General features: G+C 40.5%; 56 protein-coding genes and 2 tRNA genes (1 of these 58 running past the window's edge). 25 read left to right on the forward strand and 33 right to left on the reverse strand.

The annotated features are described in order from the left end of the window. The first annotated feature begins 119 nt into the window (after positions 1-119). The gene (locus tag GBI16_RS06045) at positions 120-1,439 is read left to right on the forward strand and encodes an MFS transporter (protein WP_086208442.1); all 1,320 of its coding nucleotides are present in this window, start codon (positions 120-122) and stop codon (positions 1,437-1,439) included. A gap of 172 nt (positions 1,440-1,611) precedes the next feature. Further along, positions 1,612-2,040, forward strand: a complete 429-nt coding sequence (locus GBI16_RS06050; protein ID WP_086208443.1) for a hypothetical protein — start codon at positions 1,612-1,614, stop codon at positions 2,038-2,040. 23 nt (positions 2,041-2,063) lie between these two features. Here the strand turns inward: GBI16_RS06050 and GBI16_RS06055 are convergent, their stop codons facing one another. Next, positions 2,064-2,750, reverse strand: a complete 687-nt coding sequence (locus tag GBI16_RS06055) for a methyltransferase (protein WP_086208444.1) — start codon at positions 2,748-2,750, stop codon at positions 2,064-2,066. A gap of 262 nt (positions 2,751-3,012) precedes the next feature. Further along, the gene (gene folD / locus GBI16_RS06060; protein ID WP_086208445.1) at positions 3,013-3,861 is read right to left on the reverse strand and encodes a bifunctional methylenetetrahydrofolate dehydrogenase/methenyltetrahydrofolate cyclohydrolase FolD; all 849 of its coding nucleotides are present in this window, start codon (positions 3,859-3,861) and stop codon (positions 3,013-3,015) included. Between the two features lie 152 nt (positions 3,862-4,013). On the opposite strand from folD, the gene GBI16_RS06065 reads away from it, so the two are divergent. Together GBI16_RS06065 and GBI16_RS06070 are read left to right on the forward strand one after the other, a co-directional pair. Then, positions 4,014-4,087, forward strand: a tRNA-Cys gene (locus GBI16_RS06065). 10 nt (positions 4,088-4,097) lie between these two features. Continuing rightward, positions 4,098-4,183 (forward strand) — tRNA-Leu (locus GBI16_RS06070). A gap of 129 nt (positions 4,184-4,312) precedes the next feature. Here the strand turns inward: GBI16_RS06070 and GBI16_RS06075 are convergent. The 6 genes from GBI16_RS06075 to GBI16_RS06100 form a co-directional block, all read right to left on the reverse strand. Next, positions 4,313-5,215, reverse strand: coding sequence for a YafY family protein (locus GBI16_RS06075; RefSeq protein WP_086208446.1), 903 nt, complete (start codon positions 5,213-5,215; stop codon positions 4,313-4,315). Between the two features lie 137 nt (positions 5,216-5,352). Beyond that, complete coding sequence (locus GBI16_RS06080; RefSeq protein WP_086208447.1) at positions 5,353-5,550, reverse strand: hypothetical protein; 198 nt, start codon at positions 5,548-5,550, stop codon at positions 5,353-5,355. A 233-nt stretch (positions 5,551-5,783) separates the two neighbouring features. Further along, positions 5,784-6,776, reverse strand: a complete 993-nt coding sequence (locus GBI16_RS06085; protein WP_086208448.1) for an NAD(P)H-quinone oxidoreductase — start codon at positions 6,774-6,776, stop codon at positions 5,784-5,786. Between the two features lie 241 nt (positions 6,777-7,017). Further along, complete coding sequence (locus GBI16_RS06090; protein ID WP_086208449.1) at positions 7,018-7,272, reverse strand: DUF2798 domain-containing protein; 255 nt, start codon at positions 7,270-7,272, stop codon at positions 7,018-7,020. Between the two features lie 18 nt (positions 7,273-7,290). Next, complete coding sequence (locus tag GBI16_RS06095; protein WP_086208450.1) at positions 7,291-7,599, reverse strand: DUF3861 domain-containing protein; 309 nt, start codon at positions 7,597-7,599, stop codon at positions 7,291-7,293. 9 nt (positions 7,600-7,608) lie between these two features. Next, positions 7,609-8,130 carry a PadR family transcriptional regulator gene (locus GBI16_RS06100; protein WP_086208451.1) on the reverse strand — a complete coding sequence of 174 codons (522 nt, stop codon included), beginning with the start codon at positions 8,128-8,130 and terminating at the stop codon, positions 7,609-7,611. A 249-nt stretch (positions 8,131-8,379) separates the two neighbouring features. On the opposite strand from GBI16_RS06100, the gene GBI16_RS06105 reads away from it, so the two are divergent. Next, positions 8,380-9,543 (forward strand): sterol desaturase family protein, encoded by a 1,164-nt coding sequence (locus tag GBI16_RS06105; RefSeq protein ID WP_086208452.1) that lies wholly within the window; start codon positions 8,380-8,382, stop codon positions 9,541-9,543. A 373-nt stretch (positions 9,544-9,916) separates the two neighbouring features. On the opposite strand, the gene cysN is transcribed toward GBI16_RS06105, so the two are convergent. Continuing rightward, on the reverse strand, positions 9,917-11,533 hold the full coding sequence (cysN, locus tag GBI16_RS06110) for a sulfate adenylyltransferase subunit CysN (protein ID WP_086208453.1): 1,617 nt from the start codon (positions 11,531-11,533) through the stop codon (positions 9,917-9,919). Positions 11,534-11,699: 166 nt separating this feature from the next. Beyond that, positions 11,700-12,614, reverse strand: a complete 915-nt coding sequence (gene cysD / locus GBI16_RS06115; RefSeq protein WP_151706726.1) for a sulfate adenylyltransferase subunit CysD — start codon at positions 12,612-12,614, stop codon at positions 11,700-11,702. A 317-nt stretch (positions 12,615-12,931) separates the two neighbouring features. On the opposite strand from cysD, the gene GBI16_RS06120 reads away from it, so the two are divergent. Continuing rightward, positions 12,932-13,489: a hypothetical protein gene (locus GBI16_RS06120; RefSeq protein WP_151706727.1), complete on the forward strand. Its 558-nt coding sequence runs from the start codon at positions 12,932-12,934 to the stop codon at positions 13,487-13,489. Between the two features lie 68 nt (positions 13,490-13,557). Here GBI16_RS06120 and lysS read toward each other — a convergent pair whose 3' ends face one another. Further along, positions 13,558-15,084 carry a lysine--tRNA ligase gene (gene lysS, locus GBI16_RS06125; RefSeq protein ID WP_086208455.1) on the reverse strand — a complete coding sequence of 509 codons (1,527 nt, stop codon included), beginning with the start codon at positions 15,082-15,084 and terminating at the stop codon, positions 13,558-13,560. Positions 15,085-15,359: 275 nt separating this feature from the next. Between lysS and GBI16_RS06130 the strand changes: the two genes are divergently transcribed. Further along, positions 15,360-15,866, forward strand: coding sequence for a YqiA/YcfP family alpha/beta fold hydrolase (locus GBI16_RS06130; RefSeq protein WP_086208456.1), 507 nt, complete (start codon positions 15,360-15,362; stop codon positions 15,864-15,866). Positions 15,867-15,901: 35 nt separating this feature from the next. Here the strand turns inward: GBI16_RS06130 and GBI16_RS06135 are convergent, their stop codons facing one another. Beyond that, positions 15,902-16,444 carry an adenine phosphoribosyltransferase gene (locus GBI16_RS06135; RefSeq protein ID WP_086208457.1) on the reverse strand — a complete coding sequence of 181 codons (543 nt, stop codon included), beginning with the start codon at positions 16,442-16,444 and terminating at the stop codon, positions 15,902-15,904. Between the two features lie 512 nt (positions 16,445-16,956). Here GBI16_RS06135 and rubA point away from each other — a divergent pair. The 4 genes from rubA (at position 16,957) to oxyR (ending at position 20,283) form a co-directional block, all read left to right on the forward strand. Further along, the gene (gene rubA, locus GBI16_RS06140; protein ID WP_004694381.1) at positions 16,957-17,121 is read left to right on the forward strand and encodes a rubredoxin RubA; all 165 of its coding nucleotides are present in this window, start codon (positions 16,957-16,959) and stop codon (positions 17,119-17,121) included. A 68-nt stretch (positions 17,122-17,189) separates the two neighbouring features. Then, the gene (locus GBI16_RS06145; RefSeq protein WP_151706728.1) at positions 17,190-18,368 is read left to right on the forward strand and encodes an NAD(P)/FAD-dependent oxidoreductase; all 1,179 of its coding nucleotides are present in this window, start codon (positions 17,190-17,192) and stop codon (positions 18,366-18,368) included. A 57-nt stretch (positions 18,369-18,425) separates the two neighbouring features. Further along, on the forward strand, positions 18,426-19,364 hold the full coding sequence (gene estB, locus GBI16_RS06150; RefSeq protein ID WP_086208459.1) for an esterase EstB: 939 nt from the start codon (positions 18,426-18,428) through the stop codon (positions 19,362-19,364). 13 nt (positions 19,365-19,377) lie between these two features. Then, complete coding sequence (gene oxyR, locus GBI16_RS06155) at positions 19,378-20,283, forward strand: LysR family transcriptional regulator OxyR (protein WP_151706729.1); 906 nt, start codon at positions 19,378-19,380, stop codon at positions 20,281-20,283. An 87-nt stretch (positions 20,284-20,370) separates the two neighbouring features. Here oxyR and ppk1 read toward each other — a convergent pair whose 3' ends face one another. Together ppk1 and mtgA are read right to left on the reverse strand one after the other, a co-directional pair. Next, complete coding sequence (ppk1, locus tag GBI16_RS06160) at positions 20,371-22,455, reverse strand: polyphosphate kinase 1 (RefSeq protein ID WP_151706730.1); 2,085 nt, start codon at positions 22,453-22,455, stop codon at positions 20,371-20,373. A gap of 109 nt (positions 22,456-22,564) precedes the next feature. Continuing rightward, entirely contained in the window at positions 22,565-23,239 is a 675-nt protein-coding gene (gene mtgA / locus GBI16_RS06165; protein ID WP_151706731.1) for a monofunctional biosynthetic peptidoglycan transglycosylase, read from the reverse strand. Between the two features lie 76 nt (positions 23,240-23,315). Between mtgA and GBI16_RS06170 the strand changes: the two genes are divergently transcribed. Next, positions 23,316-24,131, forward strand: a complete 816-nt coding sequence (locus GBI16_RS06170; protein WP_151706732.1) for a rhomboid family intramembrane serine protease — start codon at positions 23,316-23,318, stop codon at positions 24,129-24,131. A gap of 30 nt (positions 24,132-24,161) precedes the next feature. Here GBI16_RS06170 and GBI16_RS06175 read toward each other — a convergent pair whose 3' ends face one another. Both GBI16_RS06175 and GBI16_RS06180 read right to left on the reverse strand, forming a co-directional pair. Then, entirely contained in the window at positions 24,162-26,651 is a 2,490-nt protein-coding gene (locus GBI16_RS06175) for an ABC transporter permease (RefSeq protein ID WP_151706733.1), read from the reverse strand. Position 26,652: 1 nt separating this feature from the next. Beyond that, the gene (locus GBI16_RS06180; protein ID WP_151706734.1) at positions 26,653-27,381 is read right to left on the reverse strand and encodes an ABC transporter ATP-binding protein; all 729 of its coding nucleotides are present in this window, start codon (positions 27,379-27,381) and stop codon (positions 26,653-26,655) included. An 11-nt stretch (positions 27,382-27,392) separates the two neighbouring features. On the opposite strand from GBI16_RS06180, the gene GBI16_RS06185 reads away from it, so the two are divergent. Beyond that, a complete protein-coding gene (locus GBI16_RS06185; protein WP_086208465.1) occupies positions 27,393-28,034 on the forward strand; it encodes an arylesterase in 642 nt (213 codons plus the stop codon). A gap of 30 nt (positions 28,035-28,064) precedes the next feature. Here the strand turns inward: GBI16_RS06185 and GBI16_RS06190 are convergent, their stop codons facing one another. Further along, positions 28,065-28,679, reverse strand: a complete 615-nt coding sequence (locus tag GBI16_RS06190; protein ID WP_086208466.1) for a carbonic anhydrase — start codon at positions 28,677-28,679, stop codon at positions 28,065-28,067. Between the two features lie 311 nt (positions 28,680-28,990). On the opposite strand from GBI16_RS06190, the gene GBI16_RS06195 reads away from it, so the two are divergent. Next, complete coding sequence (locus GBI16_RS06195; protein WP_086208467.1) at positions 28,991-30,022, forward strand: alpha/beta fold hydrolase; 1,032 nt, start codon at positions 28,991-28,993, stop codon at positions 30,020-30,022. 15 nt (positions 30,023-30,037) lie between these two features. Then, entirely contained in the window at positions 30,038-31,039 is a 1,002-nt protein-coding gene (locus GBI16_RS06200) for a hypothetical protein (RefSeq protein ID WP_086208468.1), read from the forward strand. Between the two features lie 36 nt (positions 31,040-31,075). Here GBI16_RS06200 and GBI16_RS06205 read toward each other — a convergent pair whose 3' ends face one another. After that, a complete protein-coding gene (locus tag GBI16_RS06205; RefSeq protein ID WP_086208469.1) occupies positions 31,076-33,292 on the reverse strand; it encodes a TonB-dependent siderophore receptor in 2,217 nt (738 codons plus the stop codon). A 174-nt stretch (positions 33,293-33,466) separates the two neighbouring features. Then, the gene (gene nfuA, locus GBI16_RS06210) at positions 33,467-34,105 is read right to left on the reverse strand and encodes a Fe-S biogenesis protein NfuA (RefSeq protein ID WP_004981041.1); all 639 of its coding nucleotides are present in this window, start codon (positions 34,103-34,105) and stop codon (positions 33,467-33,469) included. A 160-nt stretch (positions 34,106-34,265) separates the two neighbouring features. Here nfuA and GBI16_RS06215 point away from each other — a divergent pair, with 160 nt between their 5' ends. Together GBI16_RS06215 and GBI16_RS06220 are read left to right on the forward strand one after the other, a co-directional pair. Further along, complete coding sequence (locus tag GBI16_RS06215) at positions 34,266-34,883, forward strand: rhomboid family intramembrane serine protease (RefSeq protein ID WP_110975103.1); 618 nt, start codon at positions 34,266-34,268, stop codon at positions 34,881-34,883. A gap of 436 nt (positions 34,884-35,319) precedes the next feature. After that, positions 35,320-36,867 carry a hypothetical protein gene (locus GBI16_RS06220; protein ID WP_151706735.1) on the forward strand — a complete coding sequence of 516 codons (1,548 nt, stop codon included), beginning with the start codon at positions 35,320-35,322 and terminating at the stop codon, positions 36,865-36,867. A gap of 474 nt (positions 36,868-37,341) precedes the next feature. Here the strand turns inward: GBI16_RS06220 and GBI16_RS06225 are convergent, their stop codons facing one another. Then, positions 37,342-38,961, reverse strand: a complete 1,620-nt coding sequence (locus GBI16_RS06225; protein WP_086208472.1) for an inorganic phosphate transporter — start codon at positions 38,959-38,961, stop codon at positions 37,342-37,344. A gap of 427 nt (positions 38,962-39,388) precedes the next feature. Between GBI16_RS06225 and metH the strand changes: the two genes are divergently transcribed. Continuing rightward, the gene (gene metH / locus GBI16_RS06230; protein WP_151706736.1) at positions 39,389-43,075 is read left to right on the forward strand and encodes a methionine synthase; all 3,687 of its coding nucleotides are present in this window, start codon (positions 39,389-39,391) and stop codon (positions 43,073-43,075) included. Positions 43,076-43,167: 92 nt separating this feature from the next. Here the strand turns inward: metH and GBI16_RS06235 are convergent, their stop codons facing one another. The 4 genes from GBI16_RS06235 to GBI16_RS19015 form a co-directional block, all read right to left on the reverse strand. Continuing rightward, positions 43,168-43,797 (reverse strand): transglycosylase domain-containing protein, encoded by a 630-nt coding sequence (locus GBI16_RS06235; protein WP_151706737.1) that lies wholly within the window; start codon positions 43,795-43,797, stop codon positions 43,168-43,170. Then, positions 43,794-44,387 carry a hypothetical protein gene (locus GBI16_RS06240; protein ID WP_151706738.1) on the reverse strand — a complete coding sequence of 198 codons (594 nt, stop codon included), beginning with the start codon at positions 44,385-44,387 and terminating at the stop codon, positions 43,794-43,796. Before GBI16_RS06240 ends, GBI16_RS06235 begins: the two co-directional genes overlap by 4 nt. A gap of 160 nt (positions 44,388-44,547) precedes the next feature. Then, positions 44,548-44,925, reverse strand: coding sequence for an endonuclease domain-containing protein (locus GBI16_RS06245; RefSeq protein ID WP_086208476.1), 378 nt, complete (start codon positions 44,923-44,925; stop codon positions 44,548-44,550). A 38-nt stretch (positions 44,926-44,963) separates the two neighbouring features. Then, complete coding sequence (locus GBI16_RS19015; protein ID WP_265733396.1) at positions 44,964-45,095, reverse strand: hypothetical protein; 132 nt, start codon at positions 45,093-45,095, stop codon at positions 44,964-44,966. Between GBI16_RS19015 and GBI16_RS06250 the strand changes: the two genes are divergently transcribed. Next, positions 45,094-45,297, forward strand: coding sequence for an amino acid transport protein (locus GBI16_RS06250; RefSeq protein ID WP_151706739.1), 204 nt, complete (start codon positions 45,094-45,096; stop codon positions 45,295-45,297). The genes GBI16_RS19015 and GBI16_RS06250 overlap by 2 nt on opposite strands. Positions 45,298-45,299: 2 nt before the next feature. Here GBI16_RS06250 and GBI16_RS06255 read toward each other — a convergent pair whose 3' ends face one another. Together GBI16_RS06255 and GBI16_RS06260 are read right to left on the reverse strand one after the other, a co-directional pair. Continuing rightward, a complete protein-coding gene (locus GBI16_RS06255) occupies positions 45,300-45,758 on the reverse strand; it encodes a hypothetical protein (RefSeq protein WP_151706740.1) in 459 nt (152 codons plus the stop codon). Between the two features lie 136 nt (positions 45,759-45,894). Then, a complete protein-coding gene (locus GBI16_RS06260; RefSeq protein WP_151706741.1) occupies positions 45,895-47,115 on the reverse strand; it encodes an MFS transporter in 1,221 nt (406 codons plus the stop codon). 104 nt (positions 47,116-47,219) lie between these two features. On the opposite strand from GBI16_RS06260, the gene GBI16_RS06265 reads away from it, so the two are divergent. Continuing rightward, positions 47,220-48,002 carry a helix-turn-helix transcriptional regulator gene (locus GBI16_RS06265; RefSeq protein ID WP_151706742.1) on the forward strand — a complete coding sequence of 261 codons (783 nt, stop codon included), beginning with the start codon at positions 47,220-47,222 and terminating at the stop codon, positions 48,000-48,002. Positions 48,003-48,013: 11 nt separating this feature from the next. On the opposite strand, the gene def is transcribed toward GBI16_RS06265, so the two are convergent. After that, on the reverse strand, positions 48,014-48,499 hold the full coding sequence (gene def, locus GBI16_RS06270; protein ID WP_086208481.1) for a peptide deformylase: 486 nt from the start codon (positions 48,497-48,499) through the stop codon (positions 48,014-48,016). 224 nt (positions 48,500-48,723) lie between these two features. Between def and GBI16_RS06275 the strand changes: the two genes are divergently transcribed. Next, positions 48,724-50,001 (forward strand): MFS transporter, encoded by a 1,278-nt coding sequence (locus tag GBI16_RS06275; RefSeq protein ID WP_151706743.1) that lies wholly within the window; start codon positions 48,724-48,726, stop codon positions 49,999-50,001. 71 nt (positions 50,002-50,072) lie between these two features. Here the strand turns inward: GBI16_RS06275 and GBI16_RS06280 are convergent, their stop codons facing one another. The 3 genes from GBI16_RS06280 to pnuC all read right to left on the reverse strand — a co-directional run bounded on the left by GBI16_RS06280 (position 50,073) and on the right by pnuC (position 51,570). Then, positions 50,073-50,582, reverse strand: coding sequence for a DUF2505 family protein (locus tag GBI16_RS06280; protein WP_151706744.1), 510 nt, complete (start codon positions 50,580-50,582; stop codon positions 50,073-50,075). A 134-nt stretch (positions 50,583-50,716) separates the two neighbouring features. Continuing rightward, on the reverse strand, positions 50,717-50,986 hold the full coding sequence (locus GBI16_RS06285) for a hypothetical protein (RefSeq protein ID WP_110975095.1): 270 nt from the start codon (positions 50,984-50,986) through the stop codon (positions 50,717-50,719). A gap of 8 nt (positions 50,987-50,994) precedes the next feature. Next, positions 50,995-51,570: a nicotinamide riboside transporter PnuC gene (pnuC, locus tag GBI16_RS06290; RefSeq protein ID WP_086208484.1), complete on the reverse strand. Its 576-nt coding sequence runs from the start codon at positions 51,568-51,570 to the stop codon at positions 50,995-50,997. A 199-nt stretch (positions 51,571-51,769) separates the two neighbouring features. On the opposite strand from pnuC, the gene GBI16_RS06295 reads away from it, so the two are divergent. The 3 genes from GBI16_RS06295 to GBI16_RS06305 are packed head-to-tail and all read left to right on the forward strand — an operon-like array spanning position 51,770 to position 54,135. After that, complete coding sequence (locus GBI16_RS06295; RefSeq protein WP_151706745.1) at positions 51,770-52,567, forward strand: crotonase/enoyl-CoA hydratase family protein; 798 nt, start codon at positions 51,770-51,772, stop codon at positions 52,565-52,567. A gap of 50 nt (positions 52,568-52,617) precedes the next feature. Beyond that, positions 52,618-53,532 (forward strand): alpha/beta fold hydrolase, encoded by a 915-nt coding sequence (locus GBI16_RS06300; RefSeq protein ID WP_151706746.1) that lies wholly within the window; start codon positions 52,618-52,620, stop codon positions 53,530-53,532. 18 nt (positions 53,533-53,550) lie between these two features. After that, the gene (locus tag GBI16_RS06305; RefSeq protein ID WP_119063556.1) at positions 53,551-54,135 is read left to right on the forward strand and encodes a TetR/AcrR family transcriptional regulator; all 585 of its coding nucleotides are present in this window, start codon (positions 53,551-53,553) and stop codon (positions 54,133-54,135) included. Between the two features lie 9 nt (positions 54,136-54,144). Here the strand turns inward: GBI16_RS06305 and GBI16_RS06310 are convergent, their stop codons facing one another. Then, positions 54,145-54,621: a hypothetical protein gene (locus tag GBI16_RS06310; RefSeq protein WP_171405793.1), complete on the reverse strand. Its 477-nt coding sequence runs from the start codon at positions 54,619-54,621 to the stop codon at positions 54,145-54,147. A 336-nt stretch (positions 54,622-54,957) separates the two neighbouring features. On the opposite strand from GBI16_RS06310, the gene GBI16_RS06315 reads away from it, so the two are divergent. Further along, positions 54,958-55,404, forward strand: coding sequence for a GNAT family N-acetyltransferase (locus GBI16_RS06315; RefSeq protein WP_086208489.1), 447 nt, complete (start codon positions 54,958-54,960; stop codon positions 55,402-55,404). Here the strand turns inward: GBI16_RS06315 and GBI16_RS06320 are convergent. Together GBI16_RS06320 and GBI16_RS06325 are read right to left on the reverse strand one after the other, a co-directional pair. After that, the gene (locus tag GBI16_RS06320; RefSeq protein ID WP_151706747.1) at positions 55,399-57,267 is read right to left on the reverse strand and encodes a diguanylate cyclase; all 1,869 of its coding nucleotides are present in this window, start codon (positions 57,265-57,267) and stop codon (positions 55,399-55,401) included. The two genes, GBI16_RS06315 and GBI16_RS06320, sit on opposite strands and share 6 nt — an antisense overlap. Before the next feature lie 127 nt (positions 57,268-57,394). Beyond that, positions 57,395-57,671: the 3' portion of an FKBP-type peptidyl-prolyl cis-trans isomerase gene (locus tag GBI16_RS06325; protein ID WP_086208491.1), read on the reverse strand. The gene runs 62 nt beyond the window's last position; the window shows 277 of its 339 coding nt (coding positions 63-339); its start codon lies beyond the right edge, outside the window — the gene reads right to left on this strand; it ends in the stop codon at positions 57,395-57,397.

Here is a 57,671-nt window from a genome sequence, read left to right on the forward strand (position 1 = left end):
AACAAGGGGCGTATAACAAAAAAGAATTTATTGTTTAATCTAAAAATATATTGTTTTAACTTTTATAATCCAAAAAGTTAAAAGATGTATTTTTCCGAACTTCTCTTTGGAAAATCTTTGTGACTGATTTATCTTCCCAAGCAGCTCCAGTAAGCCTCGACAAAAAGACACGTTTAAAGTCAATTTTAGGCGGTTCAGCAGGTAATCTCGTTGAATGGTATGACTGGTATGTCTATGCAGCATTTACATTATATTTTGCGCCCCAGTTTTTTCCTGAAGGAGATGACACGGTCAAATTACTGCAAGCCGCTGCGGTATTTGCACTTGGGTTTCTCATGCGCCCAATCGGCGCATGGATCATGGGTATTTATGCCGACCGCAAAGGACGTAAATCAGGCCTAACATTATCTGTGTCTTTAATGTGTGTGGGGTCTTTAATTATTGCCTGCGCGCCCACCTATGCAAGTGTCGGCATGCTCGCACCTGCCCTATTGCTCTTTGCACGCTTATTACAAGGTTTAAGTGTTGGCGGTGAATATGGCTCTAGTGCCACTTACTTAACCGAAATGGCAGGTAAAAACCATCGCGGCTTTTTCTCTAGTTTCCAGTATGTGACCCTCATTTCAGGACAATTACTCGCTCTGTGCGTGTTGATTATCTTACAACGCAACATGACTGAAACCCAGTTGTCTGAATGGGGTTGGCGTATTCCATTCTTTATTGGTGCCGTTCTTGCAGTTGTGGTGTTCTGGATTCGTCGTGGTTTGGTTGAAACACAATCATCGAAAGATGCACAAGAACAAGCTAAAAATGGTGGCCCCAAATCAAGTGCTTTGGCATTGTTTACCAAATACCCACGACAAGCTTTTACAGTCATTATGCTGACTGCAGGTGGAACGCTGGCATTCAATACTTTCACCACCTATTTACAAAAATACTTGGTCAACACCTCTGGTTTTGAAAAAACTACAGCGACTGAAATTACCACAGCAGCCATCTTTATTTTTATGCTGTTACAACCCGTAGTTGGTGCACTATCCGATAAGATTGGTCGTAAACCCATTATGATTACTTTCGGTGTTTTAGGCGTACTGTTCACGATTCCAATCTTTAACGGCCTAGGCTCAACCAGTAGCCCAACCACTGCTTTTATGCTGTGTATGAGCGGTATGGTAATTGTGACAGGTTATACTGCCATTAATGCTGTCGTGAAAGCAGAGCTGTTTCCTGCGCACATTCGTGCACTAGGTGTTGCCCTGCCTTATGCCATTGCCAATACGGTTTTTGGTGGTACAGCAGAGTTAGTTGCTTTAAGTTTTAAAAATGCTGGGCATGAAAACTATTTCTTTTATTACATTACATTTATGATCGGATTATCCTTACTGACTTATATTTTCATGAAAGACACCAAAAAGCACAGCATGATTACCGATCACTAATCCTTTTGCTTGTTGCATATCTGAAAGATTAAAAGTCTAAATGCCTTCATTCCATGAAGGCATTTTTTATTTATCAGGGGAAAGTTTTACTCAAACTAGATCAATTGAAATATCGTGAATTAAACCTGTGTATGGCATACTAAGAACAAGAATAATGTTAGGAACTTTTTACATGAAAAATACGTATAAATTTTTAGGTTTAAGTTGTATTGTTTTAGCAGTATCTGCATGCCAAAGTACACCTCGCCAATACAATGGCAATGTTGGCTATCAAATTGAACAACAGTCTGGAACTAGTGCTACGCTTGCTTATACACTTGCAGCACGTAAAAATCAGCAGCTGGATGAAAACAAACTCCAACATGCATGCCAAAAGGTTTTAGGTTCACAGAAAAACTATAAATTGACGATTTTAAGTATCAATGAGATTCCAAATACTGCCGCAGATATGCCTCAATATGGTCGTCAAATTGGACAAACTCGCGCTACATTTGGTTTAAGTAACACACCGGACTTACACCAAGGTGAAAATTTTGCCACACGTGAAGCACTTGAAACACGACCGAGCACATTACATGTAGTACGCTATACCTGCTCATAAATCGCTTAGACTCATGAAAAGGGCTACTGCCCTTTTTGAGTTTCTAAAGTTCGATAAAAACTTACATTACGAAACTCAGGTGATTCATCTAAGTCTGGCCACGTTGTTGCACTGCGTTCATCCAACTTTATGTACTGCGGATGGCTGAAATTTTTAACACGACTATCTGCCACCCAAACCTCTGGTGCAAACTTTAAAAACTCATCTAAAAAGAAACGATTGCATTGGTCATATAAAACATCAGCAGCCAACAAAACATCAACTTGCTCTGCTTTGTAGAGATCAATTAAATATTCCAGCTCTACATTATTTAGTTCCGCATTGGCACGACAAGCATCTAAACTCACTTGGTCAATGTCACAGCAAATCACGCGCTTTGCACCCGCAATTTTGGCTGCAATCGCAACCACTCCTGAACCTGCACCGAAGTCCAACACCACTTTATCCTGAACATGATGTGGTTCAGCCAGTAACCACTGCGCCATTGCTAGACCTGAAGCCCAGCAAAAGATCCAATATGGCGTTTCATTCCAAATACGCCGAATGATTTCATCATCCAGTTTATCGGTTGGAAATACTGGAGGAATGAGCCACAGTGAAATGGGTGTTTCAGGAAGTTGCTGAGCTAAAAGCTCACAATTTGGAATCACCTCATGCAAGGCTTGAAGTAAATGATCTGGGGCTTTGGGGAATTGGAAAGTACAGCTCATAAGTCATTGAGTACTTTTATGCTTTTACTGCGGGGTCTTGCAGCTAAAGTTTGGATTGAGGAATTAGCCTTCGGCTAGACCTACTTTTGTTTTGGCAAAAGTAGGCAAAACCATAGTCATTCGCTGAACTCGTTAAATGCCACCATCTATTTAAAATAGTCGCAGAAACATTAAATAATAAAGTCTTAGCTCAAACAACAGCGAATGACGTTATCGTGTATCCAATACTCGCTTTGAGGAAGTATTAGACTACTTTAAATAATTAACCTAAAGCCTTCTCAGCCGCTTCAACCGTTTGACGAATCAATGTCGTAATGGTCATTGGGCCAACACCACCTGGAACTGGTGTGTACGCAGAAGCCACTTCTTCAATACCGACCAATTGAATGTCGCCTACACCACCACCATCACGTGGATGGAAACCTGCATCAACAACCACAGCGCCTTGTTTAATCCAATCTTTTTGGATCAATTCAGCCTTACCCACAGCACCCACGATAATATCCGCTTGCTTCACAAAGCTCGCCAAATCTTGAGTACGGCTATGGCAAATCGTCACAGTTGCATTGGCTTCAAGCAACATTGCCGCCATTGGTTTACCTAAAATTGCAGAACGACCTACAACAACCGCATGTTTACCCGCGATTTCAATGTTGTTTTCTTTCAGAATCGTCATAATACCTGCAGGCGTTGCAGAGCCATAAGCAGCCTCACCCATAGCCATACGACCAAAACCAAGACAGGTTACGCCATCCACATCTTTTGCAAGAGAGATTGCATCAAAACATGCACGCTCATCAATCTGTTCAGGCACTGGATGTTGCAGCAAAATACCATGTACATCAGGATTTGCATTCAACTTTTCAATTTCAGCTAACAATTGCTCAGTCGTGGTTTCTTTAGGTAATTCAACTTTAAGCGAGTCCATACCAACGCGGCGGCAAGCATTTCCTTTCATACGCACATAAGTTGCAGATGCACCATCGTCACCCACCAAAATTGTTGCAAGAATTGGGGTACGACCTGATTTTGCTTTTAGCGCTTCTACGCGAATTAACAAGTCAGCTTCAATTTGTTTTGCCAATGCACGACCATCTAAAACTAATGCCACGGCACATCTCCAAGTGTTGATATGAATCAATTTTGCACATAATACATGATTATTTTGAATATTTTTCACGATATGCTGTTTTTATGCGCATACGAATGAAAGTCCTATTGTTTTTTTTTCAGAGCTTGCTAATATACGCATCAACAAGACGCGGCGGGGTGGCAGAGTGGTCATGCAGCGGACTGCAACTCCGTGGACGCCGGTTCGATTCCGACCTCCGCCTCCATCTTGTTAAAGCCCGAGTGGTGAAATCGGTAGACACAGGGGATTTAAAATCCCCCGCCCACAAAGCGTGCCAGTTCGAGTCTGGCCTCGGGCACCATCCTTATACTTTTAAGTATGGTGCATATAAAGAACCCAGCGTTAAGCTGGTTTTTTTATGCCTAGAAAAAATACAATACAAAAAAGAGAGCACAATGACCCTCTTAAAACAACATATTGCCATTCATGATTATAATGGTGGCAATAAATAATGTTGTAGATCTTGTTCTAATTTTTGTTGAAAATGTGCGGGTTCAATAATTTTGATATATGGAATCCAATAACGCACCAAAGGTAAAAGTTGCATTTCATGACAAATTTTACAGGCAATTAATAAGCTGCCCGTCGTATCCTCCAATATGATTTGTTGTTCAGGCAATAACAGACGTTGCTTAAAATACAAAGCAACCTCAGGTCGCACAGATATTTTCACGATTTGCTTGTGCTTACCAAACCAAATTCCCTCACTAAGTTCTAATTGCATCAACACTTCTGGATGATGTTGAAATAACTCATTTTCATGCAAAGTCGCTTGGTCTATTTTACTTAAACGGTATGCGCGTAATTCATCACCTACAGCAGCAGCTAAATACCAACTTCCCTGATGGTGAATTAAACGATATGGATCAACATGTCGCCAACGATCATTATAAAAAAAGCTGATTTTTTGACGATTATGAATAGCATCTGCGAAAACCTGAAAATGTTCAGAGAACTCTCGTGCATTTTCAAAACAATAACCCTTAGCTGAAAAAATTTGGCTAGAGCGTTCATCAAGTAAATGGCGAAGAAATGACATATCCAAAGATGGATACAGTTCGGTTATTCCTGAAAGTTGAGCAAAATTCTGAATATCTTGTAACTTAAAACGCCCAAGATAAAGAGGATCTAGAAAATACTTTTTGGTGCTTTCATCCTGTAGTAAAGGTAAATATGTATTGAGACGATCAAAATCTCGCTCTATCGTTCTCGTGCTGACCTGAAACTCATGTGCTAGTTCTGCAACCCCTAATTGATACCCAGTATTTAATTTAGTCAAAATATTCGCTAAACGCTCCGCAAGGCGTTCATGTGTTGAAGCTTTACGCTTCATATTGCCCTCGCTGCACAATCAATGTTGTGTATTTTTAGTTTAATAGCCACTCATCATATTCAACATAAAGAATTGAATAATATTGATTAAATAAAAATGATCAACTTTACAGCTATCTCATGTTTTTATCAGAATGATCACTTTTGTTTAAATTTCTTTTTTAAGTCCGACTGTTGATGAGCTAAGCGTTCGATATAACGCTCAAAATGAATTAAGGCTTTATACAGCTTGTGCAAGTCATTAGGCAAAACTCGATTATGAATCACAGATCTATGCAGACGTTTAAGCGCACGAAAACCTTGTGAATGTGTGTACGATGTCGATAAAATTTTCATGACCACCCTCTTCTCTGTTTTATTTTTCATTTAAAACCACGTAAATTTGTCAGGTTTAAATTTAGCTGCAAATTTACACCGCAGTTTTGACAGGTTGTGTCGTACAGTTATCATTTTTTAATATTTGGTAAATTATTTCATTTTTTCAATATATTATTTTGATTGTTTTGTAAAAATTTCGGCAAAAGAAAAGCCGACATGATGTCAGCTCTACTTTTTATTTTATATAAATATTACAGAACTTTTACAACAACTTTACCCACGTGCTCACCCGTATCCATACACGCATGCGCCGCTTGAATCTGATCGAACTCAAAAGTTTGATAAATCATCGGTAAGCACTCACCTCTAGCCCATAACGGTGCCACATGATCTTGTAAACCTTGTGCAATCTCAGCCTTCTCAGCCGTATTTCGTGCACGCATGGTTGAACCAGTGATCGTTAAGCGCTTCATCATAATTTGACCCAACTTAACCTCTTTGGCCTTTGCTCCACCCAAAAAGGCAATATAGACCAAACGCCCGTCACGACGGAGTAGATTTAGATTCTTTTCTAAATACGGGGCACCCACCATATCTAAAATAACATCAACTCCACCATTATCCGTTTTCTCATTAATCACGTGTTCAAAATCTTGCGTCTTATAATTGATGGCATCTGTCAAGTTCGCAATGGCTTGAACTTTTTCATCTGTGCCGACTGTGGCAAAGGTTTGAATACCCAATGACTTACACAACATAAGTGCTGTCGTACCAATACCACTACTTCCACCATGTACCAATACAATTTCGCCCGCTTTGGCTTTACCCATTTGAAATACATTCGCCCAAACTGTGAAAAAAGTCTCAGGAATAGCCGCAGCTTCAACAAAGCTTACATTTTCTGGAATATGTAAAGTTTGACTTTGTGGAACCACACAATACTCTGCATAACCACCACCATTAGTCAAACCACAAACCTTATCCCCGACTTTAAATTGTGTAACGTCTGTACCAACAGCAACAACTTCGCCTGCAACCTCAAGTCCTGGTACTTGTGTTACCCCAGGTGGCATCGGATATAAGCCCTGACGTTGTAGAATGTCTGGACGGTTAATACCAAATGCATGCACCTTCACCAAAACTTCATCAGCTTTTGCTTCTGGGATCGTCACTGTTTCATAAGCTAACTTATCCACACCGCCCGGCTCAGTAATAATGACCTGCTGCATTTTTGTTTGTGACATGATTATTCCCTATGCTTTGAATATTTTTCAAGTTTCATCGACGTATTTGATCATAGAAGTAAACTGAAATGAAGAACACCGTACTTATGTATAGTCTATTCACTATTTTTCGCTGTGATATTCCACGCTCAAATCAGAATCAAAGCAAAAAGATTTTCAGCCCATAAACAACAGCCTTTAAAACATCATCTAAACCATGTTTATTCAAAGTACAATGCTTATCAACCAAATAACTTGAGTTTTAAGATTGATCTGGCAGATGCACAAACCGCATTAGAAATTTACGGACGAGAGGCAAAAACAGCATAATCAGAGGAAATGCAATCAGCCAAGATAAACTCCAGCTTTTTAACCAAAGCTGAAATAAGCCATCCACCAAACCCTTATTCAACAATAAATTAAACGCAGAAATTGAGCCACTCATTAGCCCTGAAAGTAGTAACGGCATCAGCCAATTCAGATGTTTGATATGAATTTTTAGGCGCGTATTCAACATAAATGACCCAATTAAAAATTAACCTTGCTTCTGCGTTTTAACGGTTTGTTTTAACGCCTTCATAAATTGCCCGAACTGAGGCATGAAATCTTTAAATAATGGAAGCTCTTTATGCTCCAGCATCACTTCACTAAATAGCTTTAAGCCAACAGCAAATGATTTTGCAGCTTCATCATCAAGCATTTGACTGCTTTGAATCATCTCTAACACTTTAAAAATGTCGTCGTGGTTATAGCTGTTAAAACTTAAAATATCGGTGTAACTAGACGGGTTACCTTGCGCATCGGCAATATGTTTGAGTGTAACTTCATAACGATGTTGTTTCATTTTATTCTCCTAGAGACATGCAATATTCACTGCAGCCCGATCAACTTCCGCAGCAATCGCCCGAATTTGTTCAGGACTCAATTCGCTATGCTGAATCTTAAGCCGTAGAGAAGCTTTTAGATTTTCCATAGCACGTTTAATATCAAGATATTGCTCATTATTTTGAATTTGTTTACGGGTATCAAAACGCACCAAAATTTTCTCAATCCCCCCTTGCTCAGCCTCAAGATGTTGCAAACCCAAGGCCGTTATACAGTATTGCTTACGTTTATCCTCACCCAATTCAACGCGAACAAACTGTTGCTCTTCTAAATAGTTCAAAGTTGGATAGACGGTTCCTGCACTTGGACAATAGCCTCCTCCTACAATCTCACCGATGTCTTTAATAATGTCGTAACCATATTTGGGTGCCAACGAAATAAGATGCAGTGCTAAGAGCTTCATTTGTCCTGTTTCAAATAAACGTCGCTTACGTAAAACAGGAGATCCGTCCAATTCGACAATAGCTTCAGACTCAAGAGCATTCGACATACATAAGATACAACTTAAAATTATTAAGATATATCTTAATATGTTTTTAGATTATTTCAAGCACTAAATTTCAAACTAAAATCATCATTAAAAAGTGAAGAATTTGAATATCTAAGCGTTAAAACATAAATCAATACGTTCGATCTCATTGATGTAAACACCCAATATCGTTAAAATTTGCGTTATGTCTTTGCGCCTATACACTCAAGTAAACGCAGACCAATAGCTTAAAACTTAGAATTAATTACAATGACAGATCAACTCAGAAAAAAATTTGAAAACCTACAACTCAATGCTGGGCAAGGCAAGATCAGCGCATTTCTTTCTATGTCCTTAGGGTTTTTGGGTATTTTTGCTGCCTTATGTTTTTTGTTTCCTAGCGTCCTAACCACACCTGAACTACGCCCGCTTTATAGTAAACACTATGATGCTTTTTACTACGCCTTGCTGTTCGGTATTGTCATCAGTGCTGGTTTTGGTACTTATAGTGCAATCATTAAACAGAATAAATACGGTTTTTATGGTTTATGTATCACCATTTTGGCAGCTGTTTTAGGTTGTGGCTTAATCAAAGCACCGATATTACCTGCGCTACCGTTTTATGCAGGTTTTGATTATTTTGTTATTACTTTAATCATCCTTGCTTTGGTTTTTATCCCGCTTGAAGGATTCTTTGCAAAAAATACTGAACAGAAAATCCTGCGCGTCGGCTGGGTCACAGACATGAAATATTTCATGTTTAGCCATATTGGCATTCAGCTTTTTTCGTTTTTAACGGTTATGCCTATTCAGTATTGGATTACGCATATTCCCAATAACCCAATAGTGCCTTATGTACAAGCGCAGCCCATCTGGTTGCAGTTTATTGAGTTATTGATTGTGGTGGACTTCACCACCTACTGGTTGCACCGTGCGATGCATGAAGTGAATTTCTTATGGCGCTTTCATGCCATTCACCATTCAACCGAACAAATGGACTGGCTAGCCTCTTCACGCTTACACATCGTTGAAGTGTTAATGACTCGTTTTATCGCAACTTTACCAATTTTCTTGTTAGGCTTTCATACCTCTGCAGTATTTGCTTATTTGGTCTTTATTTCTTTCCATGCCATTTTTATTCACTCCAATGTACGTTTCCGCTTTCCCTATCTGCGCTGGTTAATCGCAACGCCTGAATTCCATCACTGGCATCATTCTTCTGAAAAGCCTGCGATTGATAAAAACTATGCTGCCTTTATCCCCCTCTATGATGTGATGTTTAAATCCATTTATATGCCCAATCATTTAGCCAGTGTATATGGCACAGTTGGCTATAAAATTCCTAACAGCTTTGTGAAGCAGTTTACTTGGCCATTTAAACGCTATGTGAATAAGTTGAAGAAGCGATTAAACAAAAGCAATGAATCTCCCTAATAAAGCCAATTGATTGGTAATCTAACAATCCAAGCTTAGTTCATCCCATTCATAAGCCGTACCTAAAGAGAAGGCCGACACCATTACAGGTTTTCTCTTTTATTTTTAGTCTATCAATTCTAATTTAAACTATGCTCGCACTTTAAACGTTTTCACCATTCGATCACCTACACTATCCAAATAACACAACAGAACCACCTCACCTACTCCATTACAAGTACTGGCGTTTACCACATTAACCGCCCTAAGGGATATTGCATAACATTAAATGATTGTTAAAAAACCATTTTTTTATTTAGATCACCTTTAAACACGCAACATAATAATAAAAAACCCACCTTACGGTGGGTTCCTTTCAAATTAGCCAAATCTATTAAAGACGAACCAATTCAACAATTTTATCAGCCAGCTCTTCAACCGCATCTTGCGTAAATGCGACATCTGTACCGTCTACAAGGTCAGTCACCACAACCACACCTGTTTCACGTACTAGCGCAACCTGATCAGCAGTTAAACCTGCTTTCGCAATCGCAACCACACCTTGTTGAATTAACAAGTTTTCAAGTACTTGTGCATTTTCAAGTGCTTTCACAGATACAGTTACCGCAGCAGGTTTTTGACCTAAACGTGCAGCACGGTCTTCCGCTGTGACAGGGTTGCTATGAGCAGACCATTCCACAGACTCTTCCACCATACCCGCACCAATCGTCACGTTGTTTAAACGGTCGATGAAGATAAACGAACCTGTATAACGGCTGTCTTGGTAACAATCAAATACCACGGGCGCATCAAACTCAACGGTAACATTAGCAATAGCGTTCAGCTCAAGACTATCCACTTGCACCTTTTCCAATGTGTTGACATTGGTACGGTAGTTAATTGCGGTCACTTTTGCAGGAACAGTTTGCGTGCCTACTTTTAAGTTATACAGCTTACCAATCACCAGTGGTTGATCTGCCATCCAGACCACAGTAGCATTCACTGAACGTGAAATTTCTGGCGCCGTTTGATCTGCACGTACAAGTACGTTACCGCGTGAAATATCAATTTCGTCATTCAGCGTCAACGTCACCGCTTGACCTGCAACAGCACGCTCTAAGTTACCATCATAAGTAACAATTTCTTTGATCGTTGATGACTTACCCGATGGTAAAGCCACGATTTTGTCACCTACCGATACATCACCTAACGCAACCGTACCACAGAAACCACGGAAGTCGAGGTTTGGACGGTTTACATATTGCACAGGGAAACGGAAATCATTGGTCACTGAACTGCGGTTAATTTCTACCGACTCAAGTGTACCCATCAACGTTTCACCGGTGTACCACGGCGTATTTGGTGATTTATTGACAACGTTATCGCCATTCAATGCTGAAATAGGCGTAAAGATAATGTTGTTTGGCTTACGGTCACCGAGTTGTGCAACAAAGTTTGCATACTCTGTCTGAATTTCATTGAAGCGTGCTTCAGAAAATTCCACCAAATCCATTTTGTTAATCGCAACAATAATGTTCTTAATGCCAAGTAAGCTTGCAATATATGTGTGACGACGTGTCTGAGTTTGTACACCATAACGCGCATCAATCAAGATAATCGCAAGATCACAGGTCGACGCACCCGTTGCCATGTTACGCGTATATTGCTCATGTCCTGGTGTGTCAGCAATGATGAACTTACGTTTTTCAGTTGAGAAATAACGATAAGCTACATCAATGGTAATACCCTGTTCACGCTCAGCTTGTAGACCATCTACAAGCAGTGCCAAGTCAGGAGCATCACCTGTCGTACCGACTTTTTTAGAGTCGCGAGTCACCGCTTGCAATTGATCTTCATAAATCAATTTTGAATCATAAAGCAAACGACCAATTAAAGTTGACTTACCATCATCGACATTACCGCAAGTCAAAAAACGCAATAGGTCTTTATTTTCATGTTGTTTTAGATAGCCCAAGATATCTTGGCTAATCAGTTCTGATTGATGAGACATTGCTCAAAACTCCACATATTCTTTAGAAATCGGTTTTTAATCTCTTTAATCCCTCTAAATCTCCCTTTGTTAAGGGAGACTTTCCCCTTTACAAAAGAAGGGCTTTTCTCCTCTCTTAGAAAAAGATGAGCAGCACTGCTGCGCAAGGGGAGAGATTTATCAACAGTTAGAAATAACCTTCTTGCTTTTTCTTTTCCATCGAGCCTGCTTCATCATGGTCAATCATACGACCTTGACGTTCAGAGCTGGTTGCAAGCAACATTTCTTGGATAATTTCAGGTAGGGTATTTGCCGTTGACTCAACTGCACCCGTAAGTGGGTAACAACCAAGTGTACGGAAACGTACCGATTTCATTTGTGGAACTTCGCCTTCTCTTAAAGGCATACGTTCATCATCAACCATAATCAGCGTGCCACTACGCTCAACCACAGGACGTTCTGCAGCTAAATAAAGTGGAACCAATGGAATACTTTCCAAGTAGATGTATTGCCAAATATCAAGCTCAGTCCAGTTTGATAATGGGAACACACGAATACTTTCACCTTTGTTCACTTTACCGTTGTAAAGATTCCAAAGTTCAGGACGCTGGTTTTTCGGATCCCAACGGTGTTTCGAGTCACGGAATGAATAGACACGTTCTTTAGCACGTGATTTTTCTTCGTCACGACGCGCACCACCAAAAGCTGCATCAAAACCGTATTTATCAAGTGCTTGTTTTAAGCCTTGAGTTTTCATGATGTCGGTATATTTTGAGCTACCATGGTCAAATGGGTTAATGCCCGCATCTTTCCCTTCTTTGTTTTGATGTACGATCAAATCAAAGCCATGCGTTTTTGCCATGTTGTCGCGGAAAGCAATCATGTCTTTAAATTTCCAGCCTGTATCTACATGTAGAAGCGGAAATGGAAGTTTGGCAGGATAGAACGCTTTTAACGCCAAATGCAGCATCACTGCTGAATCCTTACCAATAGAATAGAGCATGACTGGGTTTTCAAACTCAGCAGCTACTTCGCGGATAATATGAATACTCTCAGCTTCAAGCTGTTTAAGATGAGTAAGTCTTTCCTCATTTAATGACATTGACAGCACCAACTCACAAAAATCGTGTACTTATTACACATTCAAAAATATATATTCATTATAAAGATTTAGTTATGCACGCTATTGCTTGTTTTATTATATTTATATGCAAAAAGCTCATATAAAACAAAATTGATAAGCCCTATTAGTTTTATTCAACAACTCCAACGCTCAAAATAAATGCAGATATTACATTAACTTCCCCTGTCATATTCAGTGTTTTAAGTACTTTTGTGATTGATATTTCATCTAAGCACTAGCTATGCCACCTGCACTAAAAACTCTACAGTAAATTTTTCATCTACTTATTTTATTCTATGTCTAGACCAAACCTCACAATAGCAACGATAAAAAGTAAATTAGACGCAGCTCAACTGGCTGGGTTCATATATCAACATAATAACCACATGCTGATACTACAAGAAGCACTCAATGAAGCAGGCTCGATCTTTCCCAGCTTTGTACAACACGAACATAGTACAGACCAAATTGGCATGCAATTTGGTCTACGACTTTCGCAGTATGACTGCAAAATTTTGAAGCTTGAATTTTTGATCGGTATTACACATAGCAACCAGGACCGCAGTTATGAAATCGGTATTGGGCATTTAAAAGGAGATGAACAAGCATTTAATCTTAATTACGCTTTTTATAATTATCCCAAAACTTTTTTCATATTGAGTTGCCCACTCTATGCCACATCCGCCCAACTCCTGCATGAAATTGAACAGCAAATCTTCAATCAACCTAAACTCGATTTTTTAAATACTGCGATCAAAACCAATCCACTAGGTGAACAAGTCGTCTGGATGAAAGATTTTATCTTTCAGCAAGCATTAGACATGAAAGTTCGGATTCAAAAGGCTTTACACTGAATGCTGAAACCATCAAAAAAACCCGCATTTCATTGAGAATGAGATGCGGGTTTTGTGTCTCAGTAAACTTAATTTTTATGACGCATGTGTGGGAACAAAATCACATCACGAATACTCGCTGCATTAGCAAATAGCATCACCAAACGGTCAATACCAATACCCTCACCTGCTGTTGGAGGTAAGCCGTACTCAAGCGCCTCAACAAAGTCTGCATCATAGTGCATTGCTTCATCATCACCCGCATCTTTTTCTGAAACCTGTGCTTGGAAACGTTCAGCTTGGTCAATCGGGTCATTCAACTCTGAGAAACCATTGGCAAGTTCACGACCACCAATAAAGAACTCAAAACGGTCCGTAATGTGTGGGTTGTGATCATTACGACGTGCCAATGGCGAAGTTTCAGCAGGATATTCTGTAATGAAAGTCGGCTGGCGTAACTGAGTTTCAACAGTTTCTTCAAATACGATAGTTTGCAGTTTGCCCAAACCAAAACCTGGTTTCACCTGCTCTTTCAGTTCTTCCTGCACAAATTTTGCTAAGAATTCACGGTCATTGACATTATCAGGCGTGAACTGTGGGTTGTGCGCAAGAATGGCATCAAACATCGAAATTTTCTTGAATGGACCTTTGAAGCTATACACTTCTTCACCATAAGGCACATCGGTTGAACCCAAAATGTCGAGCGCTAAGCGTTCAAGCATATTTTCAGTCAGTTCCATCAAGTCCTTATAATCTGCATAAGCTTGATAGAATTCAATCATGGTGAATTCCGGGTTATGACGTGTCGAGACACCTTCGTTACGGAAGTTACGGTTAATTTCAAACACACGCTCAAAACCACCGACCACCAAACGTTTTAAGTAAAGCTCTGGCGCAATACGTAAGAAAAGTGGCATATCCAAAGCATTATGATGTGTTTCAAATGGACGCGCTGACGCTCCACCTGGAATCACATGCATCATCGGTGTTTCTACTTCCATGAAGCGCTGTTCGGTTAAGAACGCACGAATGCCTGAAACCACTTTGGCACGGATTTCAAAAGTCTTACGTGTTTCTTCGTTCACAATCAGGTCAAGATAACGCTTACGATATTTAACTTCAGTATCGTTTAGACCATGGAATTTATCTGGAAGTGGACGAAGCGACTTGGTTAAAAGCTCAAAATGTTCGATATGCACATAAAGGTCACCCTTACCTGAACGACCGATATAACCTTTCACCGCGATAATATCGCCAAGATCTAGGCTCTTAATGGTTTCTAAAGTTTCAGGTGCTAACTCTTTACGCGCCACGTATAACTGGATACGACCCGTCATGTCTTGGATCACGATGAATGAACCGCGGTTCAACATCACACGACCCGCTACAGACACATAAACATGCTCGGCTGCTTCAATCTCTTCTTTGCTTTTGTCTGCAAATTGATCTTGTAAGTCTTGCGCATAATGTTCACGTTTAAACGTGTTTGGCCATGGGCTAGTGCCCGTTTGTTTGGCTTGATCTTCAATCTGCTTTAACTTGGCATGACGCTGTGCAATTAAATCGTTTTCGGAAATGGCTTGTTCAGAAGTCGATTGAGCGTTTTGTTGCGTCATCTCTGCCTCGTATATGTATTAAAAAACGGAAGTTGCATAGCATAGCAGAATTCTGGACGAATGAGCATCATCTAAAACCAAGCGATATATAAAAAAGTCTTTGTTCTGTTGATTTCAAACCTAAGAACTAACTGTCGATATACTCAGCTTTTTTCTTAGACCAAAAGCTAACTTCCTTTCAATATGAATCACTCTACAATGAATGTTATAAATCGTGGAAAAGTAAACTTTTCGCCACCAATAAAATAATTTAATTTTTGATTGAATGACAATATATGAGCAGATGCGAATCTAAAATTTTGTTTTTGCATGGATTAGACTCTTCCCGTGAGTCCACCAAATTCCATGCGATTGATGCAAAACAAAAGTTTTGTATCGACATTGATTATCGCTATCTGAACTTTTCTACTGTAGCCAGTTTTTATGACGATATTATTGAGAAAATAAAACCTGAAATTATTGTAGGGCATTGCATTGGGGCATATTGGGCGTTGAAAATGTCACTGACACATCAAATTCCATGTGTAATTGCCAATCCTCGTTTAGCACCAGATTTCCGTGATGATTATCCAAGTATTAATGATACAGACCTAGACCACAACGTTCCCCAAGTCGCCTACTTGGAGCTCGGCGATGAGCTGATTGATATGTATGCGGCACAGGAAATATTAGAAAATTATATGCTGATACAAGCCGTTGAAGGTGGACACCACCGATTACTGAAACCTGAAAATATCAATCAATTGATTGAACACCTAGAACAACAATATTTGTATAAATAAAAAGCCTTGGATCATCCAAGGCTTTTTTAACGCAATTATGCTGCTACAGATTCTGGCTTAGATTTGTCATCTAGTACAGACCAAATTTCTAAACCTAAGTCAGCATGCAAATCAGGTAAATCCAGAAAAATACTTGCACCCAATACTTCATGATGGCATTTTTTCACCAACTGCTTCACTGCTTTTAATGTCCCGCCTGTTGCTAGAACATCATCTACAATTATCACTTTTTGTGATGCTATATTCGCTGCCATTTCTAAGCGATCTAAACCATACTCCAAACTGTAGCCAACGCCTACAACTGGTGGTGGCAGTTTACCCGCCTTGCGTACTAACAACAAACCTTTGCCCAACCGTTGTGCAAGCAAGCTTGCAAGTACAAAACCACGCGCTTCTACAGCAACAAAACTGTCTACCTCAGCCAACTTCTCCGCAGGAATACTTGCAATCAGTGCATCTGTAAGTGGCTCAAGATTACTCATGAATAATGGCGTTAAATCGAAGAAACAAATACCTGGTTTTGGGAAATCTTGGACCGTACGAATGTGAGACCACAGCGTTGTAGACAAGTTGCTCATAGGAGATCAATGAAATTTGAAAAAGAATAGATGAATTTTACAGCAAATCTTGCAGAAAAACAGCCAAAAACTCCCGACATTCCAATACAGAAACTTAGTAAAGTTTTATAAGTCATTGTTTTTAATTATATCATTTATTTATTAAATATTAGGTATATATTTATCTAATCATAAAATAGCAATTTAAAGAAAGATATGCAGCCCGACTTTAGTCTAAGGCATGAATTTTACTGAGATAAAAACTTAAGCGAATACCCTCATTTAAGCAATTTTCATCTCTATATTCTGCATACGCTCAAAATACAATCTGGTTTTAAATGATACGTTTTGTCCTTAGCATCGCTTTTAGCTCAAACATTCAATCATTAAACTCCGATATTTACTTTACATTCGTAATAGAACTGCGTAAAAATTTAGATTACATGAGTATGCTACTAAAGTCAGATCAATAGCATTTTGCTTAATGGATTATTTTGCTGAACCCTTTCTTGTTCAGCGTTTTGGAGAGTCAAATGAAGAAGTATCAATGCATCGTTTGTGGATGGATTTATGACGAAGCAGAAGGTTGGCCGCAAGATGGCATCGTGGCGGGTACCAAATGGGACGATATCCCAGACGATTGGACTTGCCCAGATTGTGGTGTGTCAAAAATTGATTTTGAAATGGTTGAAATCTAATTTCTAATGTTAAAGACCATGCAGCATGGTCTTTTTTTACGTCCTTAAAATAATCTCCGGAGAACCTTATGCATCCCATCGTCATCATTGGCTCAGGTATGGCAGGCTATGCTGTAGCACGTGAATTTCGTAAGCTCAACCCTGAACAAGAACTGCTCATGCTCTGTGCAGATGATGCGACTAACTATGCCAAGCCAACCTTATCCAATGCCTTTGTGGCGAATAAAGCACCTGAACAAATTGCTTTGGGCGATGCTGAGAAAATGGCAGCCCAGCTCAAAATGCAAATTGCTACACACACTTGGGTCAAAGAAATTCATGCAGAACAACAACAGTTGACCTTAATTAAAGATGGTATGGAATCTACACAGCCCTACTCACAATTGGTTTTAGCGGTAGGTGCAAATCCAATTCGCCTTGCGATTGCCGGTGATGGCAGTGAAGATTTTCAAGTAGTCAATAACTTAGATGACTACAAAACTTTCAGGGCTGAACTCGAAAAGCGTGCAGATAAGCGTGTCGTGATTTTAGGTGCAGGTCTGATTGGTTGTGAATTTGCCAACGACTTACAACATACAGGTCATCAAACCACAGTAATTGACTTAGCCAATCAACCATTGGGACGTCTCTTACCCGCACATGTTTCCAGTGCATTTAAGGAAAACCTTGAAGCAACGGGTATACATTTTGTCCTTGGCACCACAGTTGAAAAAGTGTCTAAAATTGAAAATGGCGACTATGTTGTAACTTTAGCCAGCGGTCAGTCTTTAGTGGCAGATGTCGTGCTATCTGCTATTGGCTTACAACCGAGCATTTCCCTTGCAAAGGATGCCGATATCCAAACCAGTCGCGGAATCGTAACCAACGCACAACTTGAAACGAATCAGCCTCATATTTATGCCGTAGGTGACTGTGCAGAAGTGAACGGGTTGCTACTGCCTTATGTTATGCCGATCATGCAGCAAGCTCGCGCACTTGCAAAAACCTTAAATGGTGAAAAAACCGCCGTACATTACCCTGCTATGCCTGTTGCAGTGAAAACCCCTGCTGCACCGTTGACCGTTTTACCTGCACCAATTGGTGTTGACGTAAACTGGGAAACAGAAGAGTTAGACGATGGCATGATTGCCAAAGCCCTAGATAGTCAAGGTACACTTCGTGGATTCGTACTACTGGGTGCGACGGCTGGAAAACAACGTTTAGCATTGACAAAACTGGTTCCAGACTTGATTCCTGCACAGGTTTAAGGTTTAAATAAAAGGACATTTATAACAATAAATGTCCTTTATGTGAGGATGACAACAATGAATAGCGCACTCCAATATAATCTTTCCCCCTATACCTCCTTCATGCGCGAAACCAAAGTCGACTTAGGTAATGGCATTGAACTCCATGTTGAAATCGGTGGTGAAGATCATCATCCCACCATTGTTTTAATTATGGGTTTGGGAGCGCAACTGCTATTTTGGCCTGACTTTTTTTGTAAATCACTGATTGACCAAGGTTTTCGTATTATTCGCTTTGACAACCGTGATATTGGCTTATCTTCAAAAATTAAACATCAAGGGCCACGTTTAAACACACTTAAACTGATGGGACGCTTTGCTTTAGGTTTAGATAACCGTGGTGCACCCTATGACTTATACGACATGGCAGATGATGTTTCTTTGCTTCTAGACCGTTTAGGTTTGGATGAAAGTTATGTGATTGGTGCATCCATGGGCGGTATGATTGGGCAAATTCTTGCAGCACGTCATCCGCAAAAAGTAAAAAAATTGGGGCTGATGTTCACCAGCAACAATCAACCTCTACTTCCTCCGCCTTTCCCAAAACAACTCTTTAGTCTCATCGGCAGACCTGAATCAACCGATGAAGAAGGAATTGTCAGCCACTCTTTAAAAGTGTTTAAGATCATAGGCTCACCAGGTTATCACAACCAAATAGAAGCAATTCAGACATCTCGCAAATTATATCGTCGAAGTTATTACCCAGCGGGTGTACTTCAACAGTTTTTAGCAATATTATGTACAGGTTCTTTATTGCAACTGGACAAACAGATCCAACAACCAACCCTTGTGGTGCATGGTTCTCGGGATCGTTTACTTCCGCCTAGCCACGGAAAAGCCGTTGCAAAGGCAATTGTGGGTGCTAAATTTGAATTAATTGATGGAATGGGGCATGATATCCCACCGCACTTCATTCCAAATCTTAGCGAATTATTTGCACAACATTTTAAATCATAATCATTAGGACACTATGGCTGCATTACCATCCTTAAGACAGCTGTCATATCTCGTTACACTGTCAGAAACGCTGCATTTTACTGAAGCCGCACGCCGTTCATTTGTAACCCAATCGACTTTGTCGGGTGGGATTATGGAGCTTGAACGCCTACTCGGTGGCGTACTTGTAGAGCGTGATCGTCAAAATGTGCGCTTAACGCCCCTAGGTGAGCAGGTTGTTGCACGTGCTCGTGTTCTACTCGCAGATGCTCAAGACCTGATGCGTTTAAGCCGAGAAATGAGCGAGCCGCTCACTGGTGATTTACATTTAGGTGTTATTCCAACCATTGCTCCGTTTATTTTGGCGCAATTGTTAGATGAAGTGCATAAGCAACTGCCTAAAATTCAATTACATTTGCACGAAGCACAAAGTGAGAAAATTGTAGAAAAACTCGAACATGGCAATTTAGACATGATCGTTTTGGCTCTACCTTTTGATACACGTGGCCTCAAAGTTGCTGAAGTTGCAAAAGAAAGCCTATTCTTAGTGTGTAATAAAGCGGATGTCCCAAGTAGCCAAGCGAACAATTTAGATGACTTAGATTTATCGCGTTTAATGTTACTGGAAGAAGGTCATTGTCTGCGCGATCATACGCTCAGCGCCTGCCCGATTGGTGAACGTAAAAATGACCATCGCTTAAAAGCAAGCTCTTTACCGACATTGGTTGAAATGGTATCGGCTGATCTTGGTTTTACTTTATTGCCAGAAATTGCAGTACGTACCAATATGATCAAAGCCAATCCAGACTTACTGGTTAAGCAAATTGAAGCCGCACCAAGCCGTACTTTGGCTTTGGTAACACGTAAAAGCACCCCGTTACAAAGCGAATTTGATGTGTTACTACAAATCCTGCAAAAAATTACTCAAGATCTGCACTAACCTTATTTTAGTGCATAAAAAAGGAGTCAAACATGACTCCTTTTTTTGTGCCTGAATCTTTTGCAGATTCAGGCACAATCCCTAAAATTATTTAATCACATCGAGTAAATAACGCTGTGCATTATGCTCGGTTTCATCCTCCGCAAGCGTCGCACGTATCCATGTTCCGTCACCCTGTAATAACCACGCTTGTTGGTTATCTTGTAAATAAGTTAACAAACCCTGCTGATAAATACGTTTTTTCAAAGCAGGATCTTCAATTGGGAAACATGCCTCAACACGATTAAACAAATTTCGATCCATCCAGTCGGCACTCGACCCATAAATACGCGCATCACCATTATTACTAAAGTAGAAAACGCGCGTATGTTCTAGGAAACGTCCCACGATTGAACGTACACGAATATTTTCTGAAAGCCCTGGCAAACCCGGACGTAGACAGCAAATAGAACGAATAATGAGATCAATTTGCACACCTGCCTGCGATGCCTCATACAGTTTATTGATCAGTTGCACCTCGGTCAGCGCATTCACTTTCACAATAATTTGTGCTTTCTTGCCTGCTTTGGCATTGGCAATTTCATCATCAATAAAGTTGATCAGTTGAGCATGGAGCGTAAAAGGTGCATGGAGTAGCTTTTTCAGCTTCGCCATTTTCCCCATACCTGTTAACTCTTGGAAAATACGGTGTACATCTTCACACAGCTCTTTATCGGTGGTGAGCAAGCCATAATCGGTGTAAATACGCGCATTACCCGCATGGTAGTTACCCGTTCCCAAATGTACATAACGAACAAGTTTATTATTTTCACGGCGTACCACAAGAATCATTTTGGCATGGGTTTTATAGCCCACAATGCCGTAAACAACTACTGCACCCGCTTCTTGTAACACATTCGCCACTTCAATATTTGACTCTTCATCAAAACGCGCACGCAGCTCAATCACTGCGGTAACTTCTTTCCCATTACGTGCCGCTTCTGCTAGGACTTGTACAATTTCAGAGTCTGCACCACTGCGATATAGGGTTTGTTTAATCGCCAACACTTGTGGATCACGAGCCGCCTCACGCAATAAGTTAATCACAGGTGCGAAAGACTCAAACGGATGATGTAGTAAAATGTCCTGTTTCTGCATGGCAGAAAACATACTTTCCGACTTTTTCAATACTTTAGGAATAACTGGAATATGCGCGTCATAACGTAGATGTGGACGTTTAAAATTTGACAATAGACGTGCTAAATTTACAGGTCCTTCAACTTTGTATAACTGCTCTTCATGTAAATCAAATTCATCAAGCAAGTAGTTATAAATATGCGCTGGACAGTTTTGTGTCACTTCTAGACGTACTGCACGACCAAAACGACGTGAGCTCAACTCGCCTTTCAGTGCCTTGGCTAAGTCTTCCACATCTTCATTGAGCGCCAAGTCGGCATTCCGTGTTACACGGAACTGATAACAGCCTGTCGCAGTCATACCTGGGAACAAATCAGATACATGCTCATGAATAATCGCTGAAAGCATCACATGGTGTTCTTTTCCACCTGTGAGTTCATCAGGTAAACGCACCACACGTGGCAAAGAACGTGGAGCAGGAACAACGGCCAAATCAATCTGACGACCAAATGCATCTTTGCCTTCCAAAGTCACAATAAAGTTGAGGCTTTTATTGACTAAACGCGGGAACGGGTGCGCAGGGTCTAAGCTAATCGGAGTTAAAACAGGTGCGACCTGTTCCTGAAAATATTTTTTCACCCATGACGACTGTGCAGGCGTCAATTCCCCACGGCGTAGGAAGCAAATGTCTTCTTCACGCAGTTTTGGCAAAATTTCTTCATTCAGAATGCGGTACTGACGTTCTATCGCTGCATGTGCAGTCTGCGAAATTTGGTCAAGTACTTGACGAGGGGTTAAACCATCAGGGCTACGGCTTTCATTGCCTAAACTCAGTTGCTCTAAAACCCCTGCAACACGAATTTCAAAGAACTCATCTAAATTGCGTGAAAAAATCAGTAAAAAATTCATCCGTTCTAAAAGCGGATGTAAAGGGTCTACGGCTTGTTCCAAAACCCGTAAATGGAAATCTAATATTGATAACTCACGGTTAATATAGCGGTCGTTATATGCATATTCAGGTTGTAATATAGGAGATGTGCTTGCTGCCGTATTCATAGCTAACCTTTGATTATTTGAATGCGTTTTATCATGATAAGTATGCTTCAATTTTGTGACAATTTCATAAAAAAAGCCCATTAATTTGGGCTTTTTCACAACAAAGTAATTATGGGATATCGCTATAACGCATGTACTTTCGGATCATGCGCTCGCGGTTTTGTAACTTACGGTCATTTTGATGATCTTGGTAATATTTCGGATTAGGTAAAATGGCCGCTAAAAAGACTGCTTGCTCACGACTTAGACTACGGGAGCTTTTACCAAAGTAATGTTGGGTTGCCGCTTCAATGCCATAAATATTATCGCCAAACTCTACCGAGTTCAGATATACCTCTAAGATGCGTTCTTTACTCCACATCCGCTCCATCATCCAAGTTGCAACAGCTTCTTGACCTTTACGAATGAATGAACGTTTGTTATATAAAAATAAGTTTTTTGCCAACTGCTGCGAAATAGTTGAACCACCTGCAACTACCTTGCCCGTGTCATTATTACGTTCGAGCGCTACTTGAATCCCGTCCCAGTCAAAACCATGATGTTGCATAAATTTGCCATCTTCAGCCGCAACAATGGCCTTTTTCATGTATTCACTGATCTCATCATAATCACGCCATTCGTGTTGAATCGGTTTAGACGGCTCAGACCAATAATCAATCCGCATAAACATCGTGGTTTCCACTGGCTTGTAACGCCACCACGCGAGGCTTGCAAAAATCCACAACTGTACCAAAAGCACGAAGCTGATAACGACTAACAAACTACGAACAATAAAAACTTTCATGCCAGTGGCTTACTCCAAAAATCATTTTTATTCATGCTAAGCTTGGGCAATATAGCAAAATTTTAGCAAGAATAGCATGACCGAGCTTACACCTCCTCAAATCAAAACAAAATTCGACGTACATTTATGGTGGATTACCGCCCTCATTATTACCATCAATGTTGGATTGTTTTTTTGGCAAGTCCTACATGGCATGGATGTCAGTAATCCAAGCACGGCTGATGCCATCCGCTGGGGAGCAGACTATGCACCGCTCACCTTCTTGGCTGAACCGATACGCTTATTGAGCAGTATGTTCTTTCATTTTGGTTTGGTTCACCTGATGTTGAACATGTGGGCGCTGTATATTTTTGGTAGTGTGCTGGAGCAAATGTTTGGACGTGTCTATTTTCTTGCACTATATGTCCTTGCTGGTCTCATGGGGAGCTTGCTCAGTGGCTATCTCGCCATTCAAGACAGTTATGAACTGCTCCGTATTGGCGTAGCAAATCCAGAGTTGTTACCACGAGTAGGTGCAGGGGCTTCAGGTGCTGTCATGGGACTGGGTTCAGCACTGACGGTTCTATCCCTACTACCGATGCTCCCACAGCAACGTTTTATTTTAGATAAAAAGACTTTACTGATCGTGATGGGAATCAACTTAGCCATGGGCTTTATGATTTCAGGGATTAATAATGCCGCACATATTGGCGGCATGTTGATGGGTGCTGTTTTGGCGGCACTTTGGTATCTCTCCCAAAAAAACCAACAGCGTTGGATTATGCCACTAAGCCTTGTTTTGGCGGCCTGCGGCTCGTATTGGTTTTACTTGCACTGCCAAAACCTGGTAACCCACATTCAGCCCCTATGGTCTGAAGTATTAATGATGATGCGTCAACAGCTCAATTTCTAAGATTCAACTCTTCACGCATTAAGAGATCAATCACGATTGATTGATCTCTCTCAAACTTTGTAAGGGTGGAATATCACTGAGATAACTCAAGCGATAACGCCCAATCAATGCACAAAGTACAGTCATAAAGAGCGGTAAAATGAGCCAGATTTCCCAGTGTGGCTGAATGGCTAAGCCCATGCGATAACATGCGACCGCACTTATCGCTTCAGCAAACAAACAAGAAACTACACCCGCCATAAAACCAATAAAGCCAATTTCTAAGCTAAGCATAGTTTTAAGTTTTTGCTTGGAACCCCCAAATGAGCGCAACAATGCGACTTCACGTTTACGCTCATCCATAAGTAAGTTCAGGCAAGCAATTAAAACCAAAATGCCCGAAATGCTCACTAAAACTGCAAGGATCGTGACAATCTGTACCAGTACCGTCACGATGCGCTTAATTTCATCTAAAATTAAACTGACATCAATAAAAACGGTATTGGAAAATTGTTGAATGATACTGACCAATTTCGCTTTGTCTGACTCAGGCACATAGAAACTGCCCAAATAACTGCCCGCATTTTCATCCATAGTTTGGGGCGCAAAAATAAAGAAGAAGTTTGGGCTAAAACTTTCCCATTCCACGCTTCTTAAATTTGCCACTTTGGCATGAATCACACCCTCTGGTAAGCTAAAAGTCAGTTGATCCCCCACTTTTATCCCAAGCTCTGTTGCAGTATTGGCTTCTACCGAAACTTGTCCTTTTGCTGTCAGTTTTGATACTCCAGAGACAATTACATTGTCTTTAGGATAACTGTCTGCTTGGGTTAAATTTAACTCGCGACGTAAGGAATTATTTTGCTTCACCAAATCCGTAGCAAAAGGCTGTCCATTTTTGGCAATCAGCCTGCCCCGAATATTTGGATAGAGCGGCGTACTGTTCCAATGGTTTTGTTCAATTTTCGCTTTTAACTCAGGCATGTCAAAAGGCGGTAAACCATATACAAACTGATTCGGCGTTCCTATAGGAATTTGCTGTTGCCAGCGCTCTAACAAATCGGTGCGTAGCACGGCTAAAACCGTAATTAAACTGAGTCCTAAAGCCAAAGCTGTAATCTGAAACGCAGTTTGATAAGGCGTGCGGACATAGGCAGAAACCGCATTTTTCAAGCCGCGCAGGAACTTCAAACTCAGCCAGACCACAACGTATAATACTGCACATAGAATAATAATTGCCCCAATCACCATGGCTGTCAGTACCATGTTTTCAGTCAGAACAATACTAAATAATACCAGACTTGCCGTGCCTGCAAGTAACATCCAAAACATAGACGAAACTGATTTTTCTTGACTGCGAATGACACGGATCGGTGGAGTATTCAACAGTTCCCAAAAACTCGGTAAGACAAAACCCAGTAGTACTACGGCACTGGTCAACATGGCAATCGGAATCGGCCCGAGCAGCATATCCCACGCTGAAAACGCAATACTTAAATGTGGTATCAGTTGTAACATCAACTGTAACAAGCCATAACCTAGCCCGACACCCACGGCACTCCCGACCAGCATGGCAAGCAAGAACACCACACCCAACAAGCTGAGGTAAGCCCAAAGAATTTGTGACTTCGCAGCCCCCATACAACGTAATAGCGCAATGTGATCTTGGTTTTGTTGCACAAAACGCTGACTGGTCAAAGCAATCGCAATTCCACACAGTAAAATCGTTAAGATATTCGCCAACTGCAAAAATGTGTCCAAATTTTCAATCGGTTTCATTAAACGGGTATTACCCTCACTGGCATTGCGTAAGCGTAAGCTGTTTTGTGGTTCTTCCGCATTAGGACTTTGAGTTGTCGCACTGACCTCTTCAGACGCTACATTTTGCTGCTTAAAATTTGCTTCAAACTGCTGGGTATCTTGTGTTACACCTGCCATCAGTAAACGATATTCAATGCGACTACCGACTTGTATAGCATTGGTCTTGGCAATATCCGCTTGTGAAATAATCACCGTTGGCGAGAAACCGGAAAAACCTAACTCCTGATTAGAATCATGCTCAATCAAGCCTGTAATCTTAAACACACCATCTGCAATATTGAGTTGATCACCCAATTTGACTTGTAGCAAATCCATAGCACGCCGGCTCAACCACACTTCACCCGAGGCAATGTGCTTCGCAATTGGCTGAATGCGTAGCTCTCCACGCAGAGGAAAAGCTTGATCAATCGCTTTGACATTGACCATAACAAACTGATCATTGGTATATGCCATCGAACTAAAGACAGTGACTTCGGATTGTTTTAAATCAAGCGCTGTCGCTTGTGCTTTCCATTTCGGATCGAGCTTTTCGCTGTCCGTTAGAACCAAATCCCCTGCTAACATCTCAGCGGCTTGCAACGCTACGGCGTTTTGAATTTGTTCATTACTAAACTTTAGTGCAGTCGTGGCGCTGATCGCGAGAATCAACGCAATAATCAATAAACACACACCACTACTTTTAAAACTTTGCTTCAGTAAGGGTTGAAATAAAGAATTCATTTTATCCTCCCGTTCGAGGATGTTCGATCAACTGTCCATCGAGTAATTCAAAATGCCGTTGGCACTGCTCCGCAAGCGTATGATCATGCGTTACTAAAATCAGGGTCGTACCCAACTCACGGTTCAATTGAAACAATAGTTGCTCAATTTCTCGCGCAGTTTGACTGTCCAAATTTCCTGTTGGTTCATCGGCAAAAATAATTTTTGGTTCAGCAATCAGCGCACGGGCAATCGCAACCCGCTGCTGCTCCCCACCCGAAAGTACCTTCGGTGTTTGGCTGGCCTGTCGCTCTAAGCCAACTTTTTGCAATAAACTCAAAGCACGACGTTCAGCTTCGACAAAGCTAAATGAACGATGAAGCCGTAGCGGGAGCATCACATTTTCAACCGCGGTCAGATGAGGTAGAAGTTGAAAGGACTGAAACACAAAACCAATATGCTTTAGGCGAACTTCTGCGCGCTGCTCTTCATTGAGTTTGGAAATACTTTCACCACAAACACTTAACTCACCACTGCTGGCCTGATCCAAAGTCGCCAATATACCAAGCAGTGTGGACTTTCCTGAACCTGAACGCCCTGTAATGGCCACTTGTTCACCTGCTGTGATACTCAGATTCAAATCTGAAAAAATAGTGAGTTCTTTTTGTGGAAGTTTAATCTTTTGTGTCAGTTGCTGGGCAGAAATAATCACTTGTGGCATGATGTTTACATTACTTTGAACTTGGGTCATAACATCCCTATATGCAAATATTCGTGCAAAATCGCAAATTTAAAAAACGCATAAATTCATACTTGGTTTTGATTGCACTGTGCATGAGCCCCACTTGGGTTTTTGCAAAAACCGTGATGGTTTTAGGAGATAGCATTAGTGCAGGTTATGGCATAGAACCACAGCAAGCATGGGTAAATTTACTGCAAAAACGGTTAAACCAACAGTATCCGAAACAACACAAAGTGGTCAATGCCAGTGTGAGTGGTGAAACCACCAGTGGTGCTTTAGCTCGTTTACCCAAACTGTTGCAAACGCATAAGCCGAATGTTGTGGTGATTGAGCTTGGCGGGAATGATGGACTGCGTGGTCAGCCCCCTCAAATGATTCAAAAAAATTTAGCGCAATTGATCCAACAGAGTCAAAAAGCCCATGCCACCGTGGTTGTTTTGGGAATGAAAATACCGCCAAACTATGGCACCGCCTATAGCAAGGCTTTTGAAAATAATTACAAAGTGGTCAGTCAACAATACAAAGTGAAATTACTGCCCTTTTTCTTAGAAGGTGTCGCTGGAAATAAAAGCCTGATGCAAAAAGATTTGGTCCACCCAAATGCCAAAGCACAGCCTATTTTATTAAATTTAGCTTATCCCTATATAAAAGGCGCTTTATAAAGCGCCTTTTAATCTGACCTTCTTCACTGATCAGAAGTCAAAAAAAACCACTTCACCACTTTCAAGTGAATACTCAGCACCAACCACTTGTAACTTGCCTTTGGCAATCAAACTCTCAAGCACAGCTGAACCATGACGTAACTGATTTACAGAGGCAAATACATTTGAACGCACCGCATGTTTAGACAGTTTGCATAAGTCATGTTTCAATTCGGTTTGCATCAAAGTTTCAACCGAAGGGCGTACACGGTTTACAATCGACATCAGGTTTGCAGAAGGTGGGCTATCTGGGTTCATCAAAGTATCAATCGTAGCTTGAATCGCACCACAGTGACTATGACCAAGTACCACAACCACCGCACAGTCATAACGTTCGGCAGCAAACTCCACGCTGCCAACTTGTGATGGTGCAACCACGTTGCCTGCAACACGAATCACAAAAAGATCACCCAAACCTTGGTCAAACACCATTTCAGCAGGTACGCGTGAATCAGAGCAACCCAGCACAATGGCAAATGGATTTTGATCTTCAGCCATTTCTGCCCGTTCATGGTGAGACAGTTGTTTATGGTGGGTTGTCTCACCCGCTACAAAACGTTGGTTACCCTGTTTAAGACGGCTTAAAGCTTCTTGAGCTGTTAGCATTCCTTTTTCCCACCCGATTGTTGTTAAGTCGCAATAGTTTAATCTTAGAGAAATTGATTGTCACTTGCAAAAAACATAGCTGCATATTTTTTTAATTTTTCTTGAATTTGCATTTTAGCTCAGCAGAATAGATATCCAGTTCACACTTTATCTAAATGCGGTATATCCTTTCAAACAAATAATTAATGACATTTGCATAAAAGCGATTAGAATCAAACAGACCCTTAAATAAAAATAAAAACTATTCAAAATCAGAGCATTTTTATCTTATTTGGTCAGTTTTTTCATTCATCTCCGTTTAAGGATGAACCATGATGATGCGCTCAAACCCCCTCTTAAAATACTGTTTAAAAGTCAGCATCCTGACGTGGGCATTGTCTTTTTCTTTCGCCAGTCATGCGGTGGAAAATACCATCATCAAAGACAAACTCAGTTTACAAAGCTACCTCGTTCAAGAGCGTGTTACTGCTGGCTTAAAATCCAAAACCCTTAAAGTCGATGATATTGTCTGGGCATATAATGAAGGCGGAGCAGCCGATAAACCAACGATTTTACTGATTCATGGTTTTGCTGGAAATCGGGACAATTGGAATCGTGTAGCACAGTTTCTAACGCCTTATTATCATGTAATTATTCCCGACCTTCCAACCAACGGCGATACCAAAGTCCCAGATGATTTTGATATTTCTATGCCGAATGTAACTGAGCGCTTACGCCGTTTTGTTGAAGCCATTCATATACAAGATAAGCTGAATGTTGCAGGACATTCCATCGGTGGTTCAATTGCAACGCTATATGCTGCGCAATATCCTTTTGACACGCAAAGTTTATTTTTATTGAACAGCGCAGGGATTTATAAAAATGCTAACACCAACTATGCCAAAGACCCGCAATATTTAAAGCACTTGATTGTGAGTAAACCGGGCGATTTAGATGATGTGATGCAACGTGTCATGCAAACCCCAATCAAAATGCCCTATTATTTAAAACGCGCCCAAGAAAAACAGTTAATTACTCAAGCTGAGAAAAACAGCAAAGTCATTGATCAATTGGTGACCTTAAACCGCATTTATACGACCGACTCTTTTGCCCGAGTAACCCGTAACATTGAAGCGCCCACCCTCATTTTGTGGGGTAAGCAGGACAAAATTATTAATGTCGAAGTGGCGAATGAACTCAAATCCTTATTGAAACGTGCTGAAGCTCCTGTCATCCTTAACAATGTTGGTCATATGCCACTTTTGGAAGCAGAACAGGCCGTTGCACAGCACTACCTACCTTTTCTTGCAAAAACCCAAAAGTTAAAAAACCCATTGGCTGATAAACTGATTCCACTAAATTAATTTTGTTGAGTACGTATGCAGAAACACCCGATGATTGAGCAGCTCATTGAAGCTCATCTTAATTTTTTAGATCATGAGTTTTCGCAAGCAAGTACCGTACAAAATGAATTCACCCTCTTTTATCACTGGTTTAGAAAACAAACTTTGCAGCAACTGTGGAGCTTTGAAGACATCAATGCGCTGTTGCAAAAACAAATCCTAGCCACACCTGCAACAGAACATCTGATTTCACAAATTGCAGAGCACATCAAATTTGCTTTGATTCACCCCATCAATGAATCAACAAAAATTGCCGATGTGATTCCAGTACTCACCATCGACAAAATTGCGCAGTATGTCGCGAGTAAAAGTGGGCATCGTCAACGCCTGATTAAAACTGTGGTAAATAACCCAGCTTTTTCAGCCATGATTACTCAGCTCATTCAGCACTCAATTCAAGACTATTTAAACAACTCCGTCATGACCAAACGTGTGCCGGGTGTCTCTAGTTTTATGAAAATGGGCAAGTCGGTACTTGAAACCGTCACGGACTCAAACCTAAATGACACCATCGGTCATTATTTGCAAAAGAACATCTTAAAACTCAGTCAAATGAGCGAACAAGTGTTAAATCAAAATTTTAATGATGAAAAGCTGTATCATTTTCAAGCCAATCTTTGGCATAAAATCAAAGACATGCCTTTATCAATTTTAAAAAATTATGTAGAAGTGCAAGACTTGCCTCAAACCGTCGCTATGGGTCACGAAATTTGGGAACATATACGTCAAACTAACTATCTGCAGCAACAGGTACATGATAGTGTTTATGCTTGGTACATTCGCAACCAAGAACGTCCTTTTGATTTACTCCTACGTGACTTAAATATCGACGAAGCTTTAATTCAAAATGAACTTCAAGATTTATTGAATCCTATTATTCAAGAGCTCATCCAATCACATTACTTGCGTGATCGAGCACGTTATTATTTAGAACAGTTTTATTATTCTGACCAAGCACAAGCGATTCTAAAACGATAAAAAAAGCCGCGTTATGCGGCTTTTTTCTTTCATAATTTAGAATGCATACTTCAAGCTCGCATAATAAGCTCGACCTGGTTCGTTGTAGGTTTGACTTGTCGACTCACTGTCTCTCAATTTCTGCTCATCAAAAATGTTACTAATTCCGACACGTGTACTTAAATTTTTACTAAATTTATAACCCAAATTGATACCAGCTATACCATAACTTTTTACAACGCTTGGTTTAAGCGCATCATTTGCCCCACCTGAACCAACCCCAGCTTCAATACGATTTTGAGCATATTGACGTGACTTCTGACGACCATATTGGGTATAAATAAAGTTTACATCCAGTTGGTCAGTAATATCATAATCGAAGATTGAATTGATCGTATAATTCGGCACTAAAGAAAGTGGATTGCCTGTAGACTTATCTTCCGAGTCCATCATATAAGTGAAGTTATTGGTCCAGCTTATTCCATCCCATTCCATTCCAATACTACCTTCAAAACCTTGGATTAAGGCTTCAGGTATATTTTCCCAACGTAAGACATTCCAATTCACTCCAGACGTTGTTGTAGCTGTAGCTAGAACTTCATCACCTGCTGCAATCTTGTCTTTATAATCGTTTCGGAACCAAGCCAAACTTGCATTTAAATTATCTTTTGCAAACTGTATTCCTAACTCTTTATTTACAGAAGTTTCGGGTTTTAAATCGGCATTCCCTTGAAGTAAACAACGGTTTTGAATCGTTGCAGGACACCCATTACCATTTGTTGATAACAAGTATCCTTCTGAGTTCTGATACATATTCGGCGCTTTATACGCTCTTGCTATACCACCTTTTAAAGTGAAATAGTCTCCAAGTTTTTGAGTAATATTTAGACTTGGACTCCAATTCGATCCCGATTTATCATGATCATCAAACCGAACACCCAAAACTAAATCTGTGCTATCTGTAACTTTAAAATTATCTTCCAAGTACACAGAAGCGATACGTGAACTCATATTGCTACGGTCTTTTGGAGCTATCGCATCTAGGCCTGACGCACTTCCAGTTGATCCAACCGTTGTGTTTGCTTCATCTTTAAAATCATCTTCAATCCATTCAGCACCTACAGTGATATTTTGGGGAACATAAAATTCCAGAGGAATATTCACCTCACCGTTTAAACGGAAAGTATTTAGTGTTGATGTTGATTTATCAGTTGCGGTATTAATACGACCCTCTGTACTCCCTCCAAGGCCTTCTAATAAGCGTTTATTTTTAGTTTTATCATATTGAATTATAAATTTATTATTCCCCCAATCCCACTCGCCATCATGCATTAATGAATAGCTATCACGATACATTGTATTCGTTTCACTACCGTATAGAGCTGAAAGAATGGCATTGGCTTCCGCATCCGCATTCAGTTGTGAATCCCCTGAATAAAGATTACCTTGACGACTCGAAGATGCATCAAATGTTAGTGTTTGACCATCAACAATTTGCCAAGCTAGGCGTGCTGAAACATCTTCATTCTTAACACCTTCTCGACCTGCTGCTGTACTATTGATTGACTTATTAATGTCAATCGCATCAGGCTGTGTCTTATTAAAGTTACCGTATAAGCGATAAGACAAGACATCCTTAATAATTGGTCCACTAAGATTTATACTGACACGCCCCGACTCTCCTTCTTTCGAGTCCTCTGGCTGATTCGCATAAAGTTCAACCGAACCATGAACTTCGTTTGTGACCTTTTTAGTTTTAATATTAACAACACCACCCATGGCACCTGAGCCATAACGAGCAGCCGCTGGACCACGTAATACTTCAATAGATTCAATCGCATCTGCAGGCACCCAGTTTGAGTCACCGCGGGTATCACGTTCCCCTCTCCAGCCATAACGCACAGAATTTCTCGAATTCACAGGCTTACCATCAACCAAAATCAAGGTATTTTCTGGCCCCATACCGCGAATATCAATTTGGCGGTTATTACCACGTTGTCCCGTTGCACTATTGCCTGTTAAATTTACGCCAGGCATCCGACGTACATATTCAGAAATATCATTTACAACAGGTAATTTTTCTAAATCTTTATCCGTAATAATAGATGCGCCTAGAGACTGCTTAACCTGTTCCTCAGCCGTTAATACAATCGTTTGTAATTGTGTTGTATCTTTTTCTGCCCCAGTAGTCAGCGATTCATTCGCCATCGCAAATGAACTCATTGCCCCTACAACAGCCAAAGCCAAAGTTGATCTCGTCAGATTTTTACCCATAACGCATACACCCAAATACAAAAGAAGGAGAGATTGTGTAAATTTCGTAAGGTATCTTAACAAATGATAAACATATTGCAATAAATATTGATAATTATTCTCAGTTACATTTTACCTTTAGATAAAATATAACCCCCTAATTTAAGGAGGTTATTTGGTAAAATGGTTTAAAAATTATTTGAAGTACGCGCCTTCTGCCTGCGTATGATCCGTCTGGTCAATAACACGACGTAACTCAGGAATGTGTTGTTGCAGAGTCGTTTCAACACCTTGTTTCAAGGTGACATCAATCGCTGAGCAACCTTGGCAACCACCACCAAATTTCAATACAGCCGTTAAACCATGCTCTTCATCTTCAACAACTTCAACCAATGCACAGTTACCGCCATGACCAGCTAGACCTGGGTTAATTTCAGACTGAAGAATGTAAGTAATACGCTCTTCAATTGATGCATCAGGACCTACACGTGGCACTTTCGAATTCGGTGCGCGGAATGTCAATTGCCCACCAAAACGGTCTTTATTGTAATCAATCACCGCATCCAACAAATATGGAATAGACGGTGTGTCGATATATGCAGGAAAGTCTGGATAATCTTGACGATAATCAGTTGGGATCACTTCTTCAGGCGCGCTATATGCCATACAACATTCAGCACGTGGTGTACCCGGATTTTCAACAAATACACGTACAGCAATACCAGGTGTATTTTGTTTTTCTAATAAATCACGTAAATACTCTTGTGCAGTTGGAGTAATCAATAAGTTTGGAATTTCCTCTGCAACTGCGGTGCTGCTGTTCTCAGTCGACATAACAATCATTTCCTCAAGCTGAAGCTGCTATTTTAACTGAAGATGCGGGGTAATGAAAAAAAATCAACCAAAATTGTCGGATTTATTGTGAAAGTTCATCTTTTCAATCAATTTAATGGCATTATGACTACAAGTTATTCATTTGTAGAACATCTCAGAAATGTTGCATTTACCTTTTAATCATACAGTTACAATCATTATTATTACTGTCATTATTTCTATGGTGGCATTTTCAAACCAGAATGTCATGAACCGTTTGATTTTTTGGCCACCTGCAATGCAACGTGGACAATACGATCGTTTCATTACCCATGGCTTCATTCATGCCGATGGTATGCACCTTTTGTTCAACATGTTCACCCTGTTTTTCTTTGGTAGCATTATTGAAAGTTTTTACCGCCAATATTTCTATGACTTAGGCTTCGTTTTATTTTATTTGGGTGGTTTAATTTTCGCCATTTTACCAAGTTATTTAAAACATAAAAATGATGTGCGCTGGGCAAGCCTTGGCGCCTCTGGTGCAGTCTCTGCGGTACTATTCGCTTATGTATTGTTTGAGCCTTGGAAGCTGATTTTTGTGTTTTTTATTCCTGTACCCGCGATTATTTTTGCTGTGCTCTATGTGGCTTATAGCATCTGGTCTGGCAAGAAAGGTAACTCCAACATCAATCATAGCGCTCACCTCTGGGGTGCAGCTTATGGCGTAATTATGACTGTCATTTTAGAACCACGTTTAATTCCGCATTTCCTAAGCAAATTGACTCAGCTCCCATTTTGAAACTGGGTTGACAGGCTACAAATACCTTGAATCAGGCGATAACACAAATCCAATAACATTTTCGTAGCACAGGTGGACCATGCTTTTAAGATAAGAATCAGGACAATCATGAAAGAGAGAGATTGCAATAAAAGTCATATCTATCTTTATCACATTGATGATGTTCCTTACTTTAATCGGCTGTGCTATACAAACATTTGAAGGGCATATCGTCTACGGGCCTGATCATTTTGATTATCCATCTGATCATGACGATTTTGCCCATTGTAACCCAGCCTAAAAAAGCACTATTCGCGCAAAAGTCTACTATATCGAAGGCTTTATATTGCACATACTTTTACACAAATTTGGTATGAAATGCCAAGTAAGAATTCAATTTGGCATAGATAATGTATACAACTGTATATAAATAGCAAATGCCAGTGAGATTTCTTGCATGTCCAATCCCCTAGATGGTCTTCAATTTCCAATTCATCCAAAAACACAAAAAGCCAGCACTTCACGCACTGGGAAAGAAATTATTGCGGAAGCACTAGCTAATGTCGATCATCAAATTGCTGTTGAGGTGTTGGCCGAGAAAAACTGGCGTAAACAATATCCACGCTATTTTAAATCCTTGGTTGAGTTAGGCATTGCCAATCAAACAGCTCCTATTCAAATTGCTCAGGATGGATTAAACAAGGCACATCATGTTTTTGAATTCTATCGTGACAATCAAAAATATCTTGTTAAAGATGTAATGTCGCTTGAAACAACACCCTTGCATACTATTAAACTCAAAGGTGAAAGCACTGCTCTGCCTGAGTGGTCAGTGCCTTATAAAGGCACACAGCTTAAAGGTGCGAGCTTACTCGCTCAAATCCAAATATGGTTAGAGGCTGGGGTGATTGAACCAAGCCATGCCCAAGCACTGATTGCCTGCGTTGAACATCCAGAATGGTTCGATTTATCTGATCGGACCATGGTGCTTTTTGGCGCTGCATCTGAAGCAGGTCCTCTCACATGGTTATCGCAATGGAAAGCCAATATCGTAGCGGTAGATCTACCCAATCCACGCATATGGGGCAAAATTTTAGACACCATTCAACATGGCAATGCCACCTTATATGCTCCATCTGTTGAAGCATTAAATGCGGATACGCCTGTTTCAGTGTTAAAGGAAAAGCTCGGTGCAAATCTTCTCACGCAGACTCCAGAGATCGCACAGTGGTTAGCACAAAACCCACATCAGTTAGACTTGGCTGCCATTGCGTATCTGGATGGCGAAAAGCATGTTCGTGTTTCTGTGGCAATGGATGCGATTATGCAATATGTCAGCAAACAGAAAGCGGATACCAGTTTGATGTATATGTGTACACCAACCGATGTCTATGCAGTGCCTGAGGAAGTGATCACAGCATCTGAACAAAAATTTAATGGCCGCTCTAAAACGCAACAAATGCTCAGCAAAAGTATTTCAACGCTTAGTAGACAATACTTCTTTAAGAAAAACTTACATGGTTTAGTGAGCTCAGACAATAATAAAGAATACGGTATTGCCGATTGTTTAGTGGTTGAGCAAGGACCTAACTATGCCTTGGCTAAACGCATTCAGCAGTGGCGCGCAACACTGGCACGCTCACAAGGCCAACGCGTCAGCATCAATATTGCGCCTTCAACTACAACGCACTCTGTAACCAAAAATCCATTGCTTAAAGCAGCATTTAACGGTGCAAGCTTATTTGACGTTGAAGCATTTAAGCCTGAAACAACCAATGCCATTATGGCTGCTCTATGGGTTCATGACCTGCGTAATCCTGAATCTGTAGCGAATCCAGAGATCAAACTTGAGCATCCTCTAGAACTGATGATGCATGGTGCAAACCACGGCGGACTATGGCGTGTGGCTTATCTGGCAAGAACTGCTCTACCCTTTGCAGCACTATATGGCTTTGCAGCGGACAAGCTCCCACTCGAAAAAGTGTTCGCAAAACGTAAAAAATAAGACTCAAATGCTGCTCTCTTAGGCAGCCATACGGACATAAAACACAACCTCAACTTAGAGCCAACCAGTTAAGGAGCCTCCCCTTCATCTCCTTAACTTTTTAACCCTATACGGTGAGGTCTTAGTGTTCCTAAGCTCAATATTGGTCGTTCGTTTATTCCTGCAACGTTTAGGTCTTATTCGCTAAGTAAGAAGTGAAGCATCGTAGAAGTAACATTTTGCGGTGCAATGCGCCCCACAGAAAATCTGTTCAATCTATAGATACGAAACAACTTTGCATTACAAAATAGTCCATTTTGAATGCCAATGACTGCATCTTGCATTACAAATAAATGCAATGCTTTTATTTCTGCTCAAATCGTGAGTAGTGTTAGCGTATATTAAATAAAATCGAGAATTGAAAAGAAAATGCCAGTCAGTTTATGAACTGACTGGCATTATGACTTCAAATAACGTTTTTCTTTACATTACAGATTAAACAAACTGTAGGAACAACCAGAACAAACCACCTGATAAACAGATTGTTGCTGGCAGGGTGAAAACCCAAGCCGAAAGAATGGTTCTGACAGTTGCAAAGTTCAGACCTGACTTATTTGCCACCATGGTCCCTGCAACCGCAGAGTTGAGTACATGGGTCGTCGATACAGGCATACCAAAACCATCTGCCGCAGCAATCGTAGTCATCGCCACCAGCTCTGCTGACATGCCTTGACCATAAGTCATATGGTTCTTACCAATACGCTCGCCCACGGTAACTACAATACGCTTCCACCCCACCATTGTTCCTAAGCCAAGTGCAAGTGCCACAGCCACTTTTACCCAGTTTGGAATATACTGAAGGAACGAATCGAGGTTACTACGATATTCTTTAACGGTCTTTTTCTCCGCATCAGACATCGCTGGTAATTGATCTGCCTTATCTAAACGTTTGAAAGCTGTCGTACTTAAGTACATATCATTACGTATAGAAGAAACTTCTGCCTCTGGAATATCTTTTAAATCACCATAATGTCCAACACGTTCACCCAAATGATCAGTCAAACTTGCTAATGCAGGCACAACTTCAGGAGTCATTTCTTTAGTTTGAATATATTGGGTAATGACTGCACGGGCTTTTTCATCAGCGATATCGTCATGCTGAGTATAAATTACATTTGCTGTCTGATTCGAAAGCTGTGCAAATGACTGAATGTGCTGTGAATCCAAATTCTTATTTAAAGAATAAGCCAAAGGCACAATACCAATCAAAATAAGCATGATTAAACCCATACCTTTTTGACCATCATTTGAACCGTGTGCAAAACTTACACCCGTACAGGTAAAAATCAAAATAGCACGAATCAGAGGTGGTGGTGGCTTGTTACCTTCAGGTGGTTGAAATAGTTCAAGTTGACGCTTGAAAATTGTTTTAACCAACAAAAATACGATCGCTGCAAAGGCAAAACCGATCAATGGCGAAAACAATAAAGCCTTGCCGACTTTGATCACTTGATCCATGTCTACACCCGAAGCACCACTGCCTGAATGCATCAGGTAGTTCATAATACCCACACCCAAGATTGAACCAATCAAAGTGTGTGAACTTGATGCTGGGATACCTAAGAACCATGTCCCCAAGTTCCACAAAATCGCAGCAATCAACATGGCAAACACCATGGCAAACCCTGCACCTGAGCTGACATTCATAATCAACTCGACAGGCAAAAGTGCAATAATACCGTAAGCTACTGCACCACTTGCCACCATAACCCCAAGGAAGTTACAGAAACCTGCCCACATTACCGCAACTGGCGCTGACAGTGCATTGGTATAAATCACCGTTGCCACAGCATTGGCTGTGTCATGGAAACCATTTACAAACTCAAAGCCCAACGCAATGAACAATGCCGTCGCTAAAAGGATTAGAGAGTAAAGATTCAGTGCAGGAACATGCGATAAGTCAGCAGAAAGCTGAAAGCCAATATAAATTAGCGTTGAAATAATGACCGTTAAAAACACCGGCATAAAAAATTTCGGCGTAGGTACGTGCACATTTGTCGACTTGACTTGTGTCACGTGCACCTGATCTTGGACAGGAGGAATATTAGAATTCATGCAGACGGCTAAAGAGGATATCAATATCCCCTATTGTTCAATTTAATTGTGACAATTATATGACAAATGCGTGTCACATGAAGCCAATTTTTTCATAATTGATTCATTTTAGATCAGCAGTAAATCGCCTATAGGCCTTGAAAGCACTGTGCTTGCTTAAAATTTAATTTTTCTGTGCTCATTACGCTGAATTATTTTCTTACATTTGGCTGTGTTGTCTGTAACAATCTGCTCAAATCAATCTTTCCTCATCTCTATTTATTTTCATCTATTAACATAGACGCCCTATATTTCACTTTCGTGAAAACTAAAGCTAAATCAGCCTTTTTTATTTGCAATATAGCGAATACCACTTGAATTAAGCATAAATGAATATGCTTTTCTGCTAAAATATTGCACGTTTTGAAAACCTGTTTGTGAGTTTTGAATGTCTACACTTGCCACCTTAAAAGCACTTCTTGCCGAGCGCATCCTCATTATTGACGGTGCAATGGGCACCATGATTCAGCGTCATAAGCTCGAAGAAGAAGATTATCGTGGTGAACGTTTTGCAGATTGGGCATCAGACCTTAAAGGCAATAACGACTTATTGGTTTTAACCCAGCCGCAGATTATCCAAGGGATTCATGAAGCCTACTTGGATGCTGGTGCAGACATCATTGAAACCAACAGCTTCAACGGCACACGTGTTTCCATGTCGGACTATCACATGGAAGACCTCGTTCCCGAGATTAACCGTGAAGCAGCACGCCTAGCACGTGCGGCATGTGACAAATACTCAACCCCAGATAAACCACGTTTTGTTGCAGGTGTACTCGGCCCAACCTCACGTACCTGTTCGATTTCACCGAATGTAAATGACCCTGCATTTCGTAATATTACTTTCGATGAACTGAAAGAAAATTATATCGAAGCCACTCATGCCTTAATCGAAGGTGGTGTAGACATCATCTTGATTGAAACCGTGTTCGATACATTGAACTGTAAAGCTGCGATCTTTGCAGTCAAAGAAGTATTCAAACAACTTGGTCATGAACTACCGTTAATGATCTCAGGCACGATTACTGATGCATCAGGCCGTACCTTAACGGGTCAAACCGCAGAGGCTTTCTGGAACTCGGTTCGTCATGGTGATTTACTTTCAATTGGTTTTAACTGTGCGCTCGGTGCAGATGCGATGCGTCCACACGTAAAAACGATTGCTGATGTTGCTGATACTTTTGTATCTGCCCATCCAAATGCAGGCTTACCAAATGCTTTTGGTGAATATGACGAAACGCCTGAACAAACAGCAGCGTTCATCAAAGAATTTGCTGAAAGTGGTTTAATCAATATTACAGGTGGCTGTTGTGGTACAACGCCTGATCATATCCGTGCCATTTACAATGCAGTAAAAGATATAAAACCACGCCAAATTCCTGAAACAAAACCTGCATGTCGTTTAAGCGGTTTAGAACCATTTAACATCTATGATGATTCACTATTCGTGAATGTCGGTGAACGTACCAACGTTACAGGTTCAAAAAAATTCCTACGTCTGATCCGTGAAGAAAAGTTTGCTGAGGCTTTAGAAGTAGCTCAACAACAAGTCGAAGCAGGCGCACAAATTATCGACATTAACATGGATGAAGGGATGCTCGATTCGCAAAATGCGATGGTACATTTCCTCAACCTTGTAGCTTCTGAACCAGATATCTCACGCGTGCCGATCATGATTGACTCATCGAAGTGGGAAATCATTGAAGCAGGCTTGAAATGTGTACAAGGTAAACCTGTCGTGAACTCGATTTCCTTAAAAGAAGGTTATGACGAGTTTGTCGAAAAAGCACGTTTATGTCGCCAGTATGGTGCTGCGATTATTGTCATGGCCTTTGATGAAACGGGTCAAGCAGATACGGCTGCACGCAAACGTGAAATCTGTAAACGTTCTTATGATGTTTTGGTCAATGAGGTGGGCTTCCCTGCTGAAGATATTATTTTTGACCCGAACGTGTTTGCAGTCGCAACAGGGATTGAAGAACATAATAACTATGGCGTCGATTTTATTGAAGCTACAGGTTGGATCAAACAAAACTTGCCACATGCCATGATTTCAGGCGGTGTATCCAACGTATCGTTCTCATTCCGTGGTAATGAACCTGTACGTGAAGCGATTCACTCTGTGTTTCTTTACTATGCCATTAAGCAAGGCATGACCATGGGTATCGTCAACGCAGGTCAAATGGCGATTTATGATGATATTCCAAGAGAACTTAAAGATGCGGTCGAAGATGTTGTACTGAACCAAAACCAAGGTGAATCAGGTCAAAACGCAACAGAGAAATTACTTGAAGTCGCTGAGAAATTCCGTGGTCATACTGGCGCTCAACGTGAAGCTGAAAATCTTGAATGGCGCAATGAATCAGTTGGAAAACGTCTTGAATATGCCTTAGTCAAAGGCATCACCACCTATATTGATGAAGATACTGAAGAAGCACGCTTACAATCGAAACGCCCTCTCGATGTGATTGAAGGTGCGTTGATGGATGGTATGAACGTAGTTGGTGACTTGTTCGGTTCAGGCAAAATGTTCCTACCTCAAGTGGTAAAATCGGCACGTGTGATGAAACAAGCTGTAGCTTGGCTGAACCCGTACATCGAAGCCGAAAAAGGCAATGCACAATCTAAAGGTCGTGTGTTGATGGCGACCGTAAAAGGTGATGTACATGATATTGGTAAAAATATCGTGGGCGTGGTCTTGGGCTGTAATGGTTATGACATCGTTGACCTCGGCGTAATGGTGCCTGCGGAAAAAATCCTACAAACTGCGATTGATGAGAAATGTGACATCATCGGTTTGTCGGGCTTGATCACGCCATCTTTAGATGAAATGGTGTTTGTTGCCAAAGAAATGCAGCGTAAAGGTTTTACTATTCCTTTATTGATTGGTGGCGCAACCACATCGAAAGCCCATACTGCGGTTAAAATTGATCCGCAATATTCAAATGATGCAGTGATTTATGTTGCCGATGCCTCTCGTGCAGTGGGCGTGGCAACCACCCTACTCTCAAAAGAAATGCGTGGTAATTTTATTGCTGAGCATCGTGCTGAATATGCCAAGATTCGTGAACGCTTAGCCAATAAGCAACCGAAAGCAGCTAAACTCAGCTATGCCGAATCCATTGAAAATGGCTTTAAAGTCGATACGAACTATGTGCCGCCAATTCCAAATACAATGGGTACACATGTCCTCACCAACTACCCACTTGCAACATTGGTGGAGTATTTTGACTGGACACCATTCTTTATTTCTTGGAGCTTGGCAGGTAAATTCCCGAAAATCTTAGAAGATGAGATTGTCGGTGAAGCTGCAACGGATTTGTATAATCAAGCGCAAGCCATGCTCAAAGATGTGATCGAGAATAATCGTTTCGATGCCCGTGCTGTATTTGGTCTATACCCTGCACAACGTACAGGTGCGGATACAGTCAGCGTGTTTGATGAAACAGCGCAGAATGTCACACATACTTTTGAACACTTGCGTCAGCAGTCTGACAAAGTCACAGGCAAGCCAAACTTATCTTTAGCCGACTTTATTAGCACCTCTAAAGACAATACTGACTATCTCGGTGGTTTCACGGTATCAATCTTTGGTGCAGAAGAATTGGCGAATGAATATAAAGCTAAAGGTGATGATTATTCTGCAATCTTGGTTCAGTCTTTAGCGGATCGTTTTGCCGAAGCTTTTGCCGAGCATTTGCATGAACGTATCCGTAAAGAATTCTGGGGCTATAAAGTCGATGAGACTTTGGGCAATGAAGAATTGATCAAAGAAAAGTATGTCGGTATTCGTCCTGCACCAGGTTATCCCGCTTGTCCTGAGCATTCTGAAAAAGCGGTGTTATTTGACTGGTTAGGTTCGGAAGCAAAGATTGGGACTAAGTTGACTGAACACTTTGCCATGATGCCACCTTCTTCTGTAAGTGGTTTCTATTATTCACATCCTGAAAGTGAATACTTTAACGTGGGTAAGATTTCTCAAGATCAGCTTGAGGATTATGCCAAGCGTAAAGGCTGGACACTGGATGAAGCGAAGCGTTGGTTAGCACCGAATTTAGATGATTCGATTGGTTAATTTAGAATAAAAAAAAATCTCCCCTAACCCCTCTTTTCCAAAGAGGGGGAATGTCATGTGATTAAATAAATTACGTGACAGTTCCTCCCTTTTTAAAGGGAGGTTGGAAGGGATTTATACTTTACAATTTTAGCCTGAATATTGCCCACTCTAACTTTCATTTTACATGACCATATTTTTTTATTTTTAATGGGTTCTGGATACTTTAATCTACTAACTATTTTTATTTTTTCTAATGTATTCAATTGACCCAATAATATTTTTTTACGCCTTAAAAACCCAGTCAAGCCGTTCATCCCTGATCCTAAAAATGCTATATTTAAATATGCAGTCCCAATAATCTTATTATTAAATTCATATGTAATTAAAACTGCTAATAGCTGTTCTCTTAATTTACGAAATAAAGTCCTTTCATATCGTCCCGTAATAACTCTTACAAATTGCTGAGCTATAGTGCTTGCTCCTTGAAATTCTTTCTTCACATGCGTAAAGTAAATTGCTCTAAGCATAGCGTAATGATCAATACCGTAATGAAAATCAGATCTATGGTCTTCTGCTAAATACAAGACCTCAATTATTTCATCGTCTAATGCTATATTTAAGTTTTCTAAATAATTACAACATTTCAAAAAATCATTATTTAAATTATCTAAAATAAAAAATATAAAAACCTTACCTAGCATATAAAATGGAACTGTGAAGAAAAAGTATAAAACTTTCATACTTTTTCTCGAACTTCAGGAATAGACTTATGAAATGCTGTTTTGGATAGACAAACTGTTCCTCTTTGATCAGCAACCATAGAATAAAAATCCCCATCAAACCTTGTTGCCATACGATCACTAAAAAAGAAATACTTTTTTTTCAATTCAAAACGACAATAAATAGTCGATTGTCTTTTTTCACCATATTCTGTCGCATGTATAGTCAATATATCTGGACCAAAGATATTCTTTTGAATTGAACCCTCTATACTAGCTCGTGCTCTATGCTTACCTGTATATTCTAAAATATGCCTCAAATGTGTTTTTCGTTTTCCATAACTTGAATCTTCGTAATTTTTTTCAGAAGCGCCTCTGATATTATTTCCTTCTAGCCGTAAAAATAAATTATGCTGTAATTCCATTTTCTCATAAGGTCTATATACAGTTGTATTTGTTACTGATTTTAAAAACCACTGACCCGAAAAATCTGGTATCCCAAAAACTCTTTCTCGAATCCAGAAAAAAACTATTGCAATAATTATAGCAGCGAGAGTAGCCTCCCAGACATCTCCTAATGCAAAATCCTTAAATATGAAACTAGAAAACATAGATATATACGCCATATTAAATAATAAAATAAATTTCTAAATTTTATAAACAAAAACTAACCTCTATTTTATCAGGTATTTCTTAATCCTCCCCAACCTTCCTTTAAAAAGGGAGTACCTTAAATCAAAAACCACCATCAAATTCACGGAAAGTCCCCCTTTATAAAGGGGGATTTAGGGGGATTCTGGATTGAGCGGTTTGAAATATAAGTTCCACCACCCCATCAATTTCAATCAAAACCTGCCTATTATCAAACCGTAAAACAGTTAGTCCCAATTCAGCTAAAGCCTCATCTCTTACTCGATCAGCTTCCAATCCTTCTACTGTACAATGCTGCCCACCATCACATTCAATAACCAAACTCACTGATGGACAGTAAAAATCCACAATAAAATTAAGAATCGGTTTTTGTCGATAAAACTGTAATCCTAAAATTTGTTTACGGCGTAATCTCTGCCATAACAGTTGTTCAGCATCGGTCATATTGTTTCGCAAATCACGCGAGGCTTGTTTTAAGTTCTTATTGTAAGGTTGCATCTAAATTCTCTTTATTTTTAAATGTAGGAAATACATGCCTAGTCTAAGCATATCGCTTGGAATAAATACTGCTCTATACGCCCTAAAGAATAATCTTTATTTTTCTCATCTTCTGTTAAGAATCTTGGCATAATACTGCCAGAGAATAACAATGCACGAAACATCATCATGAACGCAACCCAACTTTTCCTTGGTGTGATTTTTAGCTCAATTGGCTTAGGCTATTTTCTGTATGGCAAAAAGCAAAAAATGACCATACCTTTAACTGTCGGTCTAGTTTTAATGATTTTCCCTTATTTTATTGAAAGTAACGCATTACTAAGTGGTATCGGCTTACTTTTGTCTATTGTTCCGTATTTTTTACGCTTTTAATGTCACTCAAAATTAAGCTGTTCGAATTGAATCTCCACCACATTCCAGTGGTGCATCATCTCTCGTAGTACAATAAAGTAAATCAAACTAGAAAGACCATCATCAGCCACTTGAGACACATAGTACTCCCTGCGCTCAACAAAGGTATTGAAAGCACTTTCAAGTTGCACACGGTCAAGTTGCTGCTGATCTGGAAAAAATAATGCTAAGACCCTTTGGAATAAGCCATCTGAAGTCATGGCAGTCTTGGGTTGGGCATACTTCATCTGAACGGATTCTAACAGCTCTTCAATCACATAAATCATCGACTCAATCGCAAGCTCATCCAGCAACCCATAGCGCATACTGTTTGACTGTATAAAGCTTAAACCTTGATCTAGCTGGATATGCTGTCCATCCATTTCAAATGAAAGTCGATCTAGGCCGAATGAAAACTTGAGTACACCATTCAGATCCGTCATCGCTTCAATACTCCAAAGTCAAAGCACATACATTCAATGCCGTTATTACCGATCATAATCATCAGGCCGAAATGCAATCGCGCCATCTTCGTTTGATAAGATAACGCGATTAAAACTGAAGGTCAGCAGTATTTCGTTAGTTTGCTTGCGTCTTCGGTAAAAAGAAGGTTGCTAAACCAAGTAACGGCAATAACGAACACACGCCAAACACCCATTCAATGCCTTTGACATCAGCCAAATATCCTAAGCCTGCTGCGGCGATACCACTTACACCAAACATTAAACCAAACATCAAACCTGCAATCATGCCAACCCGTCCAGGAACGGCTTCTTGAGCATAGACCACCATTGCAGCAAAGGCAGAGGACAGTACTAAACCGGTGATAATAGATAGTACAGTCGTCCAAAATAAATTGGCATGTGGCATCATCAATGCAAACGGTGCCATACCGACAAAAGACACCCAAATCACGGCTTTACGCCCAATTCGGTCTCCAATCGGCCCACCAGCAAATGTCCCCAGAGCCACCGCCGCTAAAAAGGCAAAGAGGTGTAACTGTGCATTTTGTAAACTGAGCTGAAACTTATGCATTAAATAAAAAGTGAAATAGTTACTGATGCTGGCGATGTACGTAAATTTGGCAAACATCAACACGCAAATGGTCGACAACGCAATGACGAGTTGGCGCCCATGCAGTTTGCTTTGGACTTGATGTGCTTTGGCAGCCAATTGTTTTTTACTGTGGCTGATGCTCCAACGACTGACACCAAATAGCACCCAAATTGCAAGTAAGGCAAATACAATCAACCATGCCACAGCATGCTGTCCAAAGGGCACAATAATCAACGCTGCCAATAAAGGCCCAATCGCGGTACCTGTATTGCCACCGACCTGAAAGGTCGATTGGGCTGTACCAAAACGTCCGCCCGAAGCCATACGCGCTACACGTGATGCTTCAGGGTGAAAGGTCGATGAACCCACACCAATCAACGCCGAAGCCATGAGCAGTACAATAAAATTTGGTGAAAATGCCAACAGCAAAATACCACTAAAAGTCACCACCATACCAAGTGGTAGCAGATAAGGTTTCGGATGTTTATCGGTATAGAGTCCAATCCAAGGTTGCAGTAGCGATGCTGTGATTTGATAAACCAATGAAATCAATCCCACTTGTGCAAAGCTTAAGGAGAAATTGGTTTTCAGCATCGGGTAAATGGCTGGCAAAACGGCTTGAATCAAGTCATTCAGTAGATGTGCAACAGCTACCGCTCCCACAATTTTAATGATCATGCCTTGTGGTTGTTCATGAACCACAGCCTCACCAATACCATCTTTCATCTGTATTGAAGACGACATACCGCACAAACTCCGTGTATTTTTCATCAGATATTGATTGTAAAATGTCATTCATAAGACTATCTTCCAATAATCATTGTATAAGTGACAAATTTAAAACACGCATGCCAAACTCACTGATTCAAACTGAAATGTCTGAACTGGTCATTGGACTTTCTTCTGAACACACTTATCGGGAGATCACTCCTGCACATACCCATTCACGGGCACAGTTTCTATATGCTTCGACAGGAATGATTCAAGTGTTTACCCCAAATCATGTCTGGATCGTGCCACCGATGTGCGCGCTATGGATTCCGACCCATGTTGAGCATAGTGTGATTTCATTAAGCCGTGTAAAGCTTAATACGGCATTGGTTCAGGCCGATGCGGCTGCACTGCTGGGACAACAATGTTTTATTATTCGGGTCAGTAAGTTATTGCATGAACTCTTGATTCGGCTCAATGCAATTGAACACATTCCCCCCTCCGAACTGATCAGCTCAGATGAACTGTCTCGATCTTTACAGATTTTAATTTTTGATGAAATTCATAAGGCCAATCTGTTGCCCATTCAAATTCCGTGGCCACAAGACAAGCGTTTAATGAATATTTGCCAAGCCCTATTAAGTCGACCCGATCAATTAAAAGATTTAAGTGCGTGGGCAGATGAAATTGGCACCAGTTCCAGAACCTTGATGCGTATGTTTCAAAAGGAAACGGGACTGTCTTATCGGGCATGGATTCAGCAAATGCATATTGCTCAAGCGCTCACAAAAATTGCCAATGGTGAATCCGTTGCGCGAATTGCAAGAGCTCTTGGCTATAGCAATCCGAGTGCGTTTAGTAGCATGTTTAAACGTCACTTAGGACAAACCCCGCAACAGTTTAAATATAAAGACGAATAGCTGTTTTTACTTTAAGCAGTGAGTCGATCGACAAATAAAATCCCATTGAGATGATCTATTTCATGTTGCACAATCCGCGCAGGGAAACCTTCAAAAATGCTTTCTAGCACCTCTCCCGTTAAGGTGTGATACACCACTTTAATGCTTTGCGCACGCTGTACCTGACCGCGTTCATTCGGCACGCTTAAACAGCCCTCTTCCCCCAAGGACGTTGCTTGAGAAAACTCTAGAATTTCGGGATTGACCATCACCACTGCATCCATTTCAGGCGCATCTGGATAACGCAAATTTGGACGTGAAGCCACAATAATGACCCGCTTTGAAATATACACTTGCGGTGCTGCAATACCTACACCATTTCGTTCAAGCATAGTCGCCAACATGACTGACGCCAGTTGCATAAGCCAATCACTATTAAATTCTGTATCCGCAACACGGGCGGCTTTCAGTCTTAAAACCTCTTCCCCTCGTTGTGCAACAGGTAAAATGACACTCATACTCAAATCCTAAATTTTTTATATCTATTTATTTCTTTTTATACCATAAGCTTTTTATTTTATTGCAGTTACTTTTACTCTTTATATTTTATGACTAAAAATGATGAACACGAACACATCTATAATTTTTAGTTAATATGCAGCAAAGAAAGATTGATTATTCGTCTAAAAAAGACTTTATTAAAATCAAATACAAACTTTTATTTAACTTTGGAAATACACACATGGATGCAACACCACGACTGACCCGAGAAGACAAACGTACCCTTGGGTTGTCATCATTGGGTGGTGCACTTGAGTTCTATGACTTTGTTATTTATGTTTTTTACGCCAAAATTATCTCTGAACTTTTCTTCCCAACTGGACTCAGTCCATTTTGGGCGATGCTGAATACTTACGGTATTTTTGCCGCAGGTTACTTCTTCCGTCCACTTGGCGGTGTAGTCATGGCGCACTTTGGCGATCTCATCGGTCGCAAGCGTCTATTTAGCTTATCTATTTTGCTCATGGCTTTGCCGACACTGATGATCGGGGTCATGCCAACCTTTGAAACGATTGGTTATGCTGCGCCGCTGCTCTTACTCCTTATGCGGGTGGTACAAGGCATCGCGATTGGTGGAGAAATTCCAGCGGCATGGACATTTGTTTCTGAGCATGTTCCTGCTGAAAAAATTGGTTTTGCCAATGGCTTACTCACAGCAGGATTATCTCTTGGCATTCTTCTTGGCGCTTTAATGTCGCTGTTTATTTCTCTTCAGTTTAGTGAAGCAGCTATACATGATTGGGCTTGGCGTATCCCGTTTATTGTGGGGGGTATTTTTGGCTTAGTGGCCTTGTATTTACGCAGTTATTTAAAAGAAACACCCGTATTCAAAGCCATGCAAGCACGCAAAGAGCTATCCAAAGAAATACCTGTTAAACAAGTCTTAGCCAACCATAAAACAGCGGTAGTTATTGGCATGCTCCTAACATGGTTCTTAACCGCTTGCGTGGTGGTCCTGATTTTGGCCATGCCAAACTTATTAGCGGGGGCCTTTGGCTTTGCGCGTGGTGATGCTTTTCAAATGCAAAGTGCTGCAATCATCATGCAAATGTTAGGTTGTATACTTGCTGGAACATTGGCAGATCGTTTGGGTGCAGCCAAGGTTTTGATTTTGGGCTCGCTCGGTGTCGCTACTATTGCAACCATTTTCTATCACAGTTTGGGCGTGGTCAGTCCAAATACGGTGTTTGCGCTGTATATGCTGTTAGGATTTTTTTCAGGCACGGTTGGACTTGTGTCCTATAGTATGGTCAAGATGTTCCCTGCACCGATCCGTTTCTCGGGGATTTCGTTTTCCTACAATGTCGCCTATGCCATTGCAGGAGGCATTACACTGCCTTTGGTTCAATGGCTCAGTCTCTATAGCAAGATTGGCGCGATGTATTATATTTGGCTGGTCTGTTTGGTTTGCTTCCTCACAGCTTGGGTTTATCGAGCTCAGTTCGAGGCAAAACACTAAAATGATAAAACCCTTCAATCGAAGGGTTTTCTTTTTATGCAAGCTACTTTGAAAACATGAGGTCAAAACCTTTAGCTTAATGTTTCTGCGTGCAGATTTTGGCGCAGTTCATCTTCCACAATATCAAGCTCGATTTGGCTAAACTTCCGAATTTCACCTTCAGCATGTTTTTCTAACATACCGCCAATTAATGGTACTTTCACTTTTACCGTCCATTCCAGTTGAAAGTGAATCTGCTCATCATTACCCGATACACTACGTTGGCACACGGCTTCTAAAGGTAAGTTGGGGTCTAAACGAACTTCCGAGCTCAATACAACTAAATTGCTGACGTCGGTACGATGTAAACGAAACGCATCTTTTAAAAATTTCTTCGCAATATCGGGAATGTTGACATCCAAATTATACGCACGCTTGAGGGTATAAATATCGCCGACTTTATTCGACTCCAAAATTTCCAACTTCTCACCTGGAATACGACGACAAACATTTTCATGTAAGTTGATATCGGCTGCGAGTCGACGGAAATCATCCAATGAAACACCGTTGATGGTGGCATTGACGACAAACTGATGTGCCATAGCATTAAATCCTTTATTTTTTGTTTTTGTAACCATCCATGCCCAGATCAGGACTGAAAAATTGGAGCTCGTTATTCTGTAGAAAGATCAAGCATAGACGATGATCCAGCACCGACTATACCGTGATCTGGATATCAATGTGTGCCATTCTGTATGACAATATGCTCTGCTATATGAATAAAAACCACGCGCTCAAAACAGGCCAAGCGAATATCAAAATGCTCTGCCCCATCATCTAGCCCTGTAACCGCCCAACTGGCGCTGCTAGGCAGGTTTTTTAACCATGTCGCCTGATAAAAGTCTGCAACTGAAGTAAAGTCCAAGTATTCCTTTGGGCTCGCTTTTAAACGTTCGATGACTGACTCAAATTGAGCCAATTGTGTTTGTTTAAAATCAATCAACATGCCCAAACCTAGGTACTTTTCAACTGTTGTTTATGGCGTACCTGTGTCCATTGCCACCATCCAAAAGCAGCCAAGCCGACAAAGCCTGCATATAAGCCTGCGGTCAAGAACAAGTCTTTATAAATAAACATGCCCACATAAACAATGTCGACAAAGACCCACAGCACCCATGTAGCAATATGTTTACGACTGGTCCAATAGGTCGCCAACAGACTAAATGCTGCGAGCTGTGCATCCAGTAGCGGTACAGCAGCATCGGTCAAATACTTTAAGCTCAAACCAAATACTGCACCAGCCGCAGCGGCAAGTAGCATTTGCAAAATCACTTGCCGAGCTGTAATCGGTTCAATGCGAATATCATGATCTTGTTGTTTACCTTTGAGCCAGTGATAAAATCCATAAAAGTTCACCACTACGAAGAAAAACTGCAAAATGGTTTCGCCATATAACTTATAGGTATAAAACAAATAGGCATATAACAAGAAAGCAACAAAGTTAAACCACCAACACCACATATTGCGTTTAATGGTCAAAGTCACCCCAATCAAGCTAATGATGACGGCAAATATTTCAAGGTTGGACATAGTCAGACTGACATGAGAACAATGCTGCTATTATGAAAAAAACACCACGAAAGGCAAGATAATTTCGTCCAATCTTACCTTCTACTTATTTGCGTGTATGTCTGACCTAACTGCTGAGTCACAGAATATATACGGATACGCTTTGACAGTTTTCTAACAATCGTTTAAAAACTTATAAAACGAAAGAGGAATAATCAAAATGTCAGAACAACAAGGGCGTGTCAGTCGCGAAATTCGTGGCTCGTTATTTTTAATTGGTCTAGACCGTGCAGCTAAACGTAATGCTTTTGATAGCTATATGATTCATGACTTATCCTTAGCACTCACTGAATATGAAGATGACCCTACCCTACGCTGTGCGGTGATTTTTGCTCATGGTGAACACTTTACTGCTGGCTTAGATCTGGTTGAACTACAGCCAAAATTAAGCCAAGGTATTTTCGACTTTCCTGCGTCACAAATTAATCCTTGGGGCACCAGTTCTAGACTGCGGACTAAACCCGTTGTGGTCGCAGTACAGGGCTTTTGCTTTACCGCTGGAATTGAGCTGATGCTCAATGCCGATGTGGTGATTGCAGATGCCAATACACAGTTTGCCCAAATGGAAGTTCAGCGGGGCATTTTACCCTTTGGCGGTGCAACAGTACGTTTTGTACAAGCAGCAGGCTGGAATAAAGCTATGCGTTATCTACTCACAGGGGATGGCTTCAATGCGCATGTAGCTCTCGATCTGAACTTAATTACCGAGGTTGTAGAAACATCCACGCCAAATTCTGCACTAGACCGAGCACTTACCCTTGCCGAGTCAATTGCACAGGCTGCTCCACTTGCCGTTCAAGCCACGCTTGCTTCTGCACAACAGGCAGCACAACACGGCGCAGACTATGCCTTTAGCCATTTACAAGAGCACCTAACGCCTTTGCTAAAAACTCAAGATGTTCAAGAAGGTGTCATGGCCATGTTACAACGACGTCCTGCGCAATTCTCAGGAAAATAAGCAGTGCAAAATTACCGCCATTTTTATTTTCAACTTTAAAAGAGCCTGTTATGCATGCCACAGCCCGCTTAAACACACATCAAATTGAGAAGCAAACCATTCATTTTTCCGCACGGGATGCTTATGCACTGGTGGGAACACGCTATCGTGCTCAAGGCCCTATCAAAGCAAACTTAATTCTTGCCAGCGCAACAGGCGTACCACAGCAGTTCTATCGTCGCTTTGCCGAGTATGCAGTCACTTTAGGTTATCAAGTCCTAACTTTTGATTATCGCGGTGTGGGGCTTTCTGCACCGAAGCAGTTAAAAGGTTTTAGTATGTCCTATTTAGACTGGGGACAATTGGACTTATCTGGTGCAATAGACTTCGTCGCACAAGACGGTAAACCCATTTTTGTGGTTGGGCATTCCTATGGTGGCCAAGCCTTAGGTTTAACCGATAATCATGACCAAGTTACTGCGATGTATTGCTTCGGTACAGGTGCAGGTTGGCATGGCTACATGCCGTTTCGTGAGAAGATGAAAGTCCATGTGATGTGGAATATTATTTTCCCACCCATGGTTGCACTTAAGGGTTATTTACCTTGGAGCATACTCAAAATGGGGGCAGATTTACCTGTCGATGTTTACACGCAGTGGCGAAAGTGGTGTAAAAATCCGACCTACTTTTTTGCAGACCCTGAACAACAGCATTTACTGGAACAGTATGCTCAGGTAAAGACCCCAATCTATGCTGTTTCAGCACTGGATGATGACTGGGCTCTACCCAACTCAAGGCATGCGTTTATGCAACATTATCGACAGGCAGATCTGCACTATCTCAACATTGAAGCCAGTGAATATGGCTTGAAAGAAATTGGACACATGGGATATTTCCGTCAAGGCGCTGAAAACATTTGGGATAACATGCTGAATACTTTTGATCGCTATCTATCATCTTCACCACACACCACTACGAAACTCTAAACGGAATAACAAACACCTATGCGCCCACAAAAACTCAGTAAAGAGCAAATCCAGCTCCACTGTATGCAAACTTTTAAAACACATGGTTATGCAGGCACCAGTATGGATTTGCTGGCAAAATCTTGTGGGCTGAGTAAAGCCGCTTTTTATTATTATTATCCAAATAAAGAAGCATTACTTTTGGATATTTTAGACGTTAGCCAACAGTATTTAAAAAATCGAGTCTTTAATATTTTAAAAAATAATCAAATCGAGTATTGCGGCCGCTTTGAACACCTCCATCAACAAGCCGTAACCTTTTTTAGTACAGGTGTACAAGGCTGTTTGGTGGGTATGCTGTCTTTAGAAATTCCTCATTTATCTGAAACAATACAGCTCAAGATTCGCTCTATTTTTCAAGACTGGGAAACCTCACTTTTTGACTATTTCCACCAAGTCATGCCTACGGTAAACGCAGCTTCTTTGGCCAAAATCAGTGTTGCCGATTATGAAGGGGCGATTTTAATGACACGTTTAAACCAAGATGACTTTTATTTGACTCATGTTGCCGAACGAATTCTCAAACAGTTATCTATGACGATACTCAACATTGAGCGCGCATAAGCAAAATCGTTAATCTCGAGTCCGATGGCTTTTTTTGTGCTCTCGCCCACTACGGTCAATATGTGTATAAAACATACCATAACGGCTCACATAATACTCCAATGACTGATCGTAAAAACTCCAAAAAATCGACCATTCGTTTAAGTCCATTTTACGGATTTGAGTCTGGGTTTTTGCAGGCATTTTAACCAACAAAGTACTTTGCATCAGTTCTGCATCTTCCTCAGCACTTAACAAAATCGCTTGATCTAAAAACAAGCTTGCAACATCATCAAACAGCACTTGTTCATAGGCATCAATTTCAATCACACGTTCAACTTGAGCATCACTTTCAATTTGGGTTGTCATCTGCGCTGATTGAACTTGCAACTCAGTTTCCTTTTTTTGCCGTTTTAAAAAACGCTGCTTTTTCTGAATTTTGATAACAATAATAGATGCTGCAACCAAAGCAATGAGTATGCAAATCATCAATAAAAAAGTTGCCATTCCCTGCTCTCGTAACAGATATATTCTTTTAAAATACAGCATTATTGTTCAAATAAACATCAAAACATCTGACCCTAGCGTGTGCTATTGCATACGAATCACGCTAATTATTCAGAAATAATCTTTAAATGTACGATCAATGCTCTTCATTCAACAAATACAATATTAATGCGAACAGCATCACGAAATTAAATTTTCAGCTCACAAAAAGACTATAAAATTTAATCAAGTCAATATAATCAAACAACACAGCTACATCGCGACTAACAATAATTCAATTTAGTAATCGTGTGCTCTAGCATGAAATAGCTGTTCATATAGCTCCAAGAAGAAAACATGATACGAGCAGCTCAGATTCAGGACATCCCTGAGATATTAAATGTCGTGCATGACAGCATTCGATCTTGTATCAAAGACCACCATCGTCATGAAAGTACAATTCAAGTTTGGTTAGAAAATAAGACCCAATCCAACCTGATTATGTGGATGCATTATAATGACAGTTGGGTTTATGTGATGGATCAGCAAGTTGTAGGTTTTATTATGGTGAGCGATCAAGGTCGCATTCTTCTTAATTATATCTCATCGGCAGAACAGCACCGTGGTATAGGTAAAGCCTTATTGAACACAGTCATTGAACATTTTAAAAGCAAAAAGATCCATCAAATTAGCCTTGAAAGCACGCAAACTGCGCTAAGCTTTTACCAAAGACATGGTTTCCAAATTCGTAGCCAATACACTTCTGATACAACCTCGATCCCCATGATTAAACAACTGTCATAAAGATGATTCGATTGGCATTTTCATTTGATCACGTCCCGCTTCTTTGGCTTCATAGAGTTTTAAATCTGCGGCTTTCATGAGGTCATGAATATTGGCATACGATGTTTGATGATCCATCCACGAAACCCCCATACTCAAAGTTACATAGCCTTTTTCATCTAAGCGATTACGATGTTCAATATGCTCACTGCGCACTGCATCTAACACAGTTTGCATAATTTGGCGAATAATAACGATAGGAACATTATATAAAACAATTGCAAACTCCTCCCCGCCATAACGCGCTAAATAAGCATTATGTGGGAGTACTGCGCTAATGACTGCGACCAAGTTTTGCAGTACTTCATCTCCCTTTAAATGCCCATAGTAGTCGTTATATTTTTTAAAATAGTCTACATCCATCATGGCAAATGCCAAAGTTGCATGACTATTTTGCTGTGTTTCCATGAACCGCTTTTGAATTTCACTATTTAACGCACGGCGATTATAGGCCCCCGTTAAAGCATCTATTTGAATTTGATATTCTAGTTTTTCATTTAAATCATGAAGTTGTGATGTTCTTTGTTGTACTTTCATATCTAAAGAACTATTCAATTCAATCAAATTATTATTCAAGCGCTCGGTATGATAGGTCTGATGGGCATAGTTTCGTGATTGCTGAAACATCACCAAAAGTGCATAAAGGCTCGTTGAAATAAAGGACAAATGAATCGAATCAATTACATGTAGAGTTAATAAGAAGTCATGGATAAACGATAAACACAATAGAATTACAGCACAAAAATTAAGCTTTGAATATTTTTGCTTGGTCTTTAAGGTAATATAAAAACCATAGGCAAAATTGCACAGAATCACAATGCTCAATAAGGCGCTATAAAAAGCCAGAGGCTCAAAAACTTCCTGTTCGGATAAAAGTGTTATAACGACATTTAACGTCAGCACCAACATAGAAGCTGTATATACCCAATGGTGCAAATATTTCTGATCGAGTAAATACATATAACTCAAAAAGAACATGATCGCTAAATAGATAAATAAATACTCTAAGCGTATGCCCCACAACCAATTGATATCTAAAAAAGTGGTATAGGCATAAGGTGCTGTGAACAAATTATGTAAGGCTAAAAACAGAATAAAAATCCCGAACACAAAAATACTTTTGCTATTCCTCTCGTTTGAGCCACGGAAAATAGAAAACATCGTGGTGAACATTCCCACGCCAAATACTGCACCACAGATCATGGCTATGCTCATCATTAACTGCTGATAATGCCGATTAACTGTTTTAGCAACCCCGATATGCATAGGACTTTCAAGACCACCGCGTAGCTTATTAAAATTTGAAGCCTGTATGCTTAAAGTAAAATAAGGGCTGTCTGGTACAAAATAGGCAATACGTGGGGCATTTTCTGTCTGCTGTTGCATTACATTATCTGCGACATCTCCTAAACGAACGAGAAAGTCGCCATTTAGATAAACTCGATAAGCAGAATTTTGATTGGGGATTTGAATAGCTAAACGTCGACCAATAAATTCATCAGGAATTTTAAAATGACCAATAAAGGTACCATAATCAATATTACTACCCGTTAGCTCCTTAAAGGAAATAGGAAGCTCCGTTGTTTTTGATGCTAATTTTTGATTGGGCTGAGTAATGAGTTCATGGTCATAATAAGACCATATTCCATTTAAATAACTGGTTGTTTGCTCAGTAAATTGAATATTATTGACATTCTTTTGATGTAAATAATACTGCGCAGGCTCTGCTTCATATTGCGCCCACGTCGAAGGTATAAGACTTAAAATTAACAAACAGCTTAGAATAAACCAGATAACATGCTGTCTGCCTAATGAGCTATACAAAAGCGACTCTTCCCTTTAATACGCTCTGCCTACGAATTAATCTACAAATGTTTTTCTTAAAAACCAAGTGATTTTTACAAATGAATCAAATACATCCTTATAATTGATTCATTATCAACAATTCTGATTAGTCTCGTGTTTTTACATCATACAATTCAATTTCAAAAATCAAATTTGAATTGGCTGGAATCACGTTGCCCATCTTACGCTCACCATAGGCCAAATGTGACGGTACAATTAGTTTACGCTTACCGCCCACTTTCATCCCCATAATGCCTTGATCCCAACCTTTAATCACACGACCTGTTCCGATCACCGTTTCAAAGTAGTTTCCACGGTCTAAAGATGAGTCAAACTTAGTTCCGTCTTCTAACCATCCGGTATAATGTGTGGTGATTAAAGCA

The organism is Acinetobacter sp. TUM15064 (assembly GCF_008980265.1).
In the GTDB taxonomy this organism is placed as follows: Bacteria; Pseudomonadota; Gammaproteobacteria; order Pseudomonadales; family Moraxellaceae; genus Acinetobacter.

Excerpts from the sequence above, each read along its gene's own strand:
- GBI16_RS06175 (WP_151706733.1), bottom strand. The coding sequence starts at position 26,651 with ATGAATTCTTTATTTCAACCCTTACTGAAGCAAAGTTTTAAAAGTAGT.
- GBI16_RS06120 (WP_151706727.1), top strand. The coding sequence starts at position 12,932 with ATGTCTAGACCAAACCTCACAATAGCAACGATAAAAAGTAAATTAGAC.
- cysN (WP_086208453.1), bottom strand. The coding sequence starts at position 11,533 with ATGTCTCATCAATCAGAACTGATTAGCCAAGATATCTTGGGCTATCTA.
- GBI16_RS06200 (WP_086208468.1), top strand. The coding sequence starts at position 30,038 with ATGCAGAAACACCCGATGATTGAGCAGCTCATTGAAGCTCATCTTAAT.
- GBI16_RS06055 (WP_086208444.1), bottom strand. The coding sequence starts at position 2,750 with ATGAGCTGTACTTTCCAATTCCCCAAAGCCCCAGATCATTTACTTCAA.
- GBI16_RS06285 (WP_110975095.1), bottom strand. The coding sequence starts at position 50,986 with ATGTTGATTGATTTTAAACAAACACAATTGGCTCAATTTGAGTCAGTC.
- oxyR (WP_151706729.1), top strand. The coding sequence starts at position 19,378 with ATGGCTGCATTACCATCCTTAAGACAGCTGTCATATCTCGTTACACTG.
- GBI16_RS06205 (WP_086208469.1), bottom strand. The coding sequence starts at position 33,292 with ATGGGTAAAAATCTGACGAGATCAACTTTGGCTTTGGCTGTTGTAGGG.
- GBI16_RS06080 (WP_086208447.1), bottom strand. The coding sequence starts at position 5,550 with ATGAAAATTTTATCGACATCGTACACACATTCACAAGGTTTTCGTGCG.
- rubA (WP_004694381.1), top strand. The coding sequence starts at position 16,957 with ATGAAGAAGTATCAATGCATCGTTTGTGGATGGATTTATGACGAAGCA.
- GBI16_RS06095 (WP_086208450.1), bottom strand. The coding sequence starts at position 7,599 with ATGAAACAACATCGTTATGAAGTTACACTCAAACATATTGCCGATGCG.
- GBI16_RS06295 (WP_151706745.1), top strand. The coding sequence starts at position 51,770 with ATGTCAGAACAACAAGGGCGTGTCAGTCGCGAAATTCGTGGCTCGTTA.
- GBI16_RS06180 (WP_151706734.1), bottom strand. The coding sequence starts at position 27,381 with ATGACCCAAGTTCAAAGTAATGTAAACATCATGCCACAAGTGATTATT.
- GBI16_RS06185 (WP_086208465.1), top strand. The coding sequence starts at position 27,393 with ATGCAAATATTCGTGCAAAATCGCAAATTTAAAAAACGCATAAATTCA.
- estB (WP_086208459.1), top strand. The coding sequence starts at position 18,426 with ATGAATAGCGCACTCCAATATAATCTTTCCCCCTATACCTCCTTCATG.
- mtgA (WP_151706731.1), bottom strand. The coding sequence starts at position 23,239 with ATGAAAGTTTTTATTGTTCGTAGTTTGTTAGTCGTTATCAGCTTCGTG.
- GBI16_RS06100 (WP_086208451.1), bottom strand. The coding sequence starts at position 8,130 with ATGTCGAATGCTCTTGAGTCTGAAGCTATTGTCGAATTGGACGGATCT.
- GBI16_RS06085 (WP_086208448.1), bottom strand. The coding sequence starts at position 6,776 with ATGTCACAAACAAAAATGCAGCAGGTCATTATTACTGAGCCGGGCGGT.
- GBI16_RS06225 (WP_086208472.1), bottom strand. The coding sequence starts at position 38,961 with ATGAATTCTAATATTCCTCCTGTCCAAGATCAGGTGCACGTGACACAA.
- GBI16_RS06050 (WP_086208443.1), top strand. The coding sequence starts at position 1,612 with ATGAAAAATACGTATAAATTTTTAGGTTTAAGTTGTATTGTTTTAGCA.
- GBI16_RS06105 (WP_086208452.1), top strand. The coding sequence starts at position 8,380 with ATGACAGATCAACTCAGAAAAAAATTTGAAAACCTACAACTCAATGCT.
- GBI16_RS06260 (WP_151706741.1), bottom strand. The coding sequence starts at position 47,115 with ATGTCGTCTTCAATACAGATGAAAGATGGTATTGGTGAGGCTGTGGTT.
- GBI16_RS06280 (WP_151706744.1), bottom strand. The coding sequence starts at position 50,582 with ATGGCACATCAGTTTGTCGTCAATGCCACCATCAACGGTGTTTCATTG.
- GBI16_RS06135 (WP_086208457.1), bottom strand. The coding sequence starts at position 16,444 with ATGAGCAACTTGTCTACAACGCTGTGGTCTCACATTCGTACGGTCCAA.
- GBI16_RS06195 (WP_086208467.1), top strand. The coding sequence starts at position 28,991 with ATGATGATGCGCTCAAACCCCCTCTTAAAATACTGTTTAAAAGTCAGC.
- GBI16_RS06145 (WP_151706728.1), top strand. The coding sequence starts at position 17,190 with ATGCATCCCATCGTCATCATTGGCTCAGGTATGGCAGGCTATGCTGTA.
- GBI16_RS06240 (WP_151706738.1), bottom strand. The coding sequence starts at position 44,387 with ATGTTTTCTAGTTTCATATTTAAGGATTTTGCATTAGGAGATGTCTGG.
- GBI16_RS06255 (WP_151706740.1), bottom strand. The coding sequence starts at position 45,758 with ATGACGGATCTGAATGGTGTACTCAAGTTTTCATTCGGCCTAGATCGA.
- GBI16_RS06090 (WP_086208449.1), bottom strand. The coding sequence starts at position 7,272 with ATGTTGAATACGCGCCTAAAAATTCATATCAAACATCTGAATTGGCTG.
- GBI16_RS06310 (WP_171405793.1), bottom strand. The coding sequence starts at position 54,621 with ATGGCAACTTTTTTATTGATGATTTGCATACTCATTGCTTTGGTTGCA.
- GBI16_RS19015 (WP_265733396.1), bottom strand. The coding sequence starts at position 45,095 with ATGATGATGTTTCGTGCATTGTTATTCTCTGGCAGTATTATGCCAAGA.
- GBI16_RS06190 (WP_086208466.1), bottom strand. The coding sequence starts at position 28,679 with ATGCTAACAGCTCAAGAAGCTTTAAGCCGTCTTAAACAGGGTAACCAA.
- pnuC (WP_086208484.1), bottom strand. The coding sequence starts at position 51,570 with ATGTCCAACCTTGAAATATTTGCCGTCATCATTAGCTTGATTGGGGTG.
- nfuA (WP_004981041.1), bottom strand. The coding sequence starts at position 34,105 with ATGTCGACTGAGAACAGCAGCACCGCAGTTGCAGAGGAAATTCCAAAC.
- metH (WP_151706736.1), top strand. The coding sequence starts at position 39,389 with ATGTCTACACTTGCCACCTTAAAAGCACTTCTTGCCGAGCGCATCCTC.
- GBI16_RS06130 (WP_086208456.1), top strand. The coding sequence starts at position 15,360 with ATGAGCAGATGCGAATCTAAAATTTTGTTTTTGCATGGATTAGACTCT.
- GBI16_RS06170 (WP_151706732.1), top strand. The coding sequence starts at position 23,316 with ATGACCGAGCTTACACCTCCTCAAATCAAAACAAAATTCGACGTACAT.
- GBI16_RS06245 (WP_086208476.1), bottom strand. The coding sequence starts at position 44,925 with ATGCAACCTTACAATAAGAACTTAAAACAAGCCTCGCGTGATTTGCGA.
- GBI16_RS06300 (WP_151706746.1), top strand. The coding sequence starts at position 52,618 with ATGCATGCCACAGCCCGCTTAAACACACATCAAATTGAGAAGCAAACC.
- lysS (WP_086208455.1), bottom strand. The coding sequence starts at position 15,084 with ATGACGCAACAAAACGCTCAATCGACTTCTGAACAAGCCATTTCCGAA.
- GBI16_RS06275 (WP_151706743.1), top strand. The coding sequence starts at position 48,724 with ATGGATGCAACACCACGACTGACCCGAGAAGACAAACGTACCCTTGGG.
- ppk1 (WP_151706730.1), bottom strand. The coding sequence starts at position 22,455 with ATGAATACGGCAGCAAGCACATCTCCTATATTACAACCTGAATATGCA.
- GBI16_RS06265 (WP_151706742.1), top strand. The coding sequence starts at position 47,220 with ATGCCAAACTCACTGATTCAAACTGAAATGTCTGAACTGGTCATTGGA.
- GBI16_RS06315 (WP_086208489.1), top strand. The coding sequence starts at position 54,958 with ATGATACGAGCAGCTCAGATTCAGGACATCCCTGAGATATTAAATGTC.
- GBI16_RS06220 (WP_151706735.1), top strand. The coding sequence starts at position 35,320 with ATGTCCAATCCCCTAGATGGTCTTCAATTTCCAATTCATCCAAAAACA.
- GBI16_RS06250 (WP_151706739.1), top strand. The coding sequence starts at position 45,094 with ATGAACGCAACCCAACTTTTCCTTGGTGTGATTTTTAGCTCAATTGGC.
- def (WP_086208481.1), bottom strand. The coding sequence starts at position 48,499 with ATGAGTGTCATTTTACCTGTTGCACAACGAGGGGAAGAGGTTTTAAGA.
- GBI16_RS06235 (WP_151706737.1), bottom strand. The coding sequence starts at position 43,797 with ATGAAAGTTTTATACTTTTTCTTCACAGTTCCATTTTATATGCTAGGT.
- GBI16_RS06075 (WP_086208446.1), bottom strand. The coding sequence starts at position 5,215 with ATGAAGCGTAAAGCTTCAACACATGAACGCCTTGCGGAGCGTTTAGCG.
- GBI16_RS06305 (WP_119063556.1), top strand. The coding sequence starts at position 53,551 with ATGCGCCCACAAAAACTCAGTAAAGAGCAAATCCAGCTCCACTGTATG.
- cysD (WP_151706726.1), bottom strand. The coding sequence starts at position 12,614 with ATGTCATTAAATGAGGAAAGACTTACTCATCTTAAACAGCTTGAAGCT.
- GBI16_RS06215 (WP_110975103.1), top strand. The coding sequence starts at position 34,266 with ATGTTGCATTTACCTTTTAATCATACAGTTACAATCATTATTATTACT.